Origin of the sequence: Halorubrum sp. Atlit-28R, from assembly GCF_003665955.1 — an archaeon.
Taxonomy (GTDB): Archaea; Halobacteriota; Halobacteria; order Halobacteriales; family Haloferacaceae; genus Halorubrum; species Halorubrum tropicale.
The window spans coordinates 277,066-330,128 of record NZ_QPLS01000004.1 but is presented as its reverse complement, the minus strand read 5'-3'; the positions used below and the strand labels follow the sequence as shown (position 1 = coordinate 330,128).

General features: G+C 67.7%; 63 protein-coding genes, 1 tRNA gene and 2 pseudogenes (1 of these 66 running past the window's edge). 15 read left to right on the top strand and 51 right to left on the bottom strand.

Going from position 1 to position 53,063, the window contains the following annotated elements; genetic code table 11:
• The 26 genes and pseudogenes from DVK06_RS09070 to DVK06_RS08945 form a co-directional block, all read right to left on the bottom strand.
• Nucleotides 1-610: pseudogene (locus DVK06_RS09070) on the bottom strand (preprotein translocase subunit SecY); the annotation flags it as partial.
• Between the two features lies 1 nt (nt 611).
• Nucleotides 612-1,109 (bottom strand): uL15m family ribosomal protein, encoded by a 498-nt coding sequence (locus DVK06_RS09065; RefSeq protein ID WP_121600043.1) that lies wholly within the window; start codon nt 1,107-1,109, stop codon nt 612-614.
• Nucleotides 1,106-1,570: a 50S ribosomal protein L30 gene (locus tag DVK06_RS09060; protein ID WP_053770529.1), complete on the bottom strand. Its 465-nt coding sequence runs from the start codon at nt 1,568-1,570 to the stop codon at nt 1,106-1,108. Before DVK06_RS09060 ends, DVK06_RS09065 begins: the two co-directional genes overlap by 4 nt.
• A complete protein-coding gene (locus DVK06_RS09055) occupies nt 1,570-2,217 on the bottom strand; it encodes a 30S ribosomal protein S5 (protein WP_121600042.1) in 648 nt (215 codons plus the stop codon). The genes DVK06_RS09060 and DVK06_RS09055 overlap by 1 nt, the downstream gene beginning before the upstream one ends.
• The gene (locus DVK06_RS09050) at nt 2,210-2,767 is read right to left on the bottom strand and encodes a 50S ribosomal protein L18 (protein WP_121563056.1); all 558 of its coding nucleotides are present in this window, start codon (nt 2,765-2,767) and stop codon (nt 2,210-2,212) included. The genes DVK06_RS09055 and DVK06_RS09050 overlap by 8 nt, the downstream gene beginning before the upstream one ends.
• Entirely contained in the window at nt 2,767-3,228 is a 462-nt protein-coding gene (locus DVK06_RS09045) for a 50S ribosomal protein L19e (protein ID WP_053770527.1), read from the bottom strand. The genes DVK06_RS09050 and DVK06_RS09045 overlap by 1 nt, the downstream gene beginning before the upstream one ends.
• Nucleotides 3,221-3,931: a 50S ribosomal protein L32e gene (locus DVK06_RS09040; protein ID WP_121600041.1), complete on the bottom strand. Its 711-nt coding sequence runs from the start codon at nt 3,929-3,931 to the stop codon at nt 3,221-3,223. Before DVK06_RS09040 ends, DVK06_RS09045 begins: the two co-directional genes overlap by 8 nt.
• Nucleotides 3,932-3,934: 3 nt before the next feature.
• On the bottom strand, nt 3,935-4,468 hold the full coding sequence (locus DVK06_RS09035) for a 50S ribosomal protein L6 (RefSeq protein WP_053770525.1): 534 nt from the start codon (nt 4,466-4,468) through the stop codon (nt 3,935-3,937).
• A gap of 2 nt (nt 4,469-4,470) precedes the next feature.
• Nucleotides 4,471-4,863: a 30S ribosomal protein S8 gene (locus DVK06_RS09030; RefSeq protein ID WP_004597419.1), complete on the bottom strand. Its 393-nt coding sequence runs from the start codon at nt 4,861-4,863 to the stop codon at nt 4,471-4,473.
• A gap of 2 nt (nt 4,864-4,865) precedes the next feature.
• Complete coding sequence (locus DVK06_RS09025; RefSeq protein WP_004597423.1) at nt 4,866-5,039, bottom strand: 30S ribosomal protein S14; 174 nt, start codon at nt 5,037-5,039, stop codon at nt 4,866-4,868.
• Entirely contained in the window at nt 5,036-5,560 is a 525-nt protein-coding gene (locus DVK06_RS09020) for a 50S ribosomal protein L5 (protein ID WP_121600040.1), read from the bottom strand. Before DVK06_RS09020 ends, DVK06_RS09025 begins: the two co-directional genes overlap by 4 nt.
• Nucleotides 5,553-6,272 carry a 30S ribosomal protein S4e gene (locus DVK06_RS09015; protein WP_121600039.1) on the bottom strand — a complete coding sequence of 240 codons (720 nt, stop codon included), beginning with the start codon at nt 6,270-6,272 and terminating at the stop codon, nt 5,553-5,555. The genes DVK06_RS09020 and DVK06_RS09015 overlap by 8 nt, the downstream gene beginning before the upstream one ends.
• Nucleotides 6,269-6,625, bottom strand: coding sequence for a 50S ribosomal protein L24 (gene rplX, locus DVK06_RS09010; RefSeq protein WP_053770522.1), 357 nt, complete (start codon nt 6,623-6,625; stop codon nt 6,269-6,271). The genes DVK06_RS09015 and rplX overlap by 4 nt, the downstream gene beginning before the upstream one ends.
• A gap of 2 nt (nt 6,626-6,627) precedes the next feature.
• Nucleotides 6,628-7,026 (bottom strand): 50S ribosomal protein L14, encoded by a 399-nt coding sequence (locus DVK06_RS09005; protein WP_004597429.1) that lies wholly within the window; start codon nt 7,024-7,026, stop codon nt 6,628-6,630.
• A complete protein-coding gene (locus tag DVK06_RS09000) occupies nt 7,026-7,370 on the bottom strand; it encodes a 30S ribosomal protein S17 (RefSeq protein ID WP_053770521.1) in 345 nt (114 codons plus the stop codon). Before DVK06_RS09000 ends, DVK06_RS09005 begins: the two co-directional genes overlap by 1 nt.
• Nucleotides 7,361-7,819 carry a ribonuclease P protein component 1 gene (locus DVK06_RS08995; RefSeq protein WP_053770520.1) on the bottom strand — a complete coding sequence of 153 codons (459 nt, stop codon included), beginning with the start codon at nt 7,817-7,819 and terminating at the stop codon, nt 7,361-7,363. Before DVK06_RS08995 ends, DVK06_RS09000 begins: the two co-directional genes overlap by 10 nt.
• Nucleotide 7,820: 1 nt before the next feature.
• Complete coding sequence (rpmC, locus tag DVK06_RS08990) at nt 7,821-8,039, bottom strand: 50S ribosomal protein L29 (RefSeq protein ID WP_121563060.1); 219 nt, start codon at nt 8,037-8,039, stop codon at nt 7,821-7,823.
• Nucleotides 8,040-8,981, bottom strand: a complete 942-nt coding sequence (locus tag DVK06_RS08985; protein WP_121600038.1) for a 30S ribosomal protein S3 — start codon at nt 8,979-8,981, stop codon at nt 8,040-8,042.
• Nucleotides 8,981-9,445 (bottom strand): 50S ribosomal protein L22, encoded by a 465-nt coding sequence (locus tag DVK06_RS08980; RefSeq protein ID WP_053770517.1) that lies wholly within the window; start codon nt 9,443-9,445, stop codon nt 8,981-8,983. The genes DVK06_RS08985 and DVK06_RS08980 overlap by 1 nt, the downstream gene beginning before the upstream one ends.
• A 3-nt stretch (nt 9,446-9,448) precedes the next feature.
• Nucleotides 9,449-9,874 carry a 30S ribosomal protein S19 gene (locus DVK06_RS08975; RefSeq protein ID WP_053770516.1) on the bottom strand — a complete coding sequence of 142 codons (426 nt, stop codon included), beginning with the start codon at nt 9,872-9,874 and terminating at the stop codon, nt 9,449-9,451.
• Complete coding sequence (locus DVK06_RS08970) at nt 9,871-10,593, bottom strand: 50S ribosomal protein L2 (RefSeq protein WP_049897897.1); 723 nt, start codon at nt 10,591-10,593, stop codon at nt 9,871-9,873. Before DVK06_RS08970 ends, DVK06_RS08975 begins: the two co-directional genes overlap by 4 nt.
• Nucleotide 10,594: 1 nt before the next feature.
• Nucleotides 10,595-10,849: a 50S ribosomal protein L23 gene (locus DVK06_RS08965; RefSeq protein ID WP_053770515.1), complete on the bottom strand. Its 255-nt coding sequence runs from the start codon at nt 10,847-10,849 to the stop codon at nt 10,595-10,597.
• The gene (rpl4p, locus tag DVK06_RS08960) at nt 10,846-11,592 is read right to left on the bottom strand and encodes a 50S ribosomal protein L4 (RefSeq protein WP_053770514.1); all 747 of its coding nucleotides are present in this window, start codon (nt 11,590-11,592) and stop codon (nt 10,846-10,848) included. The genes DVK06_RS08965 and rpl4p overlap by 4 nt, the downstream gene beginning before the upstream one ends.
• Nucleotides 11,593-11,595: 3 nt before the next feature.
• Nucleotides 11,596-12,612 carry a 50S ribosomal protein L3 gene (locus tag DVK06_RS08955; protein ID WP_053770513.1) on the bottom strand — a complete coding sequence of 339 codons (1,017 nt, stop codon included), beginning with the start codon at nt 12,610-12,612 and terminating at the stop codon, nt 11,596-11,598.
• Nucleotides 12,613-12,616: 4 nt separating this feature from the next.
• Nucleotides 12,617-13,483: a putative RNA uridine N3 methyltransferase gene (locus DVK06_RS08950; RefSeq protein ID WP_053770982.1), complete on the bottom strand. Its 867-nt coding sequence runs from the start codon at nt 13,481-13,483 to the stop codon at nt 12,617-12,619.
• 170 nt (nt 13,484-13,653) lie between these two features.
• Nucleotides 13,654-14,946 carry a PQQ-dependent sugar dehydrogenase gene (locus tag DVK06_RS08945; protein ID WP_121600037.1) on the bottom strand — a complete coding sequence of 431 codons (1,293 nt, stop codon included), beginning with the start codon at nt 14,944-14,946 and terminating at the stop codon, nt 13,654-13,656.
• 107 nt (nt 14,947-15,053) lie between these two features.
• On the opposite strand from DVK06_RS08945, the gene DVK06_RS08940 reads away from it, so the two are divergent.
• Both DVK06_RS08940 and DVK06_RS08935 read left to right on the top strand, forming a co-directional pair.
• A tRNA-Gly gene (locus tag DVK06_RS08940) sits at nt 15,054-15,124 on the top strand.
• A gap of 461 nt (nt 15,125-15,585) precedes the next feature.
• Entirely contained in the window at nt 15,586-16,428 is an 843-nt protein-coding gene (locus DVK06_RS08935; protein ID WP_121600036.1) for an aldo/keto reductase, read from the top strand.
• 11 nt (nt 16,429-16,439) lie between these two features.
• On the opposite strand, the gene gfo6 is transcribed toward DVK06_RS08935, so the two are convergent.
• The 6 genes from gfo6 to DVK06_RS08905 form a co-directional block, all read right to left on the bottom strand.
• Entirely contained in the window at nt 16,440-17,537 is a 1,098-nt protein-coding gene (gene gfo6 / locus DVK06_RS08930) for a D-xylose 1-dehydrogenase Gfo6 (protein WP_121600035.1), read from the bottom strand.
• 92 nt (nt 17,538-17,629) lie between these two features.
• Nucleotides 17,630-18,199 (bottom strand): redoxin domain-containing protein, encoded by a 570-nt coding sequence (locus tag DVK06_RS08925; protein WP_121600034.1) that lies wholly within the window; start codon nt 18,197-18,199, stop codon nt 17,630-17,632.
• A 1-nt stretch (nt 18,200) separates the two neighbouring features.
• On the bottom strand, nt 18,201-20,012 hold the full coding sequence (locus DVK06_RS08920) for an acyl-CoA carboxylase subunit beta (RefSeq protein ID WP_121600033.1): 1,812 nt from the start codon (nt 20,010-20,012) through the stop codon (nt 18,201-18,203).
• A gap of 99 nt (nt 20,013-20,111) precedes the next feature.
• Complete coding sequence (locus tag DVK06_RS08915) at nt 20,112-21,008, bottom strand: class 1 fructose-bisphosphatase (protein WP_121600032.1); 897 nt, start codon at nt 21,006-21,008, stop codon at nt 20,112-20,114.
• On the bottom strand, nt 21,008-21,811 hold the full coding sequence (locus tag DVK06_RS08910) for a class I fructose-bisphosphate aldolase (protein ID WP_121600031.1): 804 nt from the start codon (nt 21,809-21,811) through the stop codon (nt 21,008-21,010). The genes DVK06_RS08915 and DVK06_RS08910 overlap by 1 nt, the downstream gene beginning before the upstream one ends.
• A gap of 197 nt (nt 21,812-22,008) precedes the next feature.
• Complete coding sequence (locus DVK06_RS08905; RefSeq protein WP_121600030.1) at nt 22,009-22,719, bottom strand: helix-hairpin-helix domain-containing protein; 711 nt, start codon at nt 22,717-22,719, stop codon at nt 22,009-22,011.
• Between the two features lie 163 nt (nt 22,720-22,882).
• Here DVK06_RS08905 and DVK06_RS08900 point away from each other — a divergent pair, with 163 nt between their 5' ends.
• Nucleotides 22,883-23,740, top strand: coding sequence for a 3-hydroxyacyl-CoA dehydrogenase family protein (locus DVK06_RS08900; protein ID WP_121600029.1), 858 nt, complete (start codon nt 22,883-22,885; stop codon nt 23,738-23,740).
• Nucleotides 23,741-23,764: 24 nt separating this feature from the next.
• Here DVK06_RS08900 and DVK06_RS08895 read toward each other — a convergent pair whose 3' ends face one another.
• The 4 genes from DVK06_RS08895 to DVK06_RS08880 form a co-directional block, all read right to left on the bottom strand.
• Nucleotides 23,765-24,445 carry a phosphate ABC transporter permease gene (locus DVK06_RS08895; protein ID WP_121600028.1) on the bottom strand — a complete coding sequence of 227 codons (681 nt, stop codon included), beginning with the start codon at nt 24,443-24,445 and terminating at the stop codon, nt 23,765-23,767.
• Nucleotides 24,446-24,527: 82 nt separating this feature from the next.
• Nucleotides 24,528-24,806 carry a zinc ribbon domain-containing protein gene (locus tag DVK06_RS08890; RefSeq protein ID WP_121600027.1) on the bottom strand — a complete coding sequence of 93 codons (279 nt, stop codon included), beginning with the start codon at nt 24,804-24,806 and terminating at the stop codon, nt 24,528-24,530.
• A gap of 77 nt (nt 24,807-24,883) precedes the next feature.
• A complete protein-coding gene (locus DVK06_RS08885) occupies nt 24,884-26,200 on the bottom strand; it encodes an MFS transporter (RefSeq protein ID WP_121600026.1) in 1,317 nt (438 codons plus the stop codon).
• A gap of 117 nt (nt 26,201-26,317) precedes the next feature.
• On the bottom strand, nt 26,318-28,102 hold the full coding sequence (locus tag DVK06_RS08880) for a PAS domain S-box protein (RefSeq protein WP_121600025.1): 1,785 nt from the start codon (nt 28,100-28,102) through the stop codon (nt 26,318-26,320).
• A gap of 142 nt (nt 28,103-28,244) precedes the next feature.
• Between DVK06_RS08880 and DVK06_RS08875 the strand changes: the two are divergent.
• Nucleotides 28,245-28,412: pseudogene (locus DVK06_RS08875) on the top strand (DNA polymerase IV); the annotation flags it as partial.
• Between the two features lie 165 nt (nt 28,413-28,577).
• On the opposite strand, the gene DVK06_RS18250 reads toward DVK06_RS08875, so the two are convergent.
• Entirely contained in the window at nt 28,578-28,949 is a 372-nt protein-coding gene (locus tag DVK06_RS18250) for a hypothetical protein (protein ID WP_147438064.1), read from the bottom strand.
• Nucleotides 28,950-29,243: 294 nt separating this feature from the next.
• Here DVK06_RS18250 and DVK06_RS18245 point away from each other — a divergent pair, with 294 nt between their 5' ends.
• Both DVK06_RS18245 and DVK06_RS08870 read left to right on the top strand, forming a co-directional pair.
• Nucleotides 29,244-29,786, top strand: a complete 543-nt coding sequence (locus DVK06_RS18245) for a hypothetical protein (protein ID WP_147438063.1) — start codon at nt 29,244-29,246, stop codon at nt 29,784-29,786.
• Between the two features lie 131 nt (nt 29,787-29,917).
• Entirely contained in the window at nt 29,918-30,946 is a 1,029-nt protein-coding gene (locus tag DVK06_RS08870) for a site-specific integrase (protein WP_121600024.1), read from the top strand.
• Between the two features lie 256 nt (nt 30,947-31,202).
• Here the strand turns inward: DVK06_RS08870 and DVK06_RS18665 are convergent, their stop codons facing one another.
• Complete coding sequence (locus DVK06_RS18665) at nt 31,203-31,379, bottom strand: hypothetical protein (RefSeq protein WP_158600069.1); 177 nt, start codon at nt 31,377-31,379, stop codon at nt 31,203-31,205.
• A gap of 942 nt (nt 31,380-32,321) precedes the next feature.
• Between DVK06_RS18665 and DVK06_RS18240 the strand changes: the two genes are divergently transcribed.
• From DVK06_RS18240 to DVK06_RS18225, 4 genes are all read left to right on the top strand, one after another.
• On the top strand, nt 32,322-32,588 hold the full coding sequence (locus DVK06_RS18240) for a hypothetical protein (protein WP_147438062.1): 267 nt from the start codon (nt 32,322-32,324) through the stop codon (nt 32,586-32,588).
• A gap of 466 nt (nt 32,589-33,054) precedes the next feature.
• Nucleotides 33,055-35,082: a hypothetical protein gene (locus DVK06_RS08865; RefSeq protein ID WP_121600023.1), complete on the top strand. Its 2,028-nt coding sequence runs from the start codon at nt 33,055-33,057 to the stop codon at nt 35,080-35,082.
• Between the two features lie 3 nt (nt 35,083-35,085).
• Nucleotides 35,086-35,772, top strand: a complete 687-nt coding sequence (locus tag DVK06_RS18230) for a hypothetical protein (protein WP_147438060.1) — start codon at nt 35,086-35,088, stop codon at nt 35,770-35,772.
• A gap of 47 nt (nt 35,773-35,819) precedes the next feature.
• Nucleotides 35,820-36,440, top strand: a complete 621-nt coding sequence (locus tag DVK06_RS18225; protein WP_147438059.1) for a hypothetical protein — start codon at nt 35,820-35,822, stop codon at nt 36,438-36,440.
• 780 nt (nt 36,441-37,220) lie between these two features.
• Here DVK06_RS18225 and DVK06_RS18220 read toward each other — a convergent pair.
• Together DVK06_RS18220 and DVK06_RS08850 are read right to left on the bottom strand one after the other, a co-directional pair.
• Nucleotides 37,221-38,219, bottom strand: a complete 999-nt coding sequence (locus DVK06_RS18220) for a hypothetical protein (RefSeq protein ID WP_147438058.1) — start codon at nt 38,217-38,219, stop codon at nt 37,221-37,223.
• Nucleotides 38,220-39,434: 1,215 nt separating this feature from the next.
• Nucleotides 39,435-40,481, bottom strand: coding sequence for a site-specific integrase (locus tag DVK06_RS08850; protein WP_121600020.1), 1,047 nt, complete (start codon nt 40,479-40,481; stop codon nt 39,435-39,437).
• A gap of 18 nt (nt 40,482-40,499) precedes the next feature.
• On the opposite strand from DVK06_RS08850, the gene DVK06_RS08845 reads away from it, so the two are divergent.
• From DVK06_RS08845 to DVK06_RS08830, 4 genes are all read left to right on the top strand, one after another.
• Nucleotides 40,500-41,936, top strand: coding sequence for a DNA polymerase IV (locus DVK06_RS08845; protein WP_233561649.1), 1,437 nt, complete (start codon nt 40,500-40,502; stop codon nt 41,934-41,936).
• A 63-nt stretch (nt 41,937-41,999) separates the two neighbouring features.
• A complete protein-coding gene (locus DVK06_RS08840) occupies nt 42,000-42,434 on the top strand; it encodes a hypothetical protein (protein WP_121600019.1) in 435 nt (144 codons plus the stop codon).
• Nucleotides 42,435-42,538: 104 nt separating this feature from the next.
• Nucleotides 42,539-43,123 (top strand): NUDIX hydrolase, encoded by a 585-nt coding sequence (locus DVK06_RS08835; protein ID WP_121600018.1) that lies wholly within the window; start codon nt 42,539-42,541, stop codon nt 43,121-43,123.
• 85 nt (nt 43,124-43,208) lie between these two features.
• Nucleotides 43,209-44,087, top strand: a complete 879-nt coding sequence (locus DVK06_RS08830) for a CPBP family intramembrane glutamic endopeptidase (RefSeq protein WP_121600017.1) — start codon at nt 43,209-43,211, stop codon at nt 44,085-44,087.
• Nucleotides 44,088-44,108: 21 nt separating this feature from the next.
• Here the strand turns inward: DVK06_RS08830 and panB are convergent, their stop codons facing one another.
• The gene (panB, locus tag DVK06_RS08825) at nt 44,109-44,915 is read right to left on the bottom strand and encodes a 3-methyl-2-oxobutanoate hydroxymethyltransferase (RefSeq protein ID WP_121600016.1); all 807 of its coding nucleotides are present in this window, start codon (nt 44,913-44,915) and stop codon (nt 44,109-44,111) included.
• A 134-nt stretch (nt 44,916-45,049) separates the two neighbouring features.
• Here panB and DVK06_RS08820 point away from each other — a divergent pair, with 134 nt between their 5' ends.
• The gene (locus DVK06_RS08820; protein WP_121600015.1) at nt 45,050-45,373 is read left to right on the top strand and encodes a DUF5822 domain-containing protein; all 324 of its coding nucleotides are present in this window, start codon (nt 45,050-45,052) and stop codon (nt 45,371-45,373) included.
• A 45-nt stretch (nt 45,374-45,418) separates the two neighbouring features.
• Here the strand turns inward: DVK06_RS08820 and DVK06_RS08815 are convergent, their stop codons facing one another.
• The 10 genes from DVK06_RS08815 to DVK06_RS08770 all read right to left on the bottom strand — a co-directional run.
• Nucleotides 45,419-46,006, bottom strand: coding sequence for an HAD family hydrolase (locus tag DVK06_RS08815; RefSeq protein ID WP_233561648.1), 588 nt, complete (start codon nt 46,004-46,006; stop codon nt 45,419-45,421).
• On the bottom strand, nt 46,003-47,175 hold the full coding sequence (locus DVK06_RS08810) for an acyl-CoA dehydrogenase family protein (RefSeq protein ID WP_121600014.1): 1,173 nt from the start codon (nt 47,173-47,175) through the stop codon (nt 46,003-46,005). Before DVK06_RS08810 ends, DVK06_RS08815 begins: the two co-directional genes overlap by 4 nt.
• An 84-nt stretch (nt 47,176-47,259) precedes the next feature.
• A complete protein-coding gene (locus DVK06_RS08805; protein ID WP_121600053.1) occupies nt 47,260-48,264 on the bottom strand; it encodes an AIR synthase-related protein in 1,005 nt (334 codons plus the stop codon).
• Nucleotides 48,261-49,478 (bottom strand): DHHA1 domain-containing protein, encoded by a 1,218-nt coding sequence (locus tag DVK06_RS08800; RefSeq protein WP_121600013.1) that lies wholly within the window; start codon nt 49,476-49,478, stop codon nt 48,261-48,263. The genes DVK06_RS08805 and DVK06_RS08800 overlap by 4 nt, the downstream gene beginning before the upstream one ends.
• A gap of 351 nt (nt 49,479-49,829) precedes the next feature.
• Nucleotides 49,830-50,030, bottom strand: coding sequence for a dodecin (locus tag DVK06_RS08795; protein ID WP_053770490.1), 201 nt, complete (start codon nt 50,028-50,030; stop codon nt 49,830-49,832).
• A gap of 96 nt (nt 50,031-50,126) precedes the next feature.
• Nucleotides 50,127-50,561, bottom strand: a complete 435-nt coding sequence (locus DVK06_RS08790; RefSeq protein ID WP_121600012.1) for a pyridoxamine 5'-phosphate oxidase family protein — start codon at nt 50,559-50,561, stop codon at nt 50,127-50,129.
• Between the two features lie 145 nt (nt 50,562-50,706).
• Nucleotides 50,707-51,045, bottom strand: a complete 339-nt coding sequence (locus DVK06_RS08785; protein WP_053770488.1) for a hypothetical protein — start codon at nt 51,043-51,045, stop codon at nt 50,707-50,709.
• A 188-nt stretch (nt 51,046-51,233) separates the two neighbouring features.
• Nucleotides 51,234-51,479, bottom strand: a complete 246-nt coding sequence (locus DVK06_RS08780; RefSeq protein ID WP_053770487.1) for a DUF5816 domain-containing protein — start codon at nt 51,477-51,479, stop codon at nt 51,234-51,236.
• Nucleotides 51,480-51,554: 75 nt separating this feature from the next.
• Nucleotides 51,555-51,929: an iron-sulfur cluster assembly accessory protein gene (locus DVK06_RS08775; protein WP_053770486.1), complete on the bottom strand. Its 375-nt coding sequence runs from the start codon at nt 51,927-51,929 to the stop codon at nt 51,555-51,557.
• A gap of 128 nt (nt 51,930-52,057) precedes the next feature.
• Nucleotides 52,058-53,063 carry the 3' portion of a mechanosensitive ion channel family protein gene (locus DVK06_RS08770; RefSeq protein ID WP_053770485.1) on the bottom strand. Its footprint extends 143 nt past the window's final position, so the window shows 1,006 of its 1,149 coding nt (coding positions 144-1,149); the start codon falls outside the window, past its right edge; it ends in the stop codon at nt 52,058-52,060.

Sequence of the window (53,063 nt, the reverse complement as noted above, 5' to 3'; positions counted from 1 at the left end):
TGAAGAAGCCGCCGACGATCTGCTGGCTCACCGACGCGATGATGAACAGCCCGACGCCGGAGCCGACGCCCCACTTGCTCACGATCTCGTCCATGAACAGGATGAGGATGCCGCCGACGAAGATCTGCGCGAAGATCAGCAGCTGCACGCCGAACGTGCCGATGCCGAGCGCGCTCGCGACCGCGTCGTCGGCCGGGAGGAAGCTCCCGGTGAACACCATCGGCGCCGCCGTCAGCGCCGAGACGATGATCACGAGCAGCTTCTGGAGGCCCTGATAGAGGACCTGGTCACGCGGGTCGTTCTCCGTGTCGAGCCCGAGGAGGTTCGCACCGCCCAGCAGCTGGAGGACGATGGACGCCGTGACGATCGGTCCGATACCGACCTGCAACAGCGACCCGGACGATCCGGCCAGCACCGACCGGAACTGTCCGAAGAAGTCCGACCCCTGCCCGACCGCCAACCCGAACGGGTTGATGTTGGTCAGGAAGAAGTAGACGATCAGGATTCCGGCCGTCCACGTGAGCTTCCGCTTGAACGGGACGTGCCCCGCGGGCCGCTCCACGACGGGCATCCGCGAGAGCACCGGTTCGGCGGCCTCCTTCCAGCTCATGTTACGCCTCGTCGTTCTCGTCGTCGGAAGTGTTTTCCGGTTCGTCAGCGGGCTCTTCGGCGCGCTCCGAGAGCGTCGCCTCGCCGCCGGCCTCCTCGATGAGCTCGACCGCACCGGCCGTGAACGCGTCGGCCGTGACGCGGAGCTCGCGCCGGACCTGCCCGCCGCCGAGCACCTTCACGACGTCCGCCTCGTGGCCGTCCTCGACGACGTCGCGCGCGTCGAAGACGTACGCGTCGCCGTCCTCCTCGGCGAGGCCGTCCGCGGCGTACAGCGCCGCGTCCTCGTCGAGCTTCTGGACCTTCACTTCGAGGACCTCCGTCTGGGCGTCCTCGGGCCGCTTGAACCCGTGCTTGCCGAGCGGGCCGTAGTTGTGGTACTCGTGTTTCGCGCGACCGGCCGCGCCGCGGCCGCCGCGGTGCCCGGCGCCGCGCCGGTTCTTGTGCGTGCCGCCGCCGTGCGTGCGAGAGCCGCGCTGTCGTCGTTTCTTGCTCGTCATCGCATCGCCTCCAGGAGACTGTCGATCTCCTCGGTGGTGTGTTTCCCGAGCTCGCCGCCCTCGATCACGGGGTGTTTGATGCCCTCGTGACCGCCGCGGGGCGCGTGGAGCCGGAGCGTTGGCGAGAGGCCCTGCTCGCGCAGGGTCGTCTCCTCGTCGACGAGCGCTTCGGCCAGCGCCTCGAGGTCGGCGTAGTCGGTGTTCGATCCGATCCACTCGTCGTCGACGTCGGCCGAGCCCTCGAGGGGCTCGCCGCGCCGCGCGACGGTCCGCGCGACGGCCTCGGCGCTCGGTTCCCCGAACGCGACGACGTCGTTGACCTTCGTGATCATGCCGCGGTACGAGTCCGTCTCGGGGACGAACGTCGCGTGGTTGACGCGCCCGACGTTCAGCATGTCGAGCGTGTCCTCGACGTCGTAGTCCAGGTTGACGTCGCCGCGGAGCTGAACGATCGCCTGCATCACTCGCTCACCTCGTCGTAGTGGACCTCGCGCGCGTGCTGCGGAGTGCGGGACTGCGCCGCGTTCTCCAAGGCGTTGAACGTCGCCTTCGCGAGGTTCACCGTCGTGCGCGTGTTGCCGTCGGAGTTCGTCCAGGCGTCCTCGACGCCGGCGAGCTCTAAGATGTTGCGGACCGTCTCCGCGGCCGCGAGGCCTAGCCCCTGCGGGGCGGGCTTGATCTCGACGGTGACGGAGCCGGCCTTCCCCTTCGCCGTGCGGGTCAGGGAGTTGGTGCCGCCGGGCTGGTCCTCCCAGGACCCGGAGCCGCGGTCGACCGAGATGAGGTTCAGCTTCGCGACGTCGATCGCCTTCTGGATCGCGCCGCCGACCTGGTCGTCGCGGGCCTGCGCGTAGCCGAGGTAGCCGTCGCGGTTGCCCACGGCGACGACGCAGCGGAACTTCACGCGGCGGCCGGAGTCGGTCATGCGCTGGACCATGTTGATGTCCAGCACCTCGTCTTCGAGCCCCGGGAGGAGCTGGTCGACGATCTCCGCCTCCTTCAGCGGGAGGCCGGACTCGAGCGCCTGTTCCATCGACGTGATGTCGCCGTCCTGTACCTTGCGGCCGAGTCGCGTCCGCGGTTCCCAGCCGTCGTTGTGTCTACTCATGGTCCTCCTGGATTGTCGCGAGCACGTCGTCGAAGTGCTCGGGTAGCTCGCTGGCGTCGAACTCGCCGCTGTACAGCGGCTCGTCGAGCTGCTCTGCGTAGTCGGCGATGTGTTCGCCGCGCGTGCGCGACCAGTCGGCCAGCACGTCGTCGTTGTGCGGGATCTCGAGGCCCGCGTCGATCGCTCCTTCCTGTACCGCGAACGTCTTGTTGCCGGGCGTCGCCGTGTTGAGCCCGATGTCGAGGACGGCCTCGTCGAGGCCGGCGTCGACGGCGCGGGCGCCCGCGAGGAAGCCGGTGAGGTACGCGCTGGGGAGGTTGCCCGTGGGGGCGTCCCAGCCGTACTCGCCGAGCTCCTCGCTGGAGGCGGCCGCGTGGGTCTCGTCGCCGTCGGGTCCGGGGGTCACCAGCTGCGCCCTGACGTGAGCGTTGCTCACCCGGGCGACCAGGCGAGGCTTGCCCGATTTCAGCAGGCGCAACCTCTGATGGTAATCCGTCCGGACCTCGCGGCGGCGCCGCATCGGCACCTTGTATCGTGGTCCTGTCGCCATTAGTCCGTCACCTCGTAACCGTACTGCGTCTCGATGAACGCCTCGAGACGGGCGACGTCCTCGAAGTCTCCCCCGCTCGCCTTGTTGTAGAGCGTGCGGTACTCGGAGGCGTCGAGTACGTCTTCCTCGTCGCGAAGCTCCTTCAGGCGGGCCCGCTGTGCGCGGATGCGCGCCTTCCAGTCGTCTTTCGTGTTCTGCCGCGCGCCGGAGCGCCCCTTGCGGGAGCCGGCGCCGGACTGGTGTCCGTACGAGCGCTTGTCGGCGCGCTCGCGGGCGCGACCGCGCGAATTCGTCTTCGCGTCTTTCGCGCGGATCGTTCCCTGGTCGATGAGCTCGCGGACGTCCTCGCGGGTGATCGCGTCCGCGATCTCCTCCTGTGCGTCGGGGTCGAGCCAGACGCGGCCCTTGCCGACGTCGAGCTCGTCCGCTGCGAGCCGTTTCTGCGCCTTCAGATCACTCATCGTTGACCTCCACTTCGACGTAGGTCGGGTTCAGCACGCGGATGCCGCGCTCCTCCGCCTCGTCCTCGATCAGTTCGCGCTTGCGACCGCCGACCTTCGAGGCGATCCGCACCGCCTGCGTGTCGCCGTCGACGCCCTCGAGGTCGTCCGTGTTGTGAACGCGGACCTCCTCGAAGCCGCTCGGGTGCAGGTCGCGCGACGCCTTGGGCGAGCGGAAGCCGGCCTCGACGACCGGCCCCTTCGACTTCATGCGGCGGCGCTGCTTGGAGAGCCCGCCGCGCGGCTTGCGCCACGACGTCGGGATCCGCTTTTTCTTGTGGTAGTCCTGCCGGTTGAACTGCGGTTTCCCCTCGCGGTGCTTCTGCGCGAGCGCGCGAGCGGTCTCGTCGTCCAGTTCCGGCGTCTTGTCGGCGTGGCCGCGGGGGCGAAGCTCCGTCTCGACCGCCTCGGACTCCTCGGCCTCGTCGGCCGACTCCTCCTCGTCGGTCTCGTCTTCGATCTCCGCGTCCGCCTCCTCGTCGACCTCCAGTCCGCCGACGTCGGCCTTGATACGCGCGGCGAGCGCGTTGCCGACGCCGTCGACCTCGGAGAGCTCCGACTGGGAGGCGGCCTTCACGTCCTCGACCGTCTCGTAGCCGGCCTCGCGAAGCGCGTCCGCCTTCGAGGGACCGACACCGCTGATGTCTTCCAGTTCGTCTGCCATTGGTTAGGCACCTCCGGTGGGCTTCTCGACGATGTACACGCCGTCCTGGAAGACGCGCGTGTCCTTGTCGGTCACCTTCGTCAGCTGTTCGATGTCGGCGGCGGTCTGCCCGACGGCCTCCTTGTCGGAGCCCGTCAGCGTGACCGTCTCGCCGTCGACCTGTACGTCCGTGTCTCCGCGGATCGGGGTGCGCCGCGCGGCGCTCTCTCCGAGGAAGTTCTCGATGACGACCTCGTCGCCCTCCACGTTCACCTGCATCGGGAAGTGGGCGTAGTACACTTCCATCGCGTACTCCCAGCCCTCGGTGACGCCGTGGATCATGTTGGCGACGTGGCTTTCGAAGGTGCCGACCGTGGCGTTGGTCTTCGCGTCCTCGTTCTCGGTCGCGATGACCACCGCGCCGTCCTCGACGGACACGTCGACGTCGGGGTACCAGAGGCGTCGCGTGACGCTTCCGTTGGGCCCCTCGACGGTGAGTTCGAGGTGGTCGGTCTCGGCGGAGACGTCGTCCGGAATCTCGATTTCGACTCTGTTCATTGTTAGTAGACGTATGCGATCACTTGGCCGCCGATGCCCGCTTCGCGGGCCTCGTAGTGGCTCATGACGCCGTGGCTCGTCGTGACGATGAGCGTCCCGTAGTCACGGGCGGGGAGGTATCGCTTCTCCCACTTCTCGAACTCGTCAGCGCCCGCCGAGTAGCGGGGCTTGACGGCGCCACACTCGTTGATCGCGCCTTTCAGTTCGACCTCGAACTTCCCGGCCTTCCCGTCGTCGACGTACTCGAAGCCGTCGACGTACCCGCGGTCGTAGAGGACCTCGAGGACGGAGCCGATGATGTTCGAAGCGGGCTCTACCGTGTACGACAGGTGGCCAACGCTCTCGGCGTTGTCCATGCCGGCGAGCGCGTTGGTGAATGGATCGTTTCCCGTCATGATCAGCTGTACTTCTCGAATCCCATGTCTCGGGCGACCTCGCGGAAGCACTGGCGGCAGAGGTTGATGTCGTACTTGCCGACGAGTCCCTGCTCGCGGTCGCACCGCCGGCACGTGTGCCGGGAGTCGGTGCGCTTCGCGGCGTGCTCGCCCGTGTCGTTGTTCGCTTCGCTCATTCGCTTACCTCGACGTCGAAGTTCGTTTCGAGGAACGCGGCTGCGTCCTCGGCTGTCATCCGGTGGCGGGCGGGGATGGTCCCCGTCGCCTTGTCGCGTTTCGAGACGCGGTAGCCGGGACGGACGATCGTCGTCGTCACGTCGAGGCCGTAGATCCCGGTGTTGGGATCGTACTCCTGGCTCGGGAAGTCGGTGTGGTCCTCGACCCCGAAGCTGAGGTTACCCGTGTCGTCGAACTGGCTCCGGCCGACGTCGACCAGGTCCAGCGCGGTCTCGAGGAACGCGTGCGCGTCCTCGCCCCGCAGCGTCACCTTCACGCCGATCGGGTCGCCCTTGCGGATCCCGAACTCGGCGATGGTGCGCTTCGAGGTGGTCCGGACCGACTGCTGGCCCGTGATCTCCTCGATGATCTGCTCGGCGTCGGCGAGGGGCTCTCCGCCCTGCCCGACGCCCATGTGGACGACGACCTTCTCGAGGTACGGCTCGCGCATCTCGTGGTCGGCGCTCTCGGCTTCACTCATCCGAATCACCCGCCTCGTCGTCGTCCGTGAAGTTCTCGTCGATCACGACGACGTACTCCTCGATCGTCTCGTAGCCGCCGTCGTCGCTGGCGACGGTGACGGTGTTGTCGCCGGAGCCGAGCGTCACGTCGATGTCGTCGATCTCGCCGATCTGACCGGCGTGCTGGCCGGCGACGGCGGTGACCAGCGCGCCCTCCTCGTACTCGAAGTGGGCGACGATCTCCTTCGTCTCATTGTCGACGACGATCGAGTCGTTCGTCTCGTAGTCCGCGTCGTCGTCCACGCGGACGTTCGTCCCGTCGTGGAGCGTCAGCTGGACGACCCCGCCGGGGACGACGGTCTTGTTCGTGATCTTCCCGAGCCGGCTGCCCGCGGCCTCCTCGTCGACGGGGGTCAGCGCGAGCCGACCGCCCTCGTCGGGGAAGACGCGGAAGTACTCCCCGCGCTCGGGGAACGCCAGGATGTCGAACATCCCGATCGGACGCTGCTCGTCCGAGATGGCGTCCCCGTTGACGAGGATCGAGTCGTTGTTCAGCGCGTAGCGCGCCTCCTTCGTCGAGTCGACGTAGCCGAGCACGTCCCGCAGCAGGACGACGAGGGGAACGCCCGCCTCGCCGTGCGGGCCCGCGCCCGCCTTCACCGTGAACGTGTTCGTCTTGCGCTCGACCGGCCAGGAGTTCGGTACTGACAGTCGCTTCTGGTGTCGCGTCATTCGTTGTCCTCCTGGAGCCGCGCCTCGCGGCGCTCGTCTTCGAGGTCCAGTTCGGTCACCCGGACGTTGCTCGCCGGGATGGGGCGGGGAACTTCCTCCCCGTCCGCCTTCTCGACGGTGACGTCCTCGACCGTGATCCGCTCGGCGGACAGGTCGACGGAGACGACCTCCGCCTCCGTGCCGGCCGCGTCGCCGCGAAGCACCTCGACGGTGTCGCCGGCGTTGACGCGGACGTTCCGCTGTCCGTACTCGTCGCGGAGATCCTCGGTGAGGGTGGCTCGGACCTGGTTCTGCCGCTCGTGGAGCGGCGCGGTCTCCGACCGTTTTCGTTGTTTGCGTGGCTGGTTCGTCATAGTTAGACGATCATCGTCGCGGTCGAGGCGATGCTCCCGAATCGTTCGGCGACCTCGCGGGCGACGGGGCCTTTGATCTCCGTGCCCCGCGGCTCCTCGAGGTCGTCGATGATGACGGCCGCGTTGTCCTCGAACTTCACGCGCGTGCCGTCCGGACGGCGGATCGGCTTGCGCTGGCGGACGACGACCGCCTCCAGCACCTGCCGCCGCATCTCCGGCGTCCCTTTGGTGACCGAGACGGTCACCTTGTCGCCGATCCCCGCCTTCGGGTGGCGGTTCTTCGTGCCGGAGTAGCCCGACACGGAGATCACCTTCAGCTCACGGGCGCCGGTGTTGTCGGCGCACGTGATCAGCGAGCCCTTCGAGAGCCCCTGCGTGACGTCGGCCTTGAGCGCCTCCATCACTGATCACCCGACAGGATCTCGACGACGACGTGGGACTTCGTCTTCGAGAGCGGTCGCGTCTCCGCGATTTTCACTTCGTCACCGACTTCGAGCGAGTCGAGCACGCCCGGCACGTGGGCCGGGATGCGCGAGCGACGCTTCATGTACCGGTCGTATTTCGGTACGAACACGTCGTACTCTCGCTCGACGATGACGGTCTTTTCCATGTCCGTCGACACGACCGTTCCCTCGCGGGTCTGGCCGCGGACGGAGAGCTGCCCGTAGAACGGGCACTTCTCGTAGTCGTAATCCTCCGGGTTGTCTGGCTCCGGAGGCGTGGGTACGTCGATTCCTATCGCCATTGTGTGGCACCTCGTTCGGTGCGTTCGGCGGGCCGATGTCGCAACCGATCGCCATCCACCGTCGCGTAGACCGCGTCTTTGCACTCGCCTCGTCGGCTCGCCGGGCCCGCGCCGTCACCGTCGACGGCGCTTTCGGACCCGGACGGGCCAGACTGACGGGGGCGGACCCCCGTAGTATCCGACCCGAGTTGGGACGCGGACCCCGGCGACCCTCCGTCGCCGGCGGCTTCATCTGTGCGAGCGGTCGGCGTCTCGACGACGCCGAACTCGAACGTCGCGCCCGACTTGGGCACGCGCTTGTCCCCCGACCCCGTCCGGACCACGAGGGTGCCGAACGTCTCGTCGAGCACGCGACCCGCGATGCCCACGTGGGCGTCGCTGTCGGCGTCGACCACCCGAACCGGGAGGCCAACGAGCTCGTGTCGAACGAGCGTGTCGGGGGAGATCATCTTACTGTTCCTCGTCGTCGAAGTCGCCTTCTTCCGCCTGGATCGTCTTGATCCGCGCGATGGTCTTCTTCAGCTCGTTGACGCGGCCCGGGCTCTCCGGCATGCCGCCGGCCGCCCGCTGCGCCTTCGAGTTGAGCAGCTCGGTCTCGAGCTCCTCGAGTTCGACCTGCCGCTCCGCCGCGGTCATGTCGCGGATCTCGTCGGTGTAGAGGATCGCCATTTACTCGTCCCCCTCGTCTTCCTCGTCGGCCGCCTCCATCTCCGCGACGAGGTCGGCCGCCTCGGACTCGATCTCTTCGTCGAGGTCGTCGAGCTCGTCGGCGTCGACGTCCTCGTCGACCGGTTCCTCCGCGGCGACGTCGGTCGCCTCGGCGGCCGTCTCCTGGGTCTCCTCGACGACCTCCTCGACGACCTCCTCGTCGATGACCTCCGCGGGGTCCTCGTCGGGGACGTCGACGTCGTCGCCGCCCACGTCCGGGACCTCGTCGGGGTCCTCTTCGAGGAGCGACTCGACGCCCTCGTCGGCGTCGGCGTCGACCGCCGCCTGCTCGACCTCCGGGACCTCGGCGTCCTCGCGGACCTGGAAGTCGTCCGGGAGCGTCGCGCCCGGCGGGATGATCTTGACGTTGACGCCGATCGTCCCGAGCTTCATGACGGCGACGCCCTGGCCGTGATCGACGACCTCCTCTGCGGGCTCGCCGTTGTGCTTGATGTAGCCGCGGTTGAACTTCTCGACGCGCGAGCGCGCGCCGGTGACCTTCCCGGACAGGACGATCTCGGCGCCCAGCGCGCCCGCGTCCATGATGCGGTCGATCGTGGTGTGACCGGCCTTCCGGAAGTACCAGCCGCGTTCGAGGGCGTTCGCGAGACGGTCCGCGACGATCTGGGCGTTCAGGTCGGGCTCGTCGACCTCCTGAACGTCGATCTGCGGGTCGTCCATGTCGAAGCGCTCCTCGAGCTCGGTGGTGATCTTGCGGATGTTCTTCCCACCCTTCCCGATCACCATGCCGGGCTTTTCGGCCTTCAGGACGATCTGGGTGCCCATCGGCGTCTGGGCGACGTCCATCCCGCCGTAGCCGGCGCGGCCGAGCTCGTCCGCGAAGAACTCGTTGATCTGGGAACGGCGAAGGCCGTCCTCGATGAATTGGTGTTCGTCAGCCATTAGTTGTCAGCCTCCGGCTCCTCGATGATCAGTTCGACGTCCGCGAGCGTGGTGTTCCACTCCGTCGCGCCCGCGGCGCGGGGGTTCCGGCCGGGTCGCTCGCCGACCTTGTGGGGGGCCACGTGTTTGATGACCATCTCCTCGCCGTCGAACCCCTGTTCGTCGGCGTTGTTCTTGACGTTCTCCAAGAGCTTGAGGAAGTCCTTGGCGGCCTTCTCGGGGTACCGTCCCGCGTCCCAGCCGTCGACGTCGGAGCGGTGTCCCGCGCCGGCGTTGTGCTGGCGCATCGGGACGGACGACTCCTCGTCGATGACCTCCTGGAGGAACTCCTCCGCGTCGGCGACCGTCTCGCCTTTGATCTCTCGGGAGATCTCCTTGCTGTCCTTCACGCTGATGGGCCGGTCGCGGAGCATCCCCTTGGCGGTGGTCTCCGGGTCGGCCTCGACGCTGTAGTTGATTCCCATGGGTTACTTGAGGGGCACGAACTTCGAGGACCGGGTCGCGCCGATGCCGGCCTGGCCGTGTTCGACGGTGCTTCGGGTGAGGTGGAACTCACCGAGGTAGTGCCCGATCATCTCGGGTTCGACCTGAACGCGCTCGAAGCTGTGTCCGTTGTACACGGCGAAGGTGACGCCGACGAACTCCGGCAGGACCGGCATGTCGCGCAGGTGCGTCCGGATCGGGTCGTCCGCCGTCGTCTCCTTGTCGCGGCTCCGGACCGTCTCCAGCAGCTTCTGCTGTTCGGTGCTGAGACCGCGAACGATGCTTCGCCGCTGGCGTGCGGGGAGCAGTTCCGCGACCTCCTCTACGTCCATCTCCTGCAGCTCGTCGAGCGAGTGACCGCGGTAGGCGAACTCCTTGCCCTCGCGGCCGGTTCGGTAGTCTGAACTCATTTGTTGCCACCTCGTCCGGTGCGCTTGGATGCGATGTCACCGACCTTGCGTCCCGGCGGGGCGTCCCGCGAGACGGACTTCGGCTGGCCGGGGTGTTGGCGACCACCGCCACCGAAGGGGTGGTCGACGGCGTTCATCGCGACGCCGCGCACGCGCGGGTACTTGGTGCCGCGCGCTTTCATCTTGTGGTGCTTGTTGCCGGCCTTGACGAAGGGCTTCTCCGTCCGGCCGCCGCCCGCGACCACGCCGATCGTGGCGCGGCACTGGGGGTCGAGCCGCTTCACTTCGCCGCTGGGGAGCTGGACGACCGCGACGTCGCGGTCGTGGGTGAGAAGCGTCGCGGACACGCCGGAGGCGCGCGCGAACTTCCCGCCGTCCCCGCGGTTGCTCTCGACGTTACACACGGGTACGCCCTCGGGGATCTCCGCCAGCGGGAGCGTGTTGCCCGGCTTGATCTCCGCCGAGACGCCGACCTGGATCGTCTCGCCGACGCGCACGCCTTCCGGGGCGAGCACGAGGCGACGGTCGTCGTCCTCGAACTCGACCTCCGCGAGGGGGGCCGAGCGGGCCGGGTCGTGTTCGATCCCGACGATCTCGCCGGTGATCGTGTCCACGTCTTCGAGCTTCTTGTGCGACAGTTCCGCCTTGTAACGGTGCGAGGGGGCCCGGAACGTCGGGCCGCCGCGTCCGCGCCGTTGTCCTTGGATTCGTCGTCCCATCTCAGAACACCCCGATGCGCGAGGCGATTTCGGTCGCGTCGTCGTCCTCCGACAGGGTGACGATCGCCTTCTTCTCGCCCTGCGGCGTCACCTGCGTGTTGACGTTCGCGACGCCCACGTCGTAGCGCTCGGCGACCTCGGAGGTGATCTCCGGCTTGGTCGCGTCGACGTCGACGAGGAACAGCAGCTTGTTGTTGAAGTCCATCTCGTTCATCGCCTGCTCGGTGACGATCGGATGCTCGATGATCGAGTTCATCGGTCGGCCACCTCCGCGACGGCGCTTTCGGTCCACAGCGTGAGTCGGCCCGGATGCGCGCCCGGCGCGAGGTCCTCGGCGTTGACCTCGCGAGCGGTCGCGACGTCGACGCCCGCGAGGTTGCGGGCGGCGCGGGACGGCTCCTCGCTGGTGACGACGAGGACGGACTTCGGCTGGCGGTACTTGCGGCCGCGGGCCTTCCCCTGTCCGGCGCGGACGGAGCGGCCCTCCTCGGCGCGCTCGATGTCGGCGTCGACGCCGACGGCCTCGAGGACGCCCAGGGCCTCCTGGGTCTTCTTCAGGTCCTCGAACTCGTCGCTCACGACGAGCGGGAGGTCGAGGTCCTCGTCGAACGCGTGACCGCGCTCGGCGACGAGCTCGGCGTCGGTCGTGGCCGCGATGGCCGACCGGATGGCGAGCTGTCGCTCCTTGTCGTTCAGTTGCTTCGACTGGTCCTTCTCGGCCTTCGGCGGGTGCGCGGCGCGGCCCGAAACGGCGTGCGGGACGCGGCGGGCGACGTTCTCCTGTCGCGGCACGTGTGCGAGCCCGCGCCCGGAGCCGAACGACTCGGCGGGCGTCCGCAGCCCGGCGAACTCGTCTGCCCCGTAGGCCTGCTTCCGGTTTGCCTGGGCGGCGCCGACCGCGCGACCGATGAGGTCCGGTCGGAACGCGGTCTCGAAGACGGCCGGCAGCTCGATGCTGCCCGCCTCGTCGCCGTCCAGGTCGTGTACTGTTGCGTTCATTGGTTATCCCTGGTTGGATTCGGTGGAAACGTACCGGACCTCGGGGTCGAGGCGCGGCTGGTCGTTCGGCCGGATGGCCGGGCGGAACCGCAGCAGACGCTGGTCCGGTCCGGGCAGCGAGCCCTTGATGAGCGCGTACTCGCCGTCGACCTCGCCGTAGTTGACGAAGCCGCCGTCGACGGAGGCGTCCGACCCCTCGCCGAAGTCGATGAGGCGCTTGTTGAGCTCGGTGCGCTGGTGGTAGCCGGTCTGGCCCTGCTGGGGCACGGTGGAGCGGACGCGGGAGGGGTTCCACGGACCGAGGTTGCCGATCCGGCGCCGCCATCCCTGGCGGGCGTGTTTGCCCTTCCGCTTCTGAACGCCCCAGCGCTTGACGGGACCCTGCGTCCCCTTCCCCTTCGTGATGCCGGAGACGTCGGTGTACTGCCCGGCGCGGAAGACGTCGCCGAACTCGTGGGCGCCGCCCTCGGCGACCAGGTCCAGCGCGAAGTCGGCGCGCTCCTCGAGGGAGCCGCCGCCGACGCGCGTCTCCATGACGTCGGGCTTCTTCTTGGGGACGTTCGAGAGCTCCGAGGGCGCCGTGTGCGTGATGACGCGCACGTCGTCGACGACGCCGTCGTCGAGCAGCGCGCGCAGCTCGTCGGCGTCCTCCTCGAAGGTGTCTTCCGCCGGCAGGTCGAGCGCGCGGTCGAGCTCCTCGTGGAACTCGGTCGCCCAGACCTCTTCGACCGGCTTCTGTCCGTACGGCGTGTCCTCGTAGGCTCGGACTGCGACGGCGTACATCGGCGGCGTCTCGACGACGGTGACGGGGACGGCCTCCTCCATCCCTTCACGCGGCGAGTTCGCCTCGTCGTTGACCATCATGACGTGGGTCATCCCGGCCTTGTAGCCGGCGAATCCCTGCAGCGCAGGGGCCCCGTCGTCGTCTGGCCACGAACGGATGCGCGGCACCTCGCTGTCTGCGCGGGTGCGCGGGCCGTAGCCCAGCGAGCCTTTTCGTGGTCGGCTTGGTTGTGGCATGTGTTTACTCCGTGAGTGTGAGCGAGCCGAGGGTCGCGAACAGAGCCTCCTCCGTCCGGACGACCTCGCTCGCTTGTGCCGGGATCGTGTTCAGCCAGAGGTCGAACCCCGGATCGGGTTCGACCGAGCGGCCGTCGGCGACGGCCGCCCGAATGCGGTCGGGCGAGAGCCCGAGCATCTCCGGAAGCCCCCGCTCGGGCGCGCCGAAGGCGACGGTGTAGCCGCCGGCCTCCCGCGCGTCCGAGACGAGGTCGCCGAGCCGCGAGACGGAGAGTTCCGCCCCGTGTCGCGACGTCGCGACGGCCAGTCCGTCGCCGGCGAGCGCTTCCGACAGGTCCGCGGCCACGACCTGGAAGCCGACCTCCGGCTTCCCGGTGATGCGGGCGCGGACCGGTTCTCTCGAAGAGACCCTGATGGTGACGCGCTCCCCCCGCTCGACCTCCATTCCGGAGGGGACGAGCAGGGAGATCGGGTGTTCCCGCAGCGGGGAATTGACCCGGACGCGGCCTTCAGGTCCGACCTCGGTCACGAGTCCCTGTGTTTTCGACTCTCCCCCGCTAGGGGTCGAGCCGGTCCGCCACGGCACGCGGAGCGGGGGAAGCACGCCGACGTACCGGAGCTCGTCGCGTTGCCCCCAGAGGTCCTTTCGGAGCTCCGGCGGCGTCGCGGCGTACCCCAGTACGGTGCGGACGTACTCCCCGCCCCGTCGACCCTCGCCTTCCCTGTCGGGGAAGACGGCGAGCCGATCCGCCCGGAACACCGCCGCCGCACGGGCGACGTAGCCGAGTTTGCGAGTCGCCTCGCGGTCGTCCTCGGCCTCCCGGACGAGCGAAGACGGAACACATATCGTGAGCCCGTCTTCGGTACGCATCGTGGCGAGACTGTACACCTCGATTTCAGACGGCACCGTAAAAGGATAGCGGTCCCGATTTCGGGCTGTGCCGCGTTCACACGGGGTTTGGCGCGGGATCTGGCCTCCGGATCGTGCCAACCGTCACCGCGGTGACCGGGGCCGATCCCGAACGACCCGAGCGGTCGAGGTCACGCCGGGACGATCCGGGCGACCGGCGCGTCGCCGGCGTCGACCGCGACGTAGAGGTGCCCGGTCTCGGGCTCGACCGCGACCGCGCGCATGCGCCACTCCCGGTCGTCGAGCAGCGGTTCGCGCTCGGTCACGACCGCGTCCTGTCCGTCGCCGTCGACGGTGAACCGCCCGAGGTACTGCGCCGCGAGCGTGCCCGCGAACAGGTCCCCGCGCCACTCTGGGAACGCGTCGCCGTCGTAGAAGACCGCGCCGCTCGGCGGGAAGCCCCCGGAACCGCACGGCCAGTAGTGGACCGGCGCGGTCACGCCGTCGCGCTCGCCGTGCCCCGGCGCGACCGGGTCGTCGGTCCCGTACCGGCACGCCTCGCTCGCGACCGGCCAGCCGTAGTTGCCGCCGGCCTCGATCACGTTGATCTCGTCGCCGTCGCGCTCGCCGTGCTCGCACTGCCAGACCGCGCCCGTCTCGGGCCGCACCGCCATCGCCTGCGGGTTTCGGTGTCCGTAGCTGTACAGCGCGTCCGCGGCGTCCGCGTCGCCGGCGAAGGGGTTCTCGGGGTGGGGGTCGCCGTCGGGCGTCAGCCGCAGCGTCGCGCCCAGGTCGTTCGAGCGGTCCTGCGAGACGTGGTCCGGCCCGAAGTCGGTGTCGCGCCTGTCGCCGACCGTGACGAACAGCGCGCCGTCGGGGCCGAACGTCGCCCGCGACCCGAAGTGGAGATCCGTACCGCGGAACGGTTCGGCGACGAACAGCGCCTCGAACCCGTCGAGCGCGGGCGCGTCGCCGTCGAGCGAGAGCCGGCCGGCGCCGAGGTGAGTGCTCGCGCCCTCCGCGCCGTCGCCGGCCGGGCTGTCCGCGGCGCGCGCCGAGTACGTCAGGTACACGCGCGGGTCGGCGGGGTAGTCGGGGTGGACCGCGACGTCGAGCAGACCGCCCTGTCCCGCCGCGAACACCTCGGGCGCGCCCGCGATCGACTCCATCGTCCCGTCGGCGGGGTCGACGAGCGAGAGCCGCCCCGGGCGCTCGGTGACGAGCAGGCGACCGTCGCCGGGCAGGAACGCGAGCCCCCACGGGTTCTCGAACCCCTCGGCGACATGTTCGACGTCGTAGTCCACGTCGCCGCCGTCGTCCGGCGGAGGGTCCTCGTCGGGGGCGTCGCTCCCGTCGTCGTTGGGGTCGCTTCCGGTTCCGTCGCCGAGACAGCCCGAGAGCGTCGGGAGGGCGGCGGCGCCGGTGAGCCCGCCGGCCGCGCGGAGGACGGTGCGTCTGTCGATGCGGTCGGAAGAGTCGGGCATCGTTCGAGTTCGGATCGACGTGGGGGCGCGACGCCGATGACCCTTCCGCCGGCGCTCGTTCGGAACCCTTATATCTCCGACCCGGGCTACGATCGGATGCGAAGCACGCACCGGTAGTGTAGTGGTATCACGCAACCTTGCCATGGTTGCAACCCGAGTTCAAATCTCGGCCGGTGCACTCCTTTCAGTCGTGCCCCGGCCTGACTCCCGCTCGCTGCGCTCGCGGGAGTCTCGGCCGGTGCATTTTGCGAACGAAGTGAGCAAAATCACCGAGAGAGATTTGAACGCTATCAGTAGCCAGTAACCGGACGACTGAGCGGTGGCGAACACTTCCAAAGCCCCAGCCGCGAGGCGGGCTGACTCTCGCTGCGCTCCTCGCTCGTTCACTCCGTTCACTCGCTGTGGTGCTTACGTCGCCTCAGCCCGCCTCGCGGCTGCCCCTTTGAGTCCGCCCCGCCTCGCACGGCAGCCGCACCTCGCGCCTCCCCAGCCTCGTCGGCCTCCCTCCGGTCGGCCGACTCCCTCGCACGCGCCGCTCGCGCCCGGCGGGCGCTCACGGGCGCGCGCCACGGCATCTTTTGATCGGGGAGCGTTCCCCGACCGGTAGTTTCAATCGGCGATCCGGCGAACCCCTGTCGCGTGACCGTTCCAACGAAGACGCTCCCGAGCGGCGCGGAGCTACCGGCGCTCGGACTCGGCACGTACGACCTCGACGACCGCGAGACCGTCGACAGCGTCCGCGCGGCGCTCGACGCGGGCTACGGCCACATCGACACGGCCGAGGGGTACAAAAACGAGGAGGCCATCGGCGACGCCCTCGCGGCGAGCGGCGTCGACCGCGACGACGTGTTCCTCACCTCGAAGGTGCTCGCGAAGAACCTCAACTACGAGTCGGTGATCGCCTCGTGCGAGGCGTCGCTCGACCGCCTCGGGGTCGAGTACCTCGACCTGTACCTGATCCACTGGCCGAACCCCGCCATCTCGCTGCGCGAGACGCTCCGCGCGATGGCCGAGCTTCGCGACCGCGGGCTCGTCCGCGACATCGGCGTCTCGAACTTCAGCGCGTACCAGCTCAGCTGCGCGCACCACATCTCGGACGCCCCCATCGCGGTGAACCAGATCGAGTTCCACCCGTGGTTCCAGCGCCCGGACCTAGTCGAGTACTGCCGCGAGACCGACACCGTGGTCGAGGCGGCGGCGCCGCTCGCGCGGACGGACGTGTTCGGCGACGAGGTCGTCGCGGAACTGGCCGAGAAGTACGACAGGCATCCCGCGCAGGTCGTCGTGCGGTGGGCGATCGACCGCGGCGTCGTCCCGCTCCCGCGCTCGTCGACTCCCGAACACGTCCGGGCCAACGCCGAGATGGACTGGGAGCTGGACGACGCCGATCGGCGGCGGCTCGACGGGCGCGACCGGGATCGGCCGGTGTACGACACCCCGGCCCGTGACTGGACGAGCGACGTGTACGGGATCGAGCAGTAGCGGGCCCGAGGTTACGCCGCGTCGCCGAGCGCGACCGGCTCGCCCGTCTCGGCCGACTCGTAGACGGCGGCGAGCGCGCGGCTGTCGGTGAGCGCGTGCTCGCCGTCGGCGTGGAACGGCTCGCCCGCGAGCAGCTGGTGGCCGAAGTACGCGAACTCCGCTTCGATCTGGTGGACCTGGTCGAACTCCACGTCGACCCGGGTGCCGTCCCGGACGACGGCGAAGCCGCGGTCCTCGCGCTCGTAGAACGCCGGGTCCAAGATCAGTCTGGCGTCCGTGCCGGTGACCTCCAGCCGGCTCGCGTGCTGGGCGTTCTGACTCACCGAGCACTGCGCGTCGACGCCGCCGGGGAACTCCAGCCTGAAGGTCGCGTGCTCGTCGACGTCGGCGAACGCCGCGTGCTCCGAGCGCGTGCGGCCCGACACGCGAACCGGGTCCTCGCGGAGCGCGAACCGCGTCGTGTTGATCGGGTACACCCCCAGGTCCATGACCGCGCAGCCGCCGGAGCGGTCCGGGTCGAGCCGCCACTGGTCGTGGTCGCCGCCGAGCTCGCCGAGCATCGTCTGCGTCATCGTCGCGTGGACGCCGACCACGTCGCCCGCGACGCCCGCGTCGATGAGGTCTCGGAGCCGCCGGACGGCCGGATCCGTCTGCATCCGGTAGCCGACCATCAGCGGCACGTCGGCGTCGCGGCACGCCGCCACGAGCCGGCGCGCTCGCTCCGGCGTCGCCTCCAGCGGCTTCTCGCAGAGGACCGCCTTCCCCTGGTCGGCGGCGGCCTCGACGTACTCCAAGTGGGTCGCGTTCGGCGTCGCGACGTACACCGCGTCGTATGCGTCCGCGACCGCGCCGGCGCGGAACTCGTCGGGCGTCACGCCGGTCACGTCGCGCTCGGCGGCGACCGCCTCGACGGCGGCGGCGTCGACGTCGGTGACGACGGTCGCCTCGGTGTACGCCGACCGCGCGATGCCGGGCAGCGCCCACTCCCGGGCGAACCAGCCGAGCCCGACGACCGCGACCCGGACCGGGTCGGTGACGGCGGCCGGGTCGAGCGTCTCCCAGTCCCGGCGCGTGAACTCGTCGAGGTACTCCGCGAAGGCGGCTTCCATGCCGACCCCTCGTCGCGGGGGCGTCAAATAACCACGGCGACGGCGTCCGCCGGCGGGCGTCCTGACCCGCGCCGCTCACCACTCCCCGTCGTTCACCACTCCCCGTCGTAGTCCACCCGCGGCCGCGCGGCGTCGACCCCGAGGTCGCGGAGCGCCCCGGTCGCGCGCTCGACGGGCGGGGGGTCGACGCGGTCGAGCGCGTCGTCGGCCGCCGCCGCGAACCGGACCGTCCAGTCGCCGTCGACCACGACCGCCGCGCGGCGCGGGACGTCCGAGTGGCCCTCCCACGAGTCGGCGAGCAGGTCGTACGACTCGGCCGCGCCGCCGTGGAAGTCGGCGACGACCGGGAATGAGAGGTCGAACCGGTCGGCGTACGCGAACGCGGCGTACAGCGAGTCGCCGGTGAGCGCGACGACGGCGAGGTCGTCGCGGTCGTCCCAGCCGGCGTCGCGGACGGCGGCGAGCTCGGCCGTACACGTCGGGACGAACGTCGCGGGCGCGAACAGGAGCGCGACCGCGTCGTGCGCCTCGACGAGCCGGAACAGCGCGAGTTCGGCGGCGGCGCGGTCCGCGGAGCCGTCGCCGACCGCGTCCCGCCCGGCCGGTCCGACCGCGACCGCCGGCGCGGCGAAGTCGGGCGCGGTGGTCCCCTCGTCGATCACGTCACAGCACCGTCCCGTGTTTCTTGTCGGGCAGGTCCTTCCGAACGTCCTCGTAGAAGTCGAACCGCGCGGCCAACTCGGCGCGGAGGTCGGACGGGGGAACGATCTCGTCGATCACGACCTCGCTGGCCATCCGGTGGACGTCGATCCCCTCGCGGTACTCCTCGCGCAGGCGCCGTTCCTCGGCCGCGCGCTCCTCCGGATCGTCTATCTCGGCGAGCTTCCGAGCGTAGACGGCGTTGATCGCGGCCTCGGGACCCATGATCCCGATCTCGCCGGACGGGAGACCGATGACGCTCTCCGGGTCGTAAGCGGGCCCGCCCATCGCGTAGATCCCCGCGCCGTACGCCTTCCGGACCACGACGGTCTGCTTCGGCACCGTCGCCGAGGAGGTGGCGTAGATCATCTTCTTGCCCTTCTCTAAGATCGCGTCCTTCTCGACCTGCGAGCCGGCCATGAAGCCGGGCGTGTCACAGAGGTACAGCAGGGGGATCTCGTAGGCGTCGCAGGTCCAGATGAACTCGGCGGCCTTCTCGGCCGCGTCCGGGAAGATGGCGCCCGACCGCTCCGTCGGCTGGTTGGCGACGACGCCGACCGGCCGCCCGTCGATCCGGCAGAACGCCGTGACGATCTCCGAGCCGTACCCCTCCTTCAGCTCGAACACCGACTCGGCGTCGGCGATCCGGTCGAGGAGGTCGTGGGCGTCGTACGGCCGGTTCGGCGCCTCGGGGATCAGCTCGTCAATCCCGTCGGGCGAGTACTTCGGCGGCTTCGTCTCGCGCGTCGGGGGCTTCTCGCCGGCCCGGTCCGGGAGGTACCCGATCAGCTCGGCGACCAGCTCGCGGGCGTGCTCCTCGTCGCGCGCGATGAGGTCCGCGGAGCCGGACTCCTCGGCGTGGACGCGCGGGCCGCCGAGGTCGTCTAAGTCGATCTCCTCGCCGGTGACCATCTCGACCATCCGCGGGGAGGCGATCGCCATCGCGGACATCCCCTCGACCATCACGGTGAAGTCGGCGAAGACGGGGGTGTAGGCGGCACCGGCGATACACGGGCCGTAGAGGACGCAGATCTGCGGCACCGCGCCGGACAGCATCGAGTGGTTGTAGTAGTACTTCCCGATCCCCTCGCGGTTGGCGAAGAAGCCGGTCTGCTGGTCGATCCGGCCGCCGGAGGAGTCCATCAGGTAGAGGACCGGGTTCCCCGTCTTCAGCGCGCGCTGTTGCATCCGGAGGAACTTCTCGACGCCCTTCGACGCCATCGACCCCGCCTTCACGGTGAAGTCGTTGGCCATGAAGTGCACGTCGCGGCCCTCGAACTCCGCGGCGCCCGTCAGCAGGCCGTCGCCGGGGAGGCGGTCGCCGCCCGCCTCGTTCCGCTCCCCGTCGTCGCCCGCGGGCGCGTCCGGGTGCCAGTCGTCGAAGGCGGCGAACTTCCCGTCCTCGAACGTCACGCCCGCCGGGTCGCCGTCGGCCGCGTCCGCGTCGCCGGCGCCGCGGGTCCCGCCCTCGCCGCCGAACCAGAGGTCGAGGCGGTCGCGGACGAACAGCTTCCCTTGCTCCGAGAGCCGGTCGCGGTACTTCTCCGGGCCGCCCTCGCGGATGTCGGCTATCTCGGCGCGGAGGTCGCGCTCGCGGTCGGTCGGCCCGAGGTCGTCGTCGAGCGGGTAGCTCGGTTCGGACGGCTCGGCGCTCGCGACCGGCGTCTCCCCGTCGCCGACGTAGACGTCGACGTCGACGCCGAGGTGTTCGGCGAGCGACTTCGCTATCGCTTCGGCCTCCTCGGGGGTCGCCGCCGCGCCGACGTGGACTTTCATGGACGCAAGATTTGCGGTAGATCCTAAACAGTTTTCCATGCGAGATTCGGTCCGGACCGCCGGGACCGCCCGCGCGGAGCCGCCGCCTCGGTCGCCGTCCTAGTCGCCGACCGCCGCCTCTAGCCGGTCGATCAGCGCCTCGTTGCCGACGTACAGCGGCGTGCGCTGGTGGACCGCCTCGGGCTCGACGTCGAGGATCGAACCGGTCCCGTCCGAGGAGGCCCCCCCGGCGCGCTCGATGACGTAGGCGATGGGGTTCGCCTCGAACTGGAGGCGGAGCTTCCCCTCCGGCGCGCTCCGGAGCGCGGGGTACGCGAACACCCCGCCGTAGGTGAGCACCTGGTTCACGTCGCCGACCATCGCGCCGCCGTAGCGGAGCTTCAGGTCGTCCTCGACCGCCCGGGCGTACGCGCGGAAGTCGGCGGGCCAGTCGGGGACGCGCCCGCCGAACCCGTAGACGGTCGGCGTCGCCGGGAGCGTCAGGTCGCCCTCGACGACCGAGCGCTCGACCCCGTCGCCGTCGGGCGCGCGCTCAACGACCTCCTCGCGGACGCCCGCCTCGTCGGCGACGACCATCGTCGTGATCGGTCCGTAGAGGACGTAGCCGGCCGCGACGAGGTCTCGGCCGCGCGCGGGCAGCGGGGCGTCGTACACCCCGACGACGGTCCCCATCGCGTTGTTCGACCGCAGGTTCGACGAGCCGTCGAGGGGGTCGATCGCCACGGCGTAGGCGTCGTCCGGCCCGCCCCCGACCGCGCCGCCCGCGTCGACCGCTTCCTCGCGCTCCTCGCTGACGAACGAGCCGACGCCGTCGACCGCGGTGATCGCGTCGCCGAGCAGCTCGTCGGCGTACAGGTCGCCCGCCAGCACCGACTCGCCGGAGGCGTTCTCCGTCCCGCTCTCGACGCGCCGGCCGGGGAGCGCGGCGCGGATCTCGGGCGCGGTCGCCGCGACCGCGTCGAAGACGGCCGCGACGGTCGGGTCGGAGGAGGCCATCAGTCGTCGCTCTCGGCGATCGCCAGCGCCTCGGCCGGGTCGACCTCGTCGAAGATCACGGCCTCCAGCGCGTCGAGGATGCGCTCGGGCTCGTCGCGCTGGAAGACGTTGCGGCCGACGGCGATGCCGGTGGCGCCCGCGTCGATGGCGTTCGAGACGTTCCGGAGGAACGCCTTGTCGTCGCGCATCGTCCCGCCGGACATCACCACGTCGGCCGGCCCGGCCATCTCGACGGCGTCGCCCATCGCCTCGGCGGAGCCGGGGTACTTCACCTTCACCACGTCGGCGCCGAGCTCCAGGCCGAGCCGCGCGCCGTACGAGATGACGTCCGGGCTCCCGTCGTTGCGGAGCCCCTGTCCGCGCGGGTACGACCACATGACGACGGCCATGTCGTGTGCGCGGGCGCCCTCCTGGGCCTCGCGGAACTCCTCGGCCATCTCGACCTCGTGGTTCGACCCGCCGTAGACGGTGAACCCGACCGCGTCGGCGCCCAGCTCGGCCGCGTACTCCGCCGTACAGTTGACCGCGCTGTCCGGCTCGCCCATCCAGAGGTTCGAGGTCCCGTTGAGCTTCAACAGGAGGTTCACCTCGTCCTCGTAGTGGGGGTAGTACGCCTCCGCGAGCCCCTTCTGGACGGCCAGCGAGGTGACCGCCTCGTGGGTGGCGAGCTCGAAGACCCGCTCCGGGTCCGCCGTGTCCGGGTTCGGCTCGAAGTCGACCGGCCCGTGTTCGAGCCCGTGGTCGTACGCGAGGATGAGCGACTTGCCGTCGCGCGAGATGTCGTCGGCGGCGTGAGGAAGCATCGGGCTAATCATACGCACACATATATAAAAAGGACGGTGGTGAACGGCGACCGTTCCGTCGAGAGAGTGGCTGAAATGAGGCCGCTACTGCCCCTTCGCGTGGATATTAGATAACAATAACACTACGGGAATAGTAAATTTCTGGCCGTCATGAACGGTGTCTGAAACTCTTCGCAGCGGATCGCGGGCGGGGTGAGTCAGTGTTGGGCGTCGCGCGCCGCTGCGTGCCAGCGGTTGACACGGTCAGGGTCGAGCGCTAACACGTCGGCGACGCGGTCGGGATCCGCCGCTGCGAGGCTCCGGACGGAGTTGATCCCGGCGTCCGCCAGTAAGTCGACCGCGTTCCCGTCGTCGGCGACCGCCGAGAGCGTCGACAGCGGCGTCGGCGCTGACCGCTTGCGCCACGCCGCCTCGGCCGCGGCGGGGTCGCCGCTTCCGTCGGCCGCCGCGGCGTCGTCGAGCGCGTCGTCGTCGCTCGGGGGAGCGTCGGCAGCGCCACCGACCGACGGCCAGTCGCCGGTTGCCTCCCAGTCGCCCGTAGTCGAGTCCGCACCGTCGCCCGCGTCGTCCGGTTCGGGGTCGACCGGTTCGGAGCCGTCGGACGCCCAGTCGCCGGCGCTGGCGGCCACCCAAGCCGCTTCCTCGCTACCGAGTCCGCGGACCTGCGATGAGCGGCGGTCGAGTCCGTCGCCGGCCTCGAACGACCACGACAGCGAGTGCTCGCGACGAATCTTCGCCGCGACGCCGGGGTTCACGCCGGCGTCGACGAGGCCGCGGTACGAGACGCCTTTCTCTCGGAGTGTGGCGGCGGTCAGGTCGGCATCCGAGAGAACCCTCTCGGTCGCCGGCCCGATCCACTTGAGGTCGACGAGTTCTTCGCGCCCGCGGTCCGCGGCCTCGTCGTTCATCTCGATTTAAACTTAGCGGACGTTCTTAAGAATCTTCCCCCGACGACGACGCTGAATGATAATTAGCGGGACCGTAACGCGTCCGTGACGTGTCGCCGCGGCCGGGACGCGGAGCCGCGTCGCCTCCGCAATACTTACGATCCGCGCGGGGGTTGGACATGGCATGCCGTCACTCTCTGAGGTCGACGCGATCGGTGTCGTGGGGGCCGGGACGATGGGCAACGGGATCGCGCAGGTCGCGGCGACCGCGGGCTACGACGTGGTGATGCGCGACGTGGAGGCCGAGTACGTCGAGCGCGGCCTCGACAGCGTGGAGGACAGCCTCGACCGGCTGGCCGCGAAGGACGCGCTCGACGAGGAGCCGGACGCGATCCGCGACCGGATCACCGGCACGACCGACCTCGACGACCTCGCGGCCGCCGACCTCGTTATCGAGGCCGTGATCGAGGACCTCGATGTGAAACGCGACGTGTTCGGCGACCTCGACCGCGTCACCGACGACGGCGTCGTCCTCGCGACGAACACCTCCACGCTGTCTATCACCACCATCGCGAGCGCGACCGACCGCGCGAGCGACGTGGTCGGCCTCCACTTCATGAACCCCGTCCCGATCATGGACGGCGTCGAGGTCGTCGTCGGCGAACGCACCGACCCCGCGGTCGTCGACTTCGCGCACGCCTTCGCCGAGGACCTCGGCAAGGAGACGTGGGAGGCCGACGACAAGCCCGGCTTCGTCACCAACCGGATCCTGATGCCGTGGATCAACGAGGGGATCCGTGCGTACGACGAGGGGGTCGCCGACAAGGCCGACATCGACCGCGGGATGAAGCTCGGCACGAACGTCCCGATGGGCCCGCTCGAACTCGCCGACCACATCGGCCTCGACGTGGCGCTCGACGCCAGCGAGACGCTCCACGACGAGCTCGGCGACCGCTACAAGCCGGCGTACCTACTCAAGCGCAAGGTCGAGGCGGGCGACCTCGGCAAGAAGACCGGCCGCGGCTTCTACGAGTACGAGTAGTCGGAGATCAGTTCCCGAAGGGCGCTACGCGCCCTTCGCGCCGCCGTCGCGGTCGTCGTCGGCCGTCCACCGGCGCGCGCCGGGCAGCAGCCCGACGAGCTTCGTCACGTAGCCGAACCGGAAGAGTCCGAGCTGCGAGAGCGTCCCGAGGGCGAACACCGCGAGGAACGCGGGCGCGGAGAGGTCGAAGAGGAGGGGCTCGACGGTCGTCTCCGCGGCGGCGGTCTCGAAGCTCGCCGGCGTCAGCGACCGCGAGGCGAACGCCGCGCCGATGAGCGCCGTCGAGACCACGAGCGTCGTCCGCGTGAGGACGAACCCGAACAGCGCGCCGACCGCGACGCCGGCCAGCGTCGCGCCGACGAGCAGCGCCGTCCCCTCGAGCCCCGCCGCGTCGGCCGCGTAGAACGGACCCACCGCGAACCGCCCGGCGAACCCGCCGACCACGGCGCCGATTCCCAGCACCGCGAAGGAGAGCCCGGCGTACGCGAGGAAGCCGCCGAGGAGGCCGCCGATCCCGACCGCGCCGGCGGTCAGGACCGCGCCGTCGACCGCGACGAGCCCGACCACGTTCGGCGCGAACAGGTAGCCGGCGCCGGCGCCGACGAGCAGCCCCGTCAGCGTCACCGCGTAGACGGAGACCGCCGCGCCGACGAACGCGAGCGCCAGCCCCGCGAGGACCAGACCGCCGGTGAGTGGGGTGAGCATGTCCGTGAAGTGGCGCGCGCTGGTACTTAAATTGTCGTAGCCGCGGCGACGGGAAGCGCGCGACCCGAGGCGCGACCCGCCGTCACCGCGCCCGACTCGCGGCCTGTCGGTCGAGGTAGCGCGTGTAGCCGCCGACGGCCAGCCCGAAGCCGACGACGAGCAGGACGAACCCGAGGAGGCGGCTGGTCCCGACGGTCATCACCGTTAGGACGACGCCGAACAGCAGCGCGAACACGCCGGCGACGACGACGCCCACGTCCAGCAGCGGGGAGGGCTGGATGGTCCGGCAGTGCGGGCAGATCCGCGCGTCGGCGGGGATCGGCTCGCGGCACTCGACGCAGCGGAGGCGGTCGCTCGACACGCCGAGCGGTTCGGCCGCGACCGACTAAAACCGCTGGGGGTCGCCCCGGCGCTCGCTCAGTCCACCCTCTCCCCCGCTCAGTCCGCGCCCGCCGCGGCGCTCGGCTCGTCGCCGACGTCGAGCGTCTCCTCGACCTGCGTGAACACCGCGACGAGGCCGAGCGCGGCGGCCGCGGCCCCGACCGCGAACGGGACGACGAAGCCGAAGCCGTAGAGCCAGCCGGAGGCGAGGGGCCCCAGGGCGACGCCGAAGCCGAAGCCCATGGTGAGCACGGAGAGGGTCGTCCCCGACTCGCCCTCGCGGGCGAGGTCACCGGCGAGCGCGAGCGACGGCGCGAACACGCACGCGACCGCGATCCCCTGCCCGAGGCGGACGAGCATCATCAGCGCCGGCTCCGTCACGATCCCCTGGAGGAGGGTGGTCGGGACGAGGAGGACGAACCCGGCGAGCAGGAACGGCCGGCGGCCGATCCGGTCGCTGGCGCGTCCCACCGGGACCTGGAAGATCACGTTGGCGATCGTCACGGCCGCGAACTGGGCGCCGAACCAGATCGGCGCCTGGTCCAAGCGGACGTTCACCTGGTTCTGGAGCGTCGCGAACAGCGCGATACACGCGCCCATGGCGACGGTCGCGAGCCCCAGCGTGAACACGGGGTCGAGCAGGCGGTCCTCGCCGCGGACCCGGATCGACACGTCGTCGCCCGCCTCGGCCTCGACGTCGGCGTCGCGGACGAGGAAGAACACGAGCGTGAAGCTGAGGTACGCCCCGGCGCAGGCCGCGACGAAGGCCGCGTCGAAGCCGTCGAGGACCGGGAGCCCGACGGCGGAGAGGTCGTACGGCCCGGCCTCGACGACGGCGCCCGCGAGGACGGGCCCGAAGCCGAAGCCGATGAGGCGGAAGGTGTTGTACACGCCGAAGTTCCCGCCGCGGTCGGTGTCGCTCGCGGCGTACTCGTTCACGAGGGCGACCGTCGCGGGGATGATGAGCGCCGCGCCGAGCCCCTGGACCGCGCGCAGCGCGACCAGCACGGGATAGCTCGTCGCGACCGTGTACAGCCCGCTCGCGGTCCCGAGGAGGAGGATGCCGGCGAGGACGAAGGGGCGTCTCCTGCCGACCCGGTCGGACAGCCGCCCGGTGAACGGCTGCGAGAGGCTGTTGAGGAAGCCGAAAAGCGAGAGGACGATGCCGATGAGCAGCGGCTCGGTCAGCGTGACCGCGGCGGCGCCGACCCCGATCTCCGCGCCGAGGAGCCCCTCGATGTCGACCACGTCGCTCGTGATGTACAGCGGGAGGACGACGATGAGGAAGGAGTTCCCGGCCGCGCCGACCATCCGCGCGAGCGCCAGCACGATCACGCGCCGGTCGGTCTCGGCGATGTCGGTGAGCGACCCCATTCACTCCGAGTTCGGAACGGAGGATAAAGGCGCTTGTGAACGGGGGGAGTCGATCCGCTTTCGGGCGGGTCGGCGGTCGCCCGGGGCGGAGTGGCGGGGCAGAGGGCCGGACAGCGCTCAGGCCGTCGCGGGCGTCCGCTTGTCGACCCCGCGGACCTCGAACCGCGCGCCGCCGTCCGCGCCGGTCGTCGCGTCGACGGTCCAGCCGTGCGCGGTGGCGATCTCCTGGACGATCGCGAGTCCGAACCCGGTGTTTCCCCCGGAGCCGCTCTCGCCGGGCTCGAAGAGGGAGTCGGCGACTGCGGAGTCGATCCCCGGCCCGTCGTCCTCGACGTAGAAGCCGTCGGAGAGGTCGCCGACGCGGATCGAGACGTCCCCGCCGACGTGGTCGACCGCGTTGCAAATCAGGTTCTCGAAGAGGTTCCGGAGCCGGTCGGGGTCGGCGAGCACCTCGCGCTCCGTCTCGACGGAGAGCGTCGCGTCGGCGGTGTCGACGGTCGACCAGCTGTCGGCGACGACGTCCGCGAGGTCGACGTGTTCCGGGTCGCCGACCGTCTCCCCCTCCCGCGCGAGGGTGAGCGTGCGCTCGACGATCGACTCCATCCGTTCGAGCGCGTCGAGCGCGGCGTCGAGGTTCGCGGCGTCGTCCGACACCTCGCGGGCCAGCTCGACGCGCCCCTGCGCGACGTTGAGGGGGTTCCGAAGGTCGTGCGAGACGATGCTCGCGAAGGAGTCGAGCCGGTCGTTCTGCCGTTCGAGCGCCGCCTCGCGCTCCTTGAACTGCGTGATGTCGCGCTGGAAGCCGACCCAGTTCGTGACCGCGCCGTCGTCGTCGCGGATCGGCGCGATGCTCACGCGGTTCCAGAACTCCGTGCCGTCCTTGCGGTAGTTACGCATCTCGACGGTGGTCGGCTCGTCGGCGTCGATCGCGCGGCGCAGCTCCGCGACCGGCGCCTCCTCCGTGTCGGGCCCCTGCAGGAACCGGCAGTTGACGCCGAGGGCCTCTTCGCGGTCGTAGCCGGTCATCTCGACGAACCGGTCGTTGACGTACACCATCGGGTTGTCCGGTCGGTCGGGGTCCGTGACGGTGACGCCGACGGGCGCCTCGTCGAGCGCGCGGGTCTTCGTCTCCAGCTCCTCGCGGCGCTCGCGCTCGTCGGACACGTCGCGGAGGATGCCGACGCTGCCGTCGAACGACTCGCCCTCGTACGGGAGCGCCGCCATGTGGTCCCGGCAGGGGATCGGCTCGCCCTCCTTCGGGACGATGTCGACGCCGAAGTGCTGGACGTCGGGCCCGTCAGACGAGAGGATCGTTCCGAGCCGGTCTTCCGCCTCCTGGACCGCGGCGTCGTCCTTGATGAACCCGGGCGTCTCGCCGATGATCTCCTCGCGGTCGTACCCGGTGAGCTCGGCGAACGGCTCGTTGACGAACCGGAACTCGCCGGTCTCGTCGACGACGTAGACCGGGTAGCCGAGCGCCTCGATGACCGTCGAGTAGCGGTCGGCGATCTCCTTCGTCCGGTGCTCCTCGACCGCCTGGTCGACGCGGTTCGCGAGCCGGCGGAGCTGCTCGGGACCGCCCTTCTGGAAGTAGCCGGTGACGCCGGCGTTGAGCGCCTGGCTCGCGATCTCTTCGCTCCCCTTGCCGGTGTACAACACGAAGGGGACCTTCTGGTGGCGATCGCGGAGGGCGTCGAAGAACTCCAGCCCGTCCATCGCGGGCATGTCGTAGTCGCTGACGACGCAGTCGAAGGCGCCCTCGCCGAGTCGGTCTAACGCCTCCTCCGGGTCGGTCACGCTCGTCACCGAGACCGCGTCGAGCTCGCGCTCGAAGTACGCCTCCGTGAGGTCGAGGACCGAGGGGTCGTCGTCGACGTGTAGTACGTCGATCGCTCCGGGCATACGTGATGATAGGGACGCGCGAATAAACCACTACCGCCCCGGCTATCGGATCTGGATCCGGGCCCAGCGCCCGTCGGGATCGGCGTCCACTTCCGGCGCGCGTGGCTGATTCTTAAGTCCGCGGAGCGCGGAACCGAACGCGATGACCGGCGGGACGCCCGTCGCCGGGGAGACGCTCCCGGGCGCCGGCGAGGACGGGGACGACGGCGCGGACCGCGTCGTCTGCCACGTCGATATGGACTGCTTTTACGCCTCCTGCGAGCGGCTGCGGCACCCCGACCTCGCGGGCGAACCCGTCGTGGTCGGGATGTTTTCGATGGATGGAACCATCGAAACCTATTAGCGGCGTGGTTCGTGTTTGCGCGTCAGGCATACGCTTGTGTCCCACCCCGTCGCCGTCTCGGATGTTCACCGTGTGGATTTGGTGTTGAGGTAACAAGCGCACGTCTCGCGGCAAATGTCGCTGGTTTTTGGTTTATGCGCGACGGTGTGGGTCAAGCCGATTGATGTATTTTAGCACCGTCTTTTCGCTCACGTTCATAATATCGGCAATTTCGGATCGTGGTCGCTGTTGGACTCCGTGTAAATAAGAAGCAATAGCAGGCGCCCCATCAAGGGCAACAGGGATTGGGACAGAGTTGTCTAACCCAAAATCAATGTCATCATACGTCGTAGCGAGTATCGCAAGTGCCCGCGCCATCTGGTAATCGTCACGAGATAAAACTCGTCCATTATCAAAATGGACTTCGTATGGCGATCGGACCCATCCATCGCTCACCCGAATACCCTTGAGGTATGTCTCACCGTCGTATTCAATGAGTATGTCTAATTCATCTGGATCGGTCATATAAACGTTCACAGATTGTCGTTGAGAACACTTATTCACCCGTGTTCTCTTGTTTAGGGTGCGTTCAGAGGTCTAAGCGGGCGAACGCCCGTTAGAGGGGCAATAGCGTGATTCGATCGCGTAGAGACCTCTCTATCAGACTGACGACGCGGAAGTAACCGTGCGCCGCGGTGTTGGACACAGGGCGACGCACGGACCACCCACGGCCACCGTGGTGGAAGCCGTAGGCTCAGGTAGCCGTAAATCGGCGATCATCCTGAGTCCTTCGGTGAAACGGTGGGACCAGAGACATCCATGAGCAACGAGCACGCCGATAAGACGACCGAATCACCGAAGACTGAACCCGCGCCGACACCGCTCATCTCGGCGGCAGACATACCAATAGCGGACCGTCCAACAGTACACATCCCCGAGGAACGGGTGTATCCATTGTCGGAACACGCACGGCGGATTGCCGAAACATGGTCGGGAACACCGACGGATCACCTCACGGGACTGCTCGGGGAGGACGGCGTCGCAAAGCGGCTTGGGATCGCGGAGCAGCTCGACGTAGACATTTACACCGACGGTGGTGACGGCGGGTCCGACTTACGCTACCGAGGCGCGACGATTGATGTGAAAACGGTCGGGCGTCATCGTTCAGACCCCGATCTCACCGTCGATGCGTACAGCCCACTCAACGCCGACTACTACGCGCTTGCCTCTCGCATCGGCGAAACAGACGTTCGGCTCATCGGCTATGCGCCGCGGAATTTCGTCGCCAACGCACCCACGTTCACGAATAAGGATAGACCGTACCACTGCGTGGAACAAGAGTATCTATTCCCATTTCTCTGAATGGTAAAATAGGAAGCATTTCTGTTTCCACCCTTGGCACGACTGTCGCAGCTGTGCGACGAAGAGATATTATGTCGCAGTATATCAGCGCGTAATTAATTGTTGTAGAGTGGACAGACATCACTGGATCAATGACTTCCGCCGAATCCACTACTCCAGCGACTGCGGTGAAAATGTATCTCACGAAACTTGAACAGGAGAATAGAGCCGAGTGGACACTCAAAGCACATCGCTATCGAACGGGGCACTTCGTTCGCTGGTGTGAAGAGACGGGGCGGTCAGACCTCAGTACATTGGATGGCGCAGACCTCTACGAATACCGTCAGTGGAGAAAGCAGGACGGTGATCTCAATGTCGTCTCGCTACAGACACAGCTGACGACAATTCGGATCTTTATCGAGTTTTGTGAGGACGTTGGCATCGTCAGCGATGGACTCGCAGACACAATTCAGATTCCAACTGTCTCGACCGAAACAAGTTCACGGGATGCGACGCTTGGCGCGAGCCGAGCCGACCAAATTCTTGAGTGGCTCGCCACTGACGAATATGGGTCATTCGACCATGTCTTGATGCGACTCCTGTGGCGAACAGGCATGCGGCTCGGTGAACTGCGAGCGATGGACATCGGTGACTACGACGCCGAGGAGCAATGGCTCCATCTCGTACATCGACCAGCAGAGGGAACACCGCTCAAGAATGGTCCGAACGGCGAGCGTGTAATAAATCTGGACGACAGGACGTGTCGCATTATCGAGACGTATATTGATGAACAGCGGAAGGAGTCATCAGCCAAGCAGAACACAGACTGCCGCCAACCACTCTTGACGACGACGTTCGGACGGCCGTCAACAACAACACTTCGTCGGCACGTCTACCGCTGTACGCAGCCCTGTCAACGGATGGGTCAGTGTCCATATGATGCTGCGATGGACGAATGTGCTGCCGAGGGATACAACGACGTGCCGAGTGAATGTCCGTCCATCGTGCGGCCACATGATATACGCAGAGGAAGCGTGACTCACTGGCTACGCGAAGACGTTCCAGTAGAAGTTATCAGCGAACGAATGGACGTGAGTCGATCGGTGATAGAAGACCACTATGACCGTCGAGATGCCGAAACCCGTGCGCGTCAACGTCGTGGGTGGGTTGAGGACACGTGACCGTCATCGATGCTGCCAGACAGACGTACGATGTGAGTGAATGGTAGAGAGTGGCTCGTTCCAAATTCGGCTCCGACGCGCTCGCGTTGCTCCCGCGCCGACTTCCGCATTCCCGGAACGTCGCCGCTCTTCGCCTCACACGCCGAATGGCTCAGGGGTTGTGGAAGCAGCTACCCGTCTGAGGATTTGATGTGACTGTCCACAGCCATTGGCGTCACGGTGGTGACGTTGTTCAGCTTGGTGACCTATACATACTCTACTCGTCAGGTGTAAAGTGCGAGGCAGCTTCTTTGGCTGAATCGTCGTCTACCGATGAAGGGTCGTCAAGGTAGCATAACAACGCCGAAACCGACGATAACGGATTGTCCGAATCCGCGAGCCTCTCGGCCGCAGCACGTTGTTCGTCAGTGAGATCAATCCCATCGGTTTCCATACTACACGTTCAGTTCCGTCAGTTATATCAGTTGTGTGAAATAACTGCGACATCAATCTGACGTGTCGCACTATGAGACCATTCCCACCACTCACTGTTCCGTTCGGTTGGTGTCGGTCACCATCTCCGTTCGGGGACTACTCGATCTATTCCGCCATCACGGGGGATTCGCCAACATTCTGATCCGAACCCCCCTGTTCCCCTGATGACAGCCGTTCGCTTTCAGGTGACGGCCGTCAGTTCGGGGCGGTTTGGATTCACTCTGGTGACACTGAGAGCATTCCAAAGGCGTACGACTACACGATGGACTGAGTCTGGCGGTCATACTGTCGGCCGACAGCTGTCAAATCAATAGACGGCTCCCCCGACCGTCCACCGCTGTCGACATCCCGAGTCATCCGCGTGTCACGGCCGTGGGAGTGACGACAGACAGCCGTGTGCGTGACGGTAGATTACCGTCTCACTGCCGCAGGGAACGCGAGAAAAGCGTCCGCAGCTACTTACATCTCGTACGAGAAGACTTCCGTCCGCTCGATCGACGTATCAGTCACGTCTGAAGCATTAATCGGCTCGAATGGGTCAGTAGCTACGAGAGTTGATCCGTCGGCAAAGTGAATACTCTCCGAGATAGTACGATCATCTGCCGATACCGTCCCGTCGTACAGAGCGGCGTTAGATTCTTCCGCTCCAGTATCGTTGGTGGACATGGCTGTTGGTGCCTACAACGGCCGTTTTGGGCGCGCCCCCACGCGCCCGTTTTGCGGACCGTCGTCAGTGGCTACACAGGAGCGGATGGAAAATAAACACCTGCGATTGTTTACGCCCCGCCCCGTCAAAATTGGCTCAGTGGTAGGGGCCCCAGACAGGGGTGGGAGGGCATCCACAGACACGTCTTGCCATGCGACCACCCGCAGCTGTAAGTCAGAGGAATTCGAGGCTTAGATGACCATTCTATTCCACTGGTTCTCGTCTTGCTCAATTGAAGTAGGGCTGGTCATAATTGTTCTATATGAGAGGGGACTCAATACGGTTCCTTCTCAGGAGAACATGTCTACCGAGGACACATCGGTAACGGTGCGGCGGGATCAACTCCAAGCACTTGACGACGCTGCGGAAGCGATCTTCGGGACCACAGAGGCATCCAAAAAAGCAGTCGTTGACCGACTGCTTGCGGATCACCCTGATGTCGCGTTTGAGCCGACATCGTAGCGCAAAGCGGTAACGGTCGGACGAGTTTTGATTCGCTTTTCGACAAGCATGAGCAACGATGAGCGTGACACAGACGATGCGGAGACGAAGACTAAGCACCCGCACTTCTGGACCGATGAGCGTGGTCGTACGTTTGTAGGTGAAGGTGGGGGAGAAATTGTTCGGCTGAATAGACTGACTGCTGTCGCGGAGTATGGTATAGACGCCGTCGAGACAAAGGAGGTCCATCATGCGCTTTACGCCAGTGACCCGGACAGCGACGGGGACATCCGTATCAATGCGCCCGACTTCCTGTTTCCGTTAGAGCGTAGTGAACACCGCAGACTTCATCGGGACGGTGATTGGCAAGACGTAGATGGCATTCCGCTTCTCTTGCCCCCATCTGAGCGAGACAGTAATCAGGCCGATATGGCTGATAGTGCGGGAGAATCGACTTCCGTAGCCATGTGATCAGCCCGTCTTTCTAATGTATCAGGCAGAACACCTCGATCTCTTCACAACCGTCAACGACGAGTTCACCGATGACCTGACGCGGCTCTCTGGGCTGCTCGAAACGGTCGGTGAACAGGCGGACGCCCTTGACCCGATCCACGTCCGTGTCGTCGTCCACGACCGTCAGCTGCGGCAGCTACAGCGCCGTGTGGCGACGACCAACCTCGGTGATGCGGTCGGCGATGTGTCACACACCACGTCGTCGAGTCCATCTGAAATCTTCCGTGAGAGCGTCAGCGACTTCCGTGAGACCGTACAGGGGCTCGATTCACCCACCAGCGGACTCGGCAACAACGCTGTGCTGGGTGCGGGCGTCGTCGGGTTGATGGGGCTGCTCGATACGCTCACCAACGACGGTGGCGGCGGCGACAGCGGACGGTCTATCAGCCCCGCTGACATCGAGAACTTCGAGAGCGCACTCGGGTTTGACTTCGACCGTGCGTTCACAGAGGGGTCCGTGAGCGTTCGCGGTGCCATGACGGGCAGCGCACCGCCGTTCCAGCTGCCCGAAGACGAGTTGTCCGAGCTGTTTAGCGGACGGGCGTTCGTCAACGCGTTCGACTTCGATGCGCTGGGGGAGGCCATGGATACAGAGATCGATGGCCCCCGTGACCTCATCGACATGGACGGCAGTGCGATTGCCGAGGCAGCGGGCTTCGATTCCTTCTCGGATGTCGTCGATGAGTTCCTCGATACACGGCAGTTCAGGCGCGGGCAGCTGCTTGATACGTTCCTCAACCTCCGTGTGGGGATGACGCAGTTCTACGACATCCTCGCGGCTGCCATCCCGCTGATGGGACTGTTCGTCGGTTCACTCCCAGCCACTATCGGTGCGCTCGGTGGACTCGCCGCAGCTGCTGTCGGTGCGGCAGGCGCACTGGGTGGTATCGCTGGACTGGGCTTGCTCGGCGCGGCGACAGCCCAAGCGGGCGGACAGATGCCGTCGCTCGACGACTTCCGTGAGGTGCTCGATGAGCTCCCCGACGAGTTCTTCGAGGCGTTCAGTCCACTCGCCGAGCGGCTCCGACCACAGTTCGAGCGCGGCCTCGAAGGGCTGTATGACGCGTTCGACCGCCTTGCGGCCGCAGGAGCGGTTCTCCCTGCGCTCGAAGATGACGCCCGTGCGTTCGGGCGCTTCGCAGTGCCGTTCGTCGCGAACACAATAGAGGAGCTACTGCTGTTGGCTGACGCCTCCGATGAGGTGTTCGGCCGCATCGCAGGAGGGCTCGAAGACCTCAATGTGCTGCGTGGACTCTCGGGTGCGCTCGCTGACACACTCCCGCAGCTGACGCATCTCACGGCAGTGCTGGTCGGTGCGATCCCAGCCGTGTATCAGTTCTCGTCAGGGTTGTTTGACGTGTTCACAGCGACCTTGATGGTCGCGACACGGCTGTGGACCGTCATCAGTACACTCGTCACCTTCGGCGGCGTCCTCGGCAACGGGAGTGAAATCCTCGGCACGTTCGTCGGCGGCGTGCTGCTGACAGCCTCTGCGCTGTTCATCACCACCAAGGTGATTCAGCTTGCGCGCTCCGAGTTGGTGACGCTGACGGGTGTGCTCATCGCACAGCTTATCCCCGGACTGGGGTTCACGTCGACCGCTGTTGCGACGCTTGAGGGCGCATTTGTCTCCCTTGGCGCGTCATCGGCGTTTGCTGCGACCGCTGCGAACGCACTGTACGCCGCGCTGCTCGGCATCGCCACGCTCACGGGTATCGGTGCTGTTCTCGCTGTACTCTCGGCTGGGGCGAGTTACGCCGCAAATGAGTTTGGTCTGCTGGGTGAGGAGATAGAAAATGCCACAGACGCATACCGAGAGTTCCAACGGCAGGAGCGTCGGATGGGCTCACACGGTGGACGGTTCCTCGGTAACCTCGACCGTCATGTGTACGTCGACGTGACGGAAAACAACGAGACGACAATCGAAGGCGACGCCGATGCGTCGACAGTTGAGTACGAGTCGTTCGTGTCGGGCAGTCGGTCCACGCGGAGCTACTGGTAGCCAATGCCATTGCTGACACAGCTTCAATCTGAACTCCCCACACACGACAGCGGTGACCCGTTGACTACCGAGGAAATTGCGATATTACTCCGTATCGATTGGGCCACAGTCAACGAATTTACTGACATCTCAGAACACCAGCGTCAGCAACTCCGCGACGCGACGCTGGTACGGTGGCTTCTTGATAACTTTGAGATTGTGCGTGCGACACTCCGCGGAGTTCAGGAATCATTTGATAGGCGTCCAGCTCCGGGGATTGTTGGTATCGTGGGGGAGTCAACAGGAAGACGAGAAGAACTTAGCGCTGTCACAGAACTGCTGAGCGATAGTCGGTATGAGACAGCTCGCGACGCAGTCTTTACCGCGATGGGTGAATTTCAGGGCGCCCACTATCGTGCGAGCAGAAACGCTGCGGAACACGCGAGCACTATCCTTTCCGAGCTTGTAGACGAACTTGATACCGCAGTTGCGGAGTCAGTCGGGTCCGATGCGGGATGTAGTCATAAAGCCAGAGAGCATCTCACAGCTCTTCGCGCAGCTGCGGACCATCTTGTAACTGCTGGCGGTGAAGCACTTGATGGACACTCCGAGACGGCGAGTGAAGAAGCCGCAGTCGCCCGCAGCTACATCGAGGAAGCAGGGCAGTATGTAGCACCGCTGCGCGAGGAACTGCCGACATGGGTTAGCTGACTTGACAGACGAGATGGCCAGTAGTGAGCTGTCAGCAACGGACAATCATGTCAACAGAATATTGTTCGGAGGAGAGTAGTGGTGACGACGGTGCGACCGACGGCCGCCCCTTCCAAGAGACGAGGATGTCGTGGGCGCGCATCGACTATAGTGCGGAACGTCCCGACGACAAGGTGTGGCGCGATAGTTCCACACCAGCAGGTATCCCCGACGCAGAGACATCCCGTACAGGGTTCGATCCAAGTGATGTAACGGGACACAAGCGGAGGCAATGGAAGAAACTCAGGAAGCTCAACGACGGTGTGTACAGCAGGGAGCGCGCTGGACAGATACACCGCGCTGGTATCGCGCGTGACCTCGGTGTGGTTGCGAGCCGACTAAACCTCACCGAGCACCAACACGACCGTGCGAAGTGGCTCCTCGATCGGCTTGAGCTCAAAGAGGAGGTGATCCCACTCGGCCCTATTGAGCTTGCTGTCATCGGCGTCGTTACACTGGCCGTCGATGAAGAGCGGACACGGTACGGAATGGCTGGGAAACAGCAGTCCGTACTCCGCGATGACCGCTTTGACAAGCTCTGCGAGGAGTTCGAGATTGACAGGGGTCGCGTTCGTAACGTCCGTCAACGAGTGCGCGAGACGGACGTATATGAGTCACCGAACAGGTGATAAATAGGCCGTCACGGCGATGCACAGTGAGTCATGAGGTGTATGAGTTTTCGACCAGCAACTTGGGGCTGTTTCTGACTATAATTCCGATCTGTGTATCATCATGTTTCTGCCACTTATATCATATGTCCTATATCACTTGGAGCGCTTTGTTTGATGAAATATCCACTGCCTGGGCACAGAATAGTTCGTGGAGAAAAGGCCATGAAAAGGACTCTACAGACTATTCTCAGCCCCAACATGGTTCAAGAACATAGACCGCCATGCTTCGCGCGTGCGATATAATATCGTCAATAGCGTCAAAATAGCAAAACATTGAAGTTTTCGGAGCGTGTAGTAACAAGTGTAGATCAGCCCTGTAAGCGCGATGGCGCGTACCAACCGCGGACCGTTTCCGCGCAGCGGCCATGAGCCGCGTGAGCTCTGTGCGAGACGGTCGCTGGACACGTTGCGTGTTCGGCGAACGTCAGGCCCCACAACTCGCGTGACCAAGTGGTGGCAGTTTCGGATGGAAACGGACTGCCCTCAGCAACCACGCCCGCCGAATTAACGGTCAGGGAGATCGCGCACTGGGGAACAGGCCGTCGTCACGAGAGTCTCGCCGACTCAATGACGGTGACGGCGGGTTGAAGACACTTCCAGACGAGAGGGCGGAGGAGAGACGATGTGTGACTTCCTCCACGACTTCCTCTACACGGAAGTGTGTTTGACCCTTGTAGAGAGCCGAGTACATTATTGAATTATACACAGTAGTATATAGGCACCAAAACAGGGGAGATGTTAGAGAAGTGCGGCGGCCAAGAACAGCAATATAAAGACTATCGCAGCAACTGCGTACTTCTTGAAGTCACGATTTAGTGAGTCGGCACTCCCAAAGATAGCCCACACGCCAGCGCGGTCCTCATCAAGCATAATGAACTCATCGTACATGGTATCAAAGTGATCACGGCGAGAGGTGAGCATCGAAAATTCAGTCATCACACCTATGTTGCTTTGCGCGTGACGAACCCTCGCTTCAGCCATCATTTCGTCCTTGGGAACAACCTTACTCGGAAGTGAGAACTCGCTAATGTGAGCGACGTATAAATCACCCTCCTCAATCTGACTAACACTCCCGTAGCCAACGTACTCGATGAGACGTTCGTACGGCGTCTCTGGGTCTACTTCTTGCGTCGTCTCCACATCTACAGAAAGGCTCCCCCACCCGTCAGCGAGATCAATAGTAACCTCGTCATCATCTGTCGTCATCCCCGCAACTGGTACGCGGACCCCAGTTTCTTCATCAGCTGTCTCTACGTAGTTGTAAGCACGTGTGTGGGCCGCTTGGACTGTTAAGGGGAGTTCTGTGTCACCCTCACGAATCTGTTTGATATTATCAGTTCGTTGTGCGTTAATCTGACTACCACTGAGTGACAGTTCAATCCGCTCCCGCTCCTGAGTTGGTAGAGACAGATCAGTCGTTTTACCGAGCAACGCGTCAAGCGTTGCGTCTGGAGGAACATCCAACGACCGATAGAGCGTTACGAGGTCATCCCTCTCCTCAGGGTCGAAGATGTCTTTGATCGCAACCCCGTATTGCTGGCCGTTTGATATTTCCACAAGCAAATATACTGAGAATTGCGTCTCAAATGTGGCTTTTTCTCGAACAGATTCCCTTACCTCGGTACCGACGATAGCAGCATCAACGATTTGCCCACTGACTGATCCTTCACCCCGCAGAACCTTTTCAGACTGGTACTGCTCTTCAAGTTTATCTATGTCAGAGGTGTCACCAGCCATATCCACAACCTAAATGATGGATATATTAAACATTACGCAGATTAGAAAGCATGAGCGGTGCTATTGATTGGTTGTCTCAACTGCGTCTGAGAGATACTGCCGTCACTGTTCCGCACGCTCTTGCTCCGAGCGAGTATCATAGGTAATGCCTCCATCCCGTCGCCCCCCATGAGCCCACCCTAACCCAAATTTTGTCAAATTTTGTATTACTATAAGAATTGTTATATATTGGCTGTTTTAGCGTCGTCTATGCCCCACCGCCCCGAGCCTTGGACTTGATATAGACGACACCGAGATCACGGCGGACCTGACACGGGATTTTCTCCGACTCACTCCACGACATTCCTACTCTCATGTAGTATTCTTACAAGTAATAGCGTTATGTCGACCCGTTAACCGCTCGCTTTCACGGGATATTGATGGACGGATCCCCCTCGATGGGACAGCTGTTGCCCACCCGAGTTACCCATGATTGAGAAACATCTCTCAACGACAACCCACCAACGTCAACGACACCCCACCAACGACACCCGAAGGGTGTCTACAAACTGCCGACGACCGCAGGCCGCAGACCCCCGAAGGAGGATAGTGTACGTAGTACCTATCCGACTGAGTGGGGTTAAGGCCAAGGGAGGAGGCATCACCTATATCTCTCTAATCGCACTTCCATCCATTCGATACACAGAGCACCACCAGCCATGTGAAGACTTCACATACATGTCGTAGCTCGTCGCCGCGGTGTCCGATAGGTCTCTCATGCCGTCGTCAATTTGGTTCTAAGGTATCTCACAGCCGTTTTTCGCGGCTTTAATCATCTCTGAGTGGTATCCATTATAACGTGATAGAAATCCCTCAGAATCGGTGTAAAACGGCGCTAATAGCATACCTGTCGAGTCTGGAGGTTTGGTTGAGTGACCGTCTCAGTGATGTGTTTCTCGGGTTGCTGCTACGGTGAAGCCATAGTCTCCGCTCTGTCGGCTCTCACAGTGGCCACAGAGCGATTTGAACCGCTCCACGAGGACACCATCGTATCAGCCCACCAATCGCCATACGTGGCGGCTATGGCATCTCACAACACCCCCGTTTCGCCTCTCCCAGTGCTGTCGACATCCCCATGAGATAGAACCCCCAAATACGGCAGCGTAACGGCCCTGTAAAAACATATGTTTACGTATATATCTCTGCTACACTAAGAAAAATGATAGCACAAGGCAGTTATTCCGCGTCCGTTACGTCCGAAAGATACTGTCGCCGTTGTTCGGCTCGTTCCTCCTCCGAGCGTGCGTCGTAATGCCGATCCAGCGTAGCGACAGAGACGTTCATCCGATCCGAAATCGCTCGGTCGGGGACATCTCGCTTCAACCAATGGGTAATTGCCCCGCGGCGAATACAGTGCGGAGAACTGTTATGGGGGCACTCAACGGAACTGTCGTATCCCCCTGTGTATTCACAGTCCATCGGGTCCTTGTCCGCGGGACACGGCTGGTTGTATTGGCACGGGCAGGTCCATTTGTAGACGTGTTTCGAGAGGTGACGTTTGTCCATCCGTCCGTTCTTCGTTGCGAACAGCGGTTCTCGTCCGTGATCGTCGGTAACGGGCGGGCGGTTCACGTCGACGTAATCTTGAACGACAGCGACAGTCTCCGCGGGAACAGCCACGATTCGCTCGCCCTGTTCACCGTTCTTGAGTCGGGTTCCCTGTTCAGGACGATGACAGAGTTGAATTGTCTCGTCGTCGGCGTTGATGTCGTCAACGTCGAGGCCGTGGATCCCCGCGACCCGTGCCCCTGTTTGCCACAACAGCAGCAGTAGGACGTGGTCGAACGAGGCATAGTGATACTGCTCAAGGAAACTCAGTATCGTCGTTGCCTCATCGGGATCCATGTAACTCTCGCGGACGTTCTCCTCTGGTTCAAGCGACGGGACAGTCACTTTCTCGGGGAGTGATTCATCCACGGCGTCAATCGAGACGCAGAATCGGAGAAACTCCCGTAGTTCCGAGAGTTGCGTCTTGAGTGTGACCTTGTTGATCCCGTCCTGTCGCCAGTTCTTGTAGCGGAGGAGATCCCGCCCGCTCAACCGATTGAGATTGATACAACGGGGTTCCGCATCGTTGTCTTCGCCCTCGCACCAGCGTATGAAGAAGCCAAGTCGGTACTTCTTGGCTTCGACAGTGTTCGGAGACAGTTCACCCTCCACGTCCGCGAGATACAACTCGTAGGCGTCTCGCGGGTCGATAGGTTCGAGTGTGTTGCTGGCCATAGTTTGGACGAACACCCGATGACCGACGACGGGGAGGACACGTTGGCTGCCTACGCTGACACAGCCGTGCGTGAGACGCGTGACGACGGCGCGGACCGCGTCGTCTGCCACGTCGATATGGACTGCTTTTACGCCTCCTGCGAGCGGCTGCGGCACCCCGACCTCGCGGGCGAACCCGTCGTGGTCGGGATGGGGTACGAGCCGGGCGAGTCGATCGGCGCGGTCGCGACCGCGAGCTACGAGGCCCGCGCGTTCGGCGTCGACAGCGCGATGCCGATCTCGGAGGCCTTGGAGCTGCTTCCCCGTCGCGCCGACGCGGACCCCGACGACCCGGACGCGCCGGACCCGGCCGAGACCGGCCGGTACGTCCCCGTCGACCTCGACTTCTACGAGGAGGTCGCGAGCGAGGTGAAGGCGGTGCTCCGCGACTGCGCCGACACCCGCCGCGAGGTGAGCATCGACGAGGCGTACCTCGACGTCACCGACCGGACCTCGTGGGCGGTCGCGGGCGACGACCCGGACGACCCGCCGCCGAGCGGCGCCGCGGGGCCGAGCGAGGCGCGGACGCTCGCCGAGGGGTACGCCCGCCACGTGAAAGACCGGATCGAGCGCGAGGCGGGCGTGCCGGCGAGCGTCGGCGTCGCGCCGAACATGTCGGCCGCGAAGGTCGCCAGCGACGCCGACAAGCCCGACGGCCTCGTCGTCGTACCGCCGGGGTCGGTCGCCGAGTTCCTCGCGCCGCTGCCGACGGCCGACGTCCACGGCGTCGGTCCCGTGACCGAGGAGACGCTGGCGGACCTCGGAATCGAGACCGCGGGCGACCTCGCGGCCGCCGGCCGCGACCGCCTCGCCGAGGAACTCGGCGAGCGCGGCCCGGAACTCTCCCGGCGCGCCGCGGGCGACGACGACCGCGAGGTGACGCCGACCGGCCTCCCGAAGAGCCTCTCGCGCGAGTCGGCGCTGCCGACGACCGCCGACGAGGCGACGAAGCGCGAGACCGTGACGGCGCTCGCCGCGGACGTGGCCCGCCGCGCCCGCGAGCGCGGCTGCCTCTACCGCACCATCGGGATCAAGGCGGTCGAGCCCCCGTTCGACGTGAACACCCGGGCGCGGAGCCTCCCCGGGCCCGTCGACGACCCGGACCTCGTCGAGGAGGTGGCGCTCGACCTCCTCGGCGAGTTCGACGAGACGCGGGTCCGCAAGCTGGGCGTCCGCGTCTCCAAGCTCGACTTCGCTGAGACCGATCAGGCGACGCTCGGCGGGTTCGAGGCGGCGGGGGACGACGGCGACCGCGAGCGACGGAGCGGTCGCGAGCGCGGCGGGGCGGGCGACGGCGGCAAGCTCACCGACTGGGTCGACGGCCCGCCGGACCGGGGCGACGGGGAGGAGCCGACCGCCGAGCGCGACCGCCGAGACGCCGACGAGGGACAGGCGTCGCTCGGCGACTGGGGCTGAGCGCCCCGAGCGACCGCCGCCGGCGCGCTAAGGTTTTTCGGCCGCGACGGGGATCGGTCGCGCATGCCCACCCCGCGCGCGCTCCTCTTCGGCTCCGACCGCGACCGCCCGCGACCCGACCCGCGGCTCGCCGCGCCGCCGCTTTGTTTCGCGCTCGTCTTCGTCGCCTACGCGGTCGGCGTCTTCCAGGTGAGCGGCGGGGTGATCTTCCTCGCCGGGGACGCGACCGCCGTCGGCCTGCTCGCGGCCGCCGCGCTCGCGGTCCGGCGGAGCGGAGTGATCGCCTCGTGGGCGGCCGCCTTCGCCGCGCTCCTCGGCCACCGCGTCGACCACTACCTGCTGGGGCTCTCCGGGCGCTCGCTCGGCGAGCGGGTCGTCGCCCTCCTCGCGGTCGACAGCCTCGCCGTGATCGGGGCCGCCGCGCTCGCGGCGGGCACCCTCGGCTGGGCCGCCGGGACGGCGGGCCGCCTCGTCGTCGGGCGCGTCCGAGGCGCGTGACGGGCGGCGGGAGCGCGCGTCCGGGGCGCGCGACGGAGCCCGAGTCGGTGCGTCCGGGACCGCGCGACGGCCGGGTATTTACGCGCCGAGCGACGACCGCGACCATGGACGACCCCGACGACCTCGCGTGGGAGACGCTCGGCTCGGCCGTCGACTACACCTGCCCCGGCTTCGACGTGCGGCGCGACGAGGTGCGGTTCCCGGACGGCGAGACCGACGGGTTCCACTACGTCGACGAGCCGCCGGGGGTCGTAGTGCTGCCGCTGACGCCCGACGGCGACGCGGTCGTCATCGACGAGTGGCGGCAGGCGGTCGGGCGCGTGAACCGCGGGATCCCCGCGGGGACGATGGAGCCCGAAGACGGAGACGGGGGCGCGGACGGCGGCGTCACCGACGAGGCTGTGGAGCGCGCCGCGGCCCGCGAGCTGGCCGAGGAGACCGGGTACGAGGCCGACTCGTTCGAGCGGCTGACGACCGTCGAGCCGACGAACGGGATGGCGAACGCGGTTCACCACCACGTGCTGGCGACCGGCTGCGAGCCGACCGCCGACCGTGACCTGGACCACAACGAGTCGATCTCGGTCGAGACGGTGCCGTACGACGACCTGCTCGCCGCGGTCGTCGACGACGGGCTGCGCGACGGCCGGGCCGTCACCGCGGTGCTGTGGTACGAGCTGCTCCGCCGGTGACCGGCGCGCGGACGCCGGCGAGGCGACCGTCCGCGACGCTTCCGACACGGACAACCATTTTGCCGAGCGCCGCCTACTCCGGGCGATGACAGATCCCTCCAGCCGCGACGCGTCCCCGGACGGCGGGGTTCACGAGGAGTTCGACGACGTCGACCCCGACCCCGTCGCCGACGACGCGGGCGGCCCGGGGGACGCCGGCGGGTCGCCGGCCGTCGCGGTCGCGACCGCCCTGCTTCTCGGCGTCCTCGGCCCCGTGATCGCGCTCGCGAGCGGCGTCGCGGTCTTCGCGATCGACGCCGCGGCCGGCGGGCTCTCGCTGGTCGCGAGCGTCGTGCTCACGCTGATACTCGGCCAGTACGTCGCCTTCGGCGGGCTCGCGGTGGGGTACCTCGCGTGGCGCGGCCTCGACCGGCGCGGGATCGTCTCGTACCTCGGCGTCCGGGTGCCGAGCCTCAAGGAGCTCGGGATCGTCCTCGGCGGCTGGGTCGTGATCCTGATCTTGGTCCTCGTGGTCTCGACTATCGTCCAGCTGCTCGGGACGGAGACCGCTGCGAACCAGAGCGCGGAGCTGGCGATGGGGAACCCGGCGATCATCCCGCTGTTCGTCGCCGCGTCGTTCCTCGTCATCGGCCCCTGCGAGGAGATCCTCTACCGCGGCGTCGTCCAGGGGCGGCTCCGCGAGTCGCTGCCGGCGGCGCCGTCGATCCTGCTCTCGGCCGCCATCTTCGCGACCATCCACGTGATGGCGCTGACCGGCGGGCTCTCGGCCCGGCTCACGACCGTCGCCATCCTGTTCGTGCCGAGCCTCGTGTTCGGCGCGGTGTACGAGTACACGGAGAACCTCGTGGTCCCGGCGCTGCTCCACGGCCTCCACAACGCCGTGATCTTCACCGTCCTCTACGTCACGGTGACGCAGCTGGACCCGAGCGACATGCCGGCGGCGCTCGGATTCCTTCCCGTCTGAGCCGCGAGCGACCGAGCGGCCTCAGTACAGGTCCTCCAGATCGGACTCGACGTGCGAGTGCTCTTCGGCCGGGAACTCGCCGCTCGTCACGGCCTCCCGGTACGCCTCGACGGCGCCGACCATCTCGCCGCGCACGTCGCCGAACTGCTTCGCGAACGGCGGCGACCACTCGCCGAGCCCGACCGCGTCGTTGATCACGAGCACCTGCCCGTCGCAGTCGGAGCCCGCACCGATGCCGATCGTCGGGATGTCGAGCGCCTCGGTCACCGCGCCCGCGAGGTTCGCGGGGACGTGTTCCAACACGAGCGCGAACGCCCCCGCGTCGGCGTGCCCGCCCGCCAGCTCGATTATCTCCTCGGCGGCGTCCTGCTCGGTCCCCTGCCGGGTGTAGCCGCCGAGCCGGTTCACGTGCTGGGGCGTCAGGCCGAGGTGCGCCATCACCGGGATCCCGACCTCGGTCATCCGGCGGGTCGTCTCGACGGTGTGGGGGCCGCTCTCGATCTTCACCGCGTCCGCGTTCGCCTCCTTCAGCAGGCGGCCGGCGTTCCGGACCGACTCGGCCTCGTCGACGCCGAAGGAGAGGAACGGCATGTCGGCGACGACGAGGGCGTCGTCGGTCGCGCGCGCGACCGCCGCGGTGCGGCTCGCGACCTCGTCGAACGTCACGGGGAGCGTGGAGTCGTAGCCCAGGGCGGCGTTGCCCATGCTGTCGCCGACGAGGACGACGTCGATCCCGGCCTCGTCGACGATCGCCGCCGTCGGGGCGTCGTAGGCGGTGAGCATCGTGATCGGATCCTCGGCGTCCCGGAGTCCCCGCGTCGTGGTCATGCCTCGGAGTCGGCCGCGCACCGCCCTAAAATCGTCGGGAACCGGACGGCGAGTCGGCCGCGCCGTCGCCGCCGGACGCGTCGGCGCCCCGACCGACCGCCACCGATTTGCCGCTCCGCCGCCGAGCCCGTGGCGTGCAACCAGTCGAGCGGGCCGAGTACGAGGGGATCGACTACGCGTGGGTGATGCAGACGACGTTCGTCGTCACCATCCTCGTCGGCGCCCCCGTCGTGGCCCTGCTGTCGACGACCGTCGCGCTGGAGTCGTGGGGCGCGCGGGCCGCGTTCGCGGTCCGGGTCGGCGCCCCCATCTGGTTCGTCACCGCGGTCGCCGTCGCGGTGTACGCGAGGCGGAACGACGCCGGCGACGGCGGATCGGCCGACGACGACGCCGAGCCCGAAGCAGGCAGTGAGGACGGCGAAACGGAAGAGAGAGATGACGACGGCGAGACTGGGTGAGTCGGGGCGACGCGCGCCGGCCCCGCGGTGCGACGATCCGTGCCGCTACTCGGCGAGCAAGTCCGCGGCCCACGCGAAGTCGACGCCGCCCCGCTCGGCGGCGACCGCGTCCCGCCGCGAGTCGCCGACGAACAGCGCGTCCTCCGGGGCGGCGCCGAGCCGGTCGATCGCCGCGAGCAGGGACGCCGGGTCCGGCTTGTGGCTCCCGACGGTGTCGCGGCCGACGACGGCGTCCCCGGCGATCGCGTCGGCGATCCCGTGCGTCTCGACCGCGATCCGACACGCCTCCTCGCAGTTGAGCGAGCAGACGCCGGCGCTGGGCGGCGAGCCGACCGCGCCCTCCGGGCCGCCGGCCGCGAGCCGGTCGCCGAGCGGGAGCCGGGTCGACTCGCGGGCGCCGGCGCGCTCGCGGAGCGCGATCGCCTCCTCGACGGCCTCCCGGATCCCGTAGTCGTCGGCCGCGCCGAGTAACCCCCACAGCTCCTCGGTCGGAGGGATCAGCGCGCGCTCGGCGTACACGTCGAGGACCGCCTCCGCGACCGCGTCCCAGTCGACCGCGAGCTCGACGAGCGTGCCGTCGAGGTCGTAGACGACCGCGTCGTAGCCGGCGAGCCGCGAGTCGACCGCGCTCACTCCCCGAACACCCCGCGGGCGATGATCGTCTTCTGGATCTCGGTCGTCCCCTCGTATATCTCGGTGATCTTCGCGTCGCGGTAGAGGCGCTCGACGTCGAACTCGGTCGTGTAGCCGTAGCCGCCGTGGACCTGGACCGCCTCGTTCGTCACCGACATCGCGGCCTCGCTCGCGCGGTACTTCGCCTTCGAGGCGGCGACGCGGTAGTCCTCGCCCGCCTCCGCCTGCCGGCAGGCCTCGCGGACGAGCAGCCGCGCGGCCGACACGTCGGTCGACATCTCCGCGAGCTTGTGCCGGATCGCCTGAATGTCGCCGATCGGGCGGTCGAACTGCTCGCGCTCCTCGGCGTACGACTTCGCCTCGTCGAGCGCGGCCTGCGCGACGCCGACCGCCTGCGCCGCGATGCCGATCCGCCCCTCTGTGAGCGTCCGGAAGGCCGCGGAGAGCCCCTTCCCCGGCTCGGTGAGCCGGTTCTCGGCGGGGATCTGGCAGTCGTCGAAGGTGATCCCGGTCGTGTCCGAGGCGCGGAGCCCCAGCTTCTCCTCCTTCTTGCCGACCTCGAACCCGTCGGCGTCGGCGGGAACGAGGAACTGCGTGACGGCGTCGTCGTCGGAGTCGCGCTCGTCGTCGACGACCTTGGCGAAGACGACCGCGACCCCGCCCCGCTTCCCGTTCGTGATCCACTGCTTCTCGCCGTTCAGCGCGTACTCGTCGGCCTCGGGATCGTACGTCGCGGTCGTCGACATCTGCGCCGGGTTCGACCCCGCGTGCGGCTCGGAGAGGCAGAACATCCCGACCGGGCGGCCCGTCTCCGCCATCTCCGGGAGCCACGCCTCGCGCTGCGCCTCCGTGCCGAACTCGGCGATACAGGAGGTCGCGAGGCAGTGGACGGACAGCGCGGTGGCGACCGCGAGCGACCCGTGCGCCAGCGCCTCGTTGGCGACCGCGTAGGTCGTCTCGTCGGCGCCGAAGCCGCCGTACTCCTCCGGGACGGTGAGGCCGGTCAGGCCCAGCTCCGCGAGCCCGTCCCACACCTCCTCCGGGAACGTCTCCGTCTCGTCCGCCTCGGCCGCGGTCGGGCGGACCTCCTCGGCCGCGAACTCCGCGACGAGGTCGCGGACGGCCGCCTGCTCGTCGGTGAGCGCCGATCCGACGCGTGCTCCGGTCATATCACCGACTTCGGTCCCTCACCGAAAAAGGTGCGCGATCGGCGGGGGGTCCAGCCGTGGGAGGCGGGCGGCCGCCGCCGACCGCTACGCCCCCGCGTCGCGCGCCTCCCAGAGCGGGTACAGCTCGTCTCGCGGCGGTTCGGCGAGGGGCTCGCCGTCGATCCGGACGGTCCCCGCGGCCGGCTCGTCGGCGGGGGACTCGACGCGACCGATCGCGGCCCCCTCGATCCCGGCCGCGTCGAGCGCGTCGAGCGCCTCGTCGACGCGCTCCGGCGGGACGGCCGCCAGCAGCGCGCCGGAACCGAACGTCGCGAGCGGGTCGACGCCGAGCGCGTCACAGCAGGCCCGCGTCTCGGGCCGGACCGGGACGGAATCGCGGTCGACGGCGAAGACGGCCTCGCTCGCGGCCGCCGCTTCGACGAGCGCGGTCGCCACGCCGCCCTCGGTCGGGTCGTGGAGCGCGGTCGCGGCGTCGCGGACCGCCGCCGCGTCGGGCACGACGCTCACCTCGCCGAGGAACTCCGCGGCCGCGTCGAGCGTGGCGGGCGGGACGCCCGCCTCGCGGCACGCCTCGCGGAAGTCGGTCGCGAGGATCGCGGTCGCCTCGATCCCCGCGCCCTTCGTGAGCAGGAGCCGGTCGCCGGGCTCGGCGCCCCCGCTCGACACGAAGCGGTCCGTCGTCCCCATCGCCGTCATCGCGCAGAGCGGGCGGGCGAGCGCGTCGAGCACCTCGGTGTGGCCCCCGACGACCGCGCAGCCGAGGTCGCGCGCCGTCGCGTCGACCTGGTCGACGACCGCCCGAAGCCGGTCTGGGTCGTCGTCCGGCAGGAACAGCGTGTGCGTGAGCCACCGGGGGTCCGCGCCGCTCGCGGCGACGTCGTTACAGGCGACGTGGACGGCGAGCGTCCCGACCGACTCCGCGGCCAGCGAGAGGGGGTCGGCCGCGACGACGAGCGTCTCGCCGGCGCCGGTCAGGTCGATCGCGGCCGCGTCCTCGCCGTAGGCGGGACCCTGCGCGACTGCGGGGTCGTCGGCGCCGGTCGCCGCGAGCGCCGCCGCCAGCGCCTCGGGGCCCAGCTTGCCGGTCATCGCTCGCGGAGCCACGCCGCGACGGCCTCGGGGTCGGCGTCGAGCCCGCCGCCCTGCGCGAACGTCGGGCCGCCCCCGCCGCCCCCGCCGAACTCGTCGGTGACGGCGCCGACGGCGTCGCCCGCGTCGACCGCGTCGCCGTCGGCCGCGACCACGACGAAGGGGGCGTCGCCGGTCCCGACCGCGGCGAGGGCGTCGAGGTCGTCGGCCGCGACCGCCGCCGTCGCCGGCTCGCGGAGCTCGTTCGGGTCGGCGTCGTCGACGGTCCCGACCGCCCAGCGCGCGCCGCCGACGTCGGCGGTCGGGAACTCGCGCAGGCGCGCCGCGAGCAGTTCCTCGCGGGCGTCTCGGAGCTCCGCCTCCAGCCGGTCCGCCTCGTCGCGGAGGCGGGAAACGGCGTCGGGGAGCTCGCCGACACGCGCGTCGAGCGCCGTCGCGGCGTCGAGCGCGGCGGCGTGGACCGCGCCGAGTTCGTCTATCGCCGTGGGCCCGACCGCGAACTCGACGCGGGTCACGCCCTCGCCGGGGTTCGACCGCTCCAGCACCGCGATCGGCCCGATCTCCGACGTGTTCGCGACGTGCGTGCCGCCGCAGGCGGCGACGTCCCACGGGTCGTCGGCCTCGCCGACCGTCACGACCCGGACCGCGTCGCCGCCGCTCATCGCGCCCTCCTCGGTCTTGGTGTTGAACGCGATGCCGTCGACGTCGCGGGCCTCGTCGGCCGAGTGCGTCGCCCACGAGACGGGCAGCGAGTCCCAGACGGCGCGGTTGGCGAGCCGCTCTAACTCGATCAGGTCGCCGTCGCCCAGCGGCTCGGCGGTCGTCAGGTCGACGCGGACCTTCGTCTCCGCGATGTCGAACCCGGCGTAGCCGAGGTCGTCGGCGACCCGGCGCGCCGCCCCGTACAGCACGTGCGAGGCGGTGTGCGCTCGGGCGCAGTAGGTGCGGAAGGCGTCGTCGATCAGGCCCGTGACCTCGTCGCCGGGCGCGAGGGCGGCGTCCGCGTCGGGGTCGAGCGCGTGGACGACCGCTCCGTCCCGCTCGACCACGTCGTCGACGAGGTGGCCGTCGAGCGTTCCCCTGTCTGCCGGCTGGCCGCCCGACGCCGGGTAGAAGTACGTCTCGTCGAGGACGACCTCGCGGCCGTCGACGGACTCGACCGTCGCTTCGAACTCCCGGACCGTCGGCTCGGCCGGCGCGCGTGACGCGGTCATTGCCGGGTCGTGGGGGCGGTCGGATAAATAGGTGGCCGCCGAGGAATTGCTTATAAATGAACGAGACGGTGCGGCGGCGCGTGCCTACGAGCGGCCGCCACCGGCGGCAGCGAGGCGCGACGCGCCTCTGGCAGCCGGCGGCGCAGCCGCCGGCGACGAGGGTGGGGAGGCGTGAGGTGCTGTGCGGTACGGGGGCGGGACTCGAAGGGGCAGTCGCGAGGGCGCCACAGACGACGTGATACGTGCGCGGCGAGCGGGGCGGCGGCCTCCGGCCCTATCCATGCCCTTCGTTCGTACGGAGGCCCGGCTACCGCTCACGACCAGTTATAAATCGTGAGACCGCGTCTCCCCTCAGCCCTCCAGTTCGAACGCGACCTCGACCTCGGCCTGGTACTCGCGGTCGGCCGCGCCCTTCAGCTCCACCCCGAACTCTTCGACCTCCACCCAGTAGACGTTGTCGAGGGTGTCCTCGGCGCGGTCGATTGCGTCGTCGGCCGCGGCGTCGAAGCTCTCCTCGCTCGTCCCGATCAACGTGATCTTCTTGAACACCATGTCGCGTGCTGGTAGGGCACACGGGGAGATAAAAATACGCGTCGCCGCGGCGGCCGTGTCGGGCGCGAGCCCGAGGCCTTCCCGCCGGCTCGCCGACTACCCGTCCACGGTCGCGCGGCCGATGACGGCCTCCATCTCCAGTTCGTAGAGGGTGAACGCGACGTCCTCGACCGCCTCGTCGAAGAGGCGGAAGGGCTGAAACCACTCGTTGAGCGTCGCCTCGTCGACCCGTCGCTCGGACCGCGAGACCGGTCCGCGGACGTGGACGCTCCACGACTCGTCCGTCGACGCCGCGTAGCAGACGAACGTGGCGGTGTCGGTCGCCGCGAGGAAGCGCCCCTTCTCGCCGTCGCCGTCGTGGTCGCTCACGCGGAGGAGGAGGCGGTCGCCGTCGTAGTGGTAGCTCAGCGGCGTGGCGTACGCGTCGCCGTCGCTCGCCAGCGCCAGGACGCCGTGTTCGCCGGCCCGGAGGCGGGCCTCGACGTCGGACTCGGACATGCCGCTGGTGTAGACGTACTCGACGTGCTCCATGCGACCCGTACGCGGCGGGGTCGCAAATAGACACCTCCAGGGCGGGCCGGCCGAGGGCGCGGTCGGCGGCGGGCCAACCGAGAGCACAGCCGGCGGGCCGGCCGGGAGGCGGAGAGCGTCGTCGGCACGGCGGTCGCGCGCGCGGCTACGGGCTTCCGGGCGCGCCCTCCATCACCGCGAAGTCCTCGCCGTCGCGGTCGATGCCGATCACCGCCCAGTCGTAGGGGGGCTTCGCGGCGACGAGCCGCTCCTGGAGGTCGGCCGCGCGGTCGCGCCACGTGACGAAACACCGGAGTCGCGCCGCGTCGTCCCCGTCTGCGAGATACGGGTCGAGGTCGTCGTCGTCGAGACAGAGCACCGTCACGAACACGCGCCGCCACTTGCGTTCCGCGACGAACTCGCGTCCGCCGTCGGAGACGGTGTATCCCAGTTCGCGGAAGACGTCTCTGGCCTCGGTCGTCGGGGGGATGCTCGCAGTGGCCATCTACGTCGAAGTTCGGCACCATCCGTGATAAACCTTCTCACGATTTCGAGCTCAGAGAATCGGGCGCACCCCCCGCAGCGGTCCGGAGAGCCCCGAACGCGGCCCAGCGCCGGAGCCGACCGCTCCGCCGGAGACGGCCGTCGACCGGGGAACCCGCGGCCGCTGACGGCGACCCGCCCGCCCCCGCCTCACTCGTGGGCCGCGTCCCACTGGTCCGGCTTCCGGAGGTTACCGCACTCGGTACACTGGATCCGGCCCATCGTGTCCATCGCGGTGTCGAACGACCCGCAGTTGCCGCAGCGGAACCCCCAGCGGGACTCGCCCGCCTCGTCCGCGAACACGGGGTAGAAGGGCCCGTCCGCGCCGCGCTCGGTCCGCGACCGGTCGGTGTACACCCGCTCGCCGCTCGGCGTCGTCGTCGCTTCCAGGGTCATGGCTCCCGCTACCCGGCGGAGCGACTTAAGCGGGGGACTCGCGAGACGGTGAGGAACGGGGAATCGAAGCGCGCGCTACGTCCGGAACGACTCGCCGCACCCGCACTCGGAGACGACGTTCGGGTTCTCGACCTCGAAGCCGGCTGCCTGGAGGCCGTGCTCGTAGTCGAGCGTGCTCCCGCCGATGTAGTTCTTGCTCGCGGGGTCGACGAACACCCGGAGGCCGTGGTGCTCCACGACGAGGTCGTCGTCCTCCGGCTCCGTGTCGAAGCGCATCCCGTACGACAGCCCCGCGCAGCCGCCCTGCTGGACGAACAGCCGCAGCCCGGCGACGTCGGTGTCGAGTCCCTCGCCTTCGAGCAGCGAGAGCGCCTCCTCGGCGGCGTCCGAGGTCACCTCGATCGCCGGGTCGTTCCCCTCGGTCCCGGTGTCGGCCGGTTCGGTACTCATAGAGCCCGGTTCCGTTCGCACGGTGAAAACCCTGCCGGCGGAATCCCGTGGCCCGTTGTCACTGACGGTTACGTTCGCCGGCCCCGTCGCCGCGACCCGTCGCTCAGTCGCCATCGCCGGCCCGTCGCTCAGTCGCCGTCGCCGGCCCGTCGCTCGGCCGGCTCCGCCTCGGGCGTCGGCGACGCGGGCGCCCGCTCCGTCCCGGCGCCCGACGGCTCCGCTCCGGGGGCCCCCGCGATCGTCACGTCCCGCTTCGGGTACGGGATCTCGACCCCCGCCTCGCCGAGCGCCACGTACAGCGCGCGGTTGAGTTCGTGCTGCGCGCGGCGGCGCCGCGTCGGACCGTTCACCCAGCAGAGGATCTCGTACTGGAGCGCCGAGTCCCCGAACGAGCGGAACCGCGCCCGCGGCTTCGGGGAGTCGAGGACGAGCGGCTCCGCCTCCACGACCTCGATCGCCAGCGCCTCGAAGGCGTCCACGTCGGTCCCGTAGGCGACGCCGATCGGGACCCGCACGCGGCGGCGGCGCTGCGGCGCCGACTCGTTCGTCACCTTCGCGGCGTTGAGCGCCGCGTTCGGCACCGTCACCAGCACCTCGTCGCGGGTGAGCAGCGTCGTCGAGCGCACGCCGACCTTGATCACGGTCCCGGCGGTGCCGTCGTCTAAGACGATGTAGTCGCCGATCTTGTACGTGTCGTCGAAGTACAGCGCGATCCCGCCGAAGAAGTTCGCCACCGTGTCCTTCGCCGCGAAGCCGACGGCGATGCCGGCGACGCCCGCGGCGCCGAGCAGCGGCGTGATCTCGATGCCCCACAGCCACAGCAGGGTGCCGACGCTCCCGACCAGCACCGCGAGCGTCCAGACGTTCGAGAAGACGGGCGCGAAGTCGAACCGCCCGCCCTCCGCGTTGACCGCGGCGACGACCCGGTTCACGACCGCGTTGGCCGCGTACGCCCAGACGAGGACGATCACCGACAGCGACGGGCGCCCGAAGACGGCGTCGAGCAACTGCGGCTCCACGAGCACCGAGGCGCGCACCGCGGGGACCTGCGTGAGCACGAACACCCCCGCGAGCGCCGCGGTGACGACGAGCGGCGCCCGCAGCGAGGCGATGACGATGTCGTCGTAGCCGGTG

Bases quoted from the DNA above. Each gene is read 5' to 3' on its own strand.
- DVK06_RS09065 (WP_121600043.1), bottom strand. From the start codon at position 1,109: ATGACGAGCAAGAAACGACGACAGCGCGGCTCTCGCACGCACGGCGGC.
- DVK06_RS09060 (WP_053770529.1), bottom strand. From the start codon at position 1,570: ATGCAGGCGATCGTTCAGCTCCGCGGCGACGTCAACCTGGACTACGAC.
- DVK06_RS09055 (WP_121600042.1), bottom strand. From the start codon at position 2,217: ATGAGTAGACACAACGACGGCTGGGAACCGCGGACGCGACTCGGCCGC.
- DVK06_RS09050 (WP_121563056.1), bottom strand. From the start codon at position 2,767: ATGGCGACAGGACCACGATACAAGGTGCCGATGCGGCGCCGCCGCGAG.
- DVK06_RS09045 (WP_053770527.1), bottom strand. From the start codon at position 3,228: ATGAGTGATCTGAAGGCGCAGAAACGGCTCGCAGCGGACGAGCTCGAC.
- DVK06_RS09040 (WP_121600041.1), bottom strand. From the start codon at position 3,931: ATGGCAGACGAACTGGAAGACATCAGCGGTGTCGGTCCCTCGAAGGCG.
- DVK06_RS09035 (WP_053770525.1), bottom strand. From the start codon at position 4,468: ATGAACAGAGTCGAAATCGAGATTCCGGACGACGTCTCCGCCGAGACC.
- DVK06_RS09030 (WP_004597419.1), bottom strand. From the start codon at position 4,863: ATGACGGGAAACGATCCATTCACCAACGCGCTCGCCGGCATGGACAAC.
- DVK06_RS09025 (WP_004597423.1), bottom strand. From the start codon at position 5,039: ATGAGCGAAGCGAACAACGACACGGGCGAGCACGCCGCGAAGCGCACC.
- DVK06_RS09020 (WP_121600040.1), bottom strand. From the start codon at position 5,560: ATGAGTGAAGCCGAGAGCGCCGACCACGAGATGCGCGAGCCGTACCTC.
- DVK06_RS09015 (WP_121600039.1), bottom strand. From the start codon at position 6,272: ATGACGCGACACCAGAAGCGACTGTCAGTACCGAACTCCTGGCCGGTC.
- rplX (WP_053770522.1), bottom strand. From the start codon at position 6,625: ATGACGAACCAGCCACGCAAACAACGAAAACGGTCGGAGACCGCGCCG.
- DVK06_RS09005 (WP_004597429.1), bottom strand. From the start codon at position 7,026: ATGGAGGCGCTCAAGGCCGACGTCACGCAGGGGCTCTCGAAGGGCTCG.
- DVK06_RS09000 (WP_053770521.1), bottom strand. From the start codon at position 7,370: ATGGCGATAGGAATCGACGTACCCACGCCTCCGGAGCCAGACAACCCG.
- DVK06_RS08995 (WP_053770520.1), bottom strand. From the start codon at position 7,819: ATGATCTCCCCCGACACGCTCGTTCGACACGAGCTCGTTGGCCTCCCG.
- rpmC (WP_121563060.1), bottom strand. From the start codon at position 8,039: ATGGCGATCCTCTACACCGACGAGATCCGCGACATGACCGCGGCGGAG.
- DVK06_RS08985 (WP_121600038.1), bottom strand. From the start codon at position 8,981: ATGGCTGACGAACACCAATTCATCGAGGACGGCCTTCGCCGTTCCCAG.
- DVK06_RS08980 (WP_053770517.1), bottom strand. From the start codon at position 9,445: ATGGGAATCAACTACAGCGTCGAGGCCGACCCGGAGACCACCGCCAAG.
- DVK06_RS08975 (WP_053770516.1), bottom strand. From the start codon at position 9,874: ATGAGTTCAGACTACCGAACCGGCCGCGAGGGCAAGGAGTTCGCCTAC.
- DVK06_RS08970 (WP_049897897.1), bottom strand. From the start codon at position 10,593: ATGGGACGACGAATCCAAGGACAACGGCGCGGACGCGGCGGCCCGACG.
- DVK06_RS08965 (WP_053770515.1), bottom strand. From the start codon at position 10,849: ATGAACTCGATCATCGAGCATCCGATCGTCACCGAGCAGGCGATGAAC.
- rpl4p (WP_053770514.1), bottom strand. From the start codon at position 11,592: ATGAACGCAACAGTACACGACCTGGACGGCGACGAGGCGGGCAGCATC.
- DVK06_RS08955 (WP_053770513.1), bottom strand. From the start codon at position 12,612: ATGCCACAACCAAGCCGACCACGAAAAGGCTCGCTGGGCTACGGCCCG.
- DVK06_RS08950 (WP_053770982.1), bottom strand. From the start codon at position 13,483: ATGCGTACCGAAGACGGGCTCACGATATGTGTTCCGTCTTCGCTCGTC.
- DVK06_RS08945 (WP_121600037.1), bottom strand. From the start codon at position 14,946: ATGCCCGACTCTTCCGACCGCATCGACAGACGCACCGTCCTCCGCGCG.
- gfo6 (WP_121600035.1), bottom strand. From the start codon at position 17,537: ATGGAAGCCGCCTTCGCGGAGTACCTCGACGAGTTCACGCGCCGGGAC.
- DVK06_RS08920 (WP_121600033.1), bottom strand. From the start codon at position 20,012: ATGAAAGTCCACGTCGGCGCGGCGGCGACCCCCGAGGAGGCCGAAGCG.
- DVK06_RS08915 (WP_121600032.1), bottom strand. From the start codon at position 21,008: ATGGCCTCCTCCGACCCGACCGTCGCGGCCGTCTTCGACGCGGTCGCG.
- DVK06_RS08910 (WP_121600031.1), bottom strand. From the start codon at position 21,811: ATGCTTCCTCACGCCGCCGACGACATCTCGCGCGACGGCAAGTCGCTC.
- DVK06_RS08905 (WP_121600030.1), bottom strand. From the start codon at position 22,719: ATGAACGACGAGGCCGCGGACCGCGGGCGCGAAGAACTCGTCGACCTC.
- DVK06_RS08900 (WP_121600029.1), top strand. From the start codon at position 22,883: ATGCCGTCACTCTCTGAGGTCGACGCGATCGGTGTCGTGGGGGCCGGG.
- DVK06_RS08895 (WP_121600028.1), bottom strand. From the start codon at position 24,445: ATGCTCACCCCACTCACCGGCGGTCTGGTCCTCGCGGGGCTGGCGCTC.
- DVK06_RS08885 (WP_121600026.1), bottom strand. From the start codon at position 26,200: ATGGGGTCGCTCACCGACATCGCCGAGACCGACCGGCGCGTGATCGTG.
- DVK06_RS08880 (WP_121600025.1), bottom strand. From the start codon at position 28,102: ATGCCCGGAGCGATCGACGTACTACACGTCGACGACGACCCCTCGGTC.
- DVK06_RS18250 (WP_147438064.1), bottom strand. From the start codon at position 28,949: ATGACCGATCCAGATGAATTAGACATACTCATTGAATACGACGGTGAG.
- DVK06_RS18245 (WP_147438063.1), top strand. From the start codon at position 29,244: ATGAGCAACGAGCACGCCGATAAGACGACCGAATCACCGAAGACTGAA.
- DVK06_RS08870 (WP_121600024.1), top strand. From the start codon at position 29,918: ATGACTTCCGCCGAATCCACTACTCCAGCGACTGCGGTGAAAATGTAT.
- DVK06_RS18665 (WP_158600069.1), bottom strand. From the start codon at position 31,379: ATGGAAACCGATGGGATTGATCTCACTGACGAACAACGTGCTGCGGCC.
- DVK06_RS18240 (WP_147438062.1), top strand. From the start codon at position 32,322: ATGACCATTCTATTCCACTGGTTCTCGTCTTGCTCAATTGAAGTAGGG.
- DVK06_RS08865 (WP_121600023.1), top strand. From the start codon at position 33,055: ATGTATCAGGCAGAACACCTCGATCTCTTCACAACCGTCAACGACGAG.
- DVK06_RS18230 (WP_147438060.1), top strand. From the start codon at position 35,086: ATGCCATTGCTGACACAGCTTCAATCTGAACTCCCCACACACGACAGC.
- DVK06_RS18225 (WP_147438059.1), top strand. From the start codon at position 35,820: ATGTCAACAGAATATTGTTCGGAGGAGAGTAGTGGTGACGACGGTGCG.
- DVK06_RS18220 (WP_147438058.1), bottom strand. From the start codon at position 38,219: ATGGCTGGTGACACCTCTGACATAGATAAACTTGAAGAGCAGTACCAG.
- DVK06_RS08850 (WP_121600020.1), bottom strand. From the start codon at position 40,481: ATGGCCAGCAACACACTCGAACCTATCGACCCGCGAGACGCCTACGAG.
- DVK06_RS08845 (WP_233561649.1), top strand. From the start codon at position 40,500: ATGACCGACGACGGGGAGGACACGTTGGCTGCCTACGCTGACACAGCC.
- DVK06_RS08840 (WP_121600019.1), top strand. From the start codon at position 42,000: ATGCCCACCCCGCGCGCGCTCCTCTTCGGCTCCGACCGCGACCGCCCG.
- DVK06_RS08835 (WP_121600018.1), top strand. From the start codon at position 42,539: ATGGACGACCCCGACGACCTCGCGTGGGAGACGCTCGGCTCGGCCGTC.
- DVK06_RS08830 (WP_121600017.1), top strand. From the start codon at position 43,209: ATGACAGATCCCTCCAGCCGCGACGCGTCCCCGGACGGCGGGGTTCAC.
- panB (WP_121600016.1), bottom strand. From the start codon at position 44,915: ATGACCACGACGCGGGGACTCCGGGACGCCGAGGATCCGATCACGATG.
- DVK06_RS08810 (WP_121600014.1), bottom strand. From the start codon at position 47,175: ATGACCGGAGCACGCGTCGGATCGGCGCTCACCGACGAGCAGGCGGCC.
- DVK06_RS08805 (WP_121600053.1), bottom strand. From the start codon at position 48,264: ATGACCGGCAAGCTGGGCCCCGAGGCGCTGGCGGCGGCGCTCGCGGCG.
- DVK06_RS08800 (WP_121600013.1), bottom strand. From the start codon at position 49,478: ATGACCGCGTCACGCGCGCCGGCCGAGCCGACGGTCCGGGAGTTCGAA.
- DVK06_RS08795 (WP_053770490.1), bottom strand. From the start codon at position 50,030: ATGGTGTTCAAGAAGATCACGTTGATCGGGACGAGCGAGGAGAGCTTC.
- DVK06_RS08790 (WP_121600012.1), bottom strand. From the start codon at position 50,561: ATGGAGCACGTCGAGTACGTCTACACCAGCGGCATGTCCGAGTCCGAC.
- DVK06_RS08785 (WP_053770488.1), bottom strand. From the start codon at position 51,045: ATGGCCACTGCGAGCATCCCCCCGACGACCGAGGCCAGAGACGTCTTC.
- DVK06_RS08780 (WP_053770487.1), bottom strand. From the start codon at position 51,479: ATGACCCTGGAAGCGACGACGACGCCGAGCGGCGAGCGGGTGTACACC.
- DVK06_RS08775 (WP_053770486.1), bottom strand. From the start codon at position 51,929: ATGAGTACCGAACCGGCCGACACCGGGACCGAGGGGAACGACCCGGCG.